General features: G+C 68.4%; 54 protein-coding genes (2 of these 54 cut by a window edge). 20 read left to right on the top strand and 34 right to left on the bottom strand.

The window, feature by feature from the left end; all coding sequences use genetic code 11:
- The 3 genes in view from AC1DSC_RS14775 to fabV are tightly spaced (at most 29 nt apart) and all read right to left on the bottom strand, a layout consistent with a single transcriptional unit that may run on beyond the window.
- Window positions 1-1,158 carry the 5' portion of an NAD(P)/FAD-dependent oxidoreductase gene (locus tag AC1DSC_RS14775; RefSeq protein WP_369663379.1) on the bottom strand. The gene continues 66 nt to the left of window position 1, outside the view, so only the first 1,158 of its 1,224 coding nucleotides appear in the window; its start codon is at window positions 1,156-1,158; its stop codon lies beyond the left edge, outside the window.
- A gap of 29 nt (window positions 1,159-1,187) precedes the next feature.
- Window positions 1,188-1,607 (bottom strand): group II truncated hemoglobin, encoded by a 420-nt coding sequence (locus AC1DSC_RS14780; protein WP_015866812.1) that lies wholly within the window; start codon window positions 1,605-1,607, stop codon window positions 1,188-1,190.
- 26 nt (window positions 1,608-1,633) lie between these two features.
- Window positions 1,634-2,830, bottom strand: coding sequence for an enoyl-ACP reductase FabV (fabV, locus tag AC1DSC_RS14785; RefSeq protein ID WP_369663380.1), 1,197 nt, complete (start codon window positions 2,828-2,830; stop codon window positions 1,634-1,636).
- 187 nt (window positions 2,831-3,017) lie between these two features.
- On the opposite strand from fabV, the gene AC1DSC_RS14790 reads away from it, so the two are divergent.
- The 5 genes from AC1DSC_RS14790 (at window position 3,018) to AC1DSC_RS14810 (ending at window position 7,128) form a co-directional block, all read left to right on the top strand.
- Window positions 3,018-3,845 (top strand): ABC transporter substrate-binding protein, encoded by an 828-nt coding sequence (locus AC1DSC_RS14790; RefSeq protein ID WP_015866814.1) that lies wholly within the window; start codon window positions 3,018-3,020, stop codon window positions 3,843-3,845.
- A gap of 90 nt (window positions 3,846-3,935) precedes the next feature.
- Entirely contained in the window at window positions 3,936-4,631 is a 696-nt protein-coding gene (locus AC1DSC_RS14795; protein ID WP_369663381.1) for an amino acid ABC transporter permease, read from the top strand.
- Window positions 4,632-4,644: 13 nt separating this feature from the next.
- On the top strand, window positions 4,645-5,367 hold the full coding sequence (locus AC1DSC_RS14800; protein ID WP_278877261.1) for an amino acid ABC transporter permease: 723 nt from the start codon (window positions 4,645-4,647) through the stop codon (window positions 5,365-5,367).
- On the top strand, window positions 5,364-6,107 hold the full coding sequence (locus AC1DSC_RS14805; protein ID WP_062365771.1) for an amino acid ABC transporter ATP-binding protein: 744 nt from the start codon (window positions 5,364-5,366) through the stop codon (window positions 6,105-6,107). Before AC1DSC_RS14800 ends, AC1DSC_RS14805 begins: the two co-directional genes overlap by 4 nt.
- A 16-nt stretch (window positions 6,108-6,123) precedes the next feature.
- Window positions 6,124-7,128, top strand: coding sequence for an isopenicillin N synthase family dioxygenase (locus tag AC1DSC_RS14810; RefSeq protein WP_369663382.1), 1,005 nt, complete (start codon window positions 6,124-6,126; stop codon window positions 7,126-7,128).
- On the opposite strand, the gene AC1DSC_RS14815 is transcribed toward AC1DSC_RS14810, so the two are convergent.
- The 3 genes from AC1DSC_RS14815 to AC1DSC_RS14825 form a co-directional block, all read right to left on the bottom strand.
- Entirely contained in the window at window positions 7,071-7,406 is a 336-nt protein-coding gene (locus AC1DSC_RS14815) for a hypothetical protein (RefSeq protein ID WP_015866819.1), read from the bottom strand. The two genes, AC1DSC_RS14810 and AC1DSC_RS14815, sit on opposite strands and share 58 nt — an antisense overlap.
- Entirely contained in the window at window positions 7,403-8,089 is a 687-nt protein-coding gene (locus tag AC1DSC_RS14820) for an HAD family hydrolase (protein WP_027729935.1), read from the bottom strand. Before AC1DSC_RS14820 ends, AC1DSC_RS14815 begins: the two co-directional genes overlap by 4 nt.
- Window positions 8,090-8,171: 82 nt before the next feature.
- Window positions 8,172-9,512 (bottom strand): MFS transporter, encoded by a 1,341-nt coding sequence (locus AC1DSC_RS14825; RefSeq protein ID WP_015866821.1) that lies wholly within the window; start codon window positions 9,510-9,512, stop codon window positions 8,172-8,174.
- Window positions 9,513-9,687: 175 nt separating this feature from the next.
- Between AC1DSC_RS14825 and cyoA the strand changes: the two genes are divergently transcribed.
- The 8 genes from cyoA to trhA are packed head-to-tail and all read left to right on the top strand — an operon-like array spanning window position 9,688 to window position 17,207.
- The gene (cyoA, locus tag AC1DSC_RS14830; protein ID WP_015866822.1) at window positions 9,688-10,716 is read left to right on the top strand and encodes a ubiquinol oxidase subunit II; all 1,029 of its coding nucleotides are present in this window, start codon (window positions 9,688-9,690) and stop codon (window positions 10,714-10,716) included.
- Between the two features lie 2 nt (window positions 10,717-10,718).
- Window positions 10,719-12,725 carry a cytochrome o ubiquinol oxidase subunit I gene (gene cyoB, locus AC1DSC_RS14835; protein WP_369663383.1) on the top strand — a complete coding sequence of 669 codons (2,007 nt, stop codon included), beginning with the start codon at window positions 10,719-10,721 and terminating at the stop codon, window positions 12,723-12,725.
- Entirely contained in the window at window positions 12,718-13,383 is a 666-nt protein-coding gene (gene cyoC, locus AC1DSC_RS14840; protein ID WP_015866824.1) for a cytochrome o ubiquinol oxidase subunit III, read from the top strand. Before cyoB ends, cyoC begins: the two co-directional genes overlap by 8 nt.
- Entirely contained in the window at window positions 13,380-13,769 is a 390-nt protein-coding gene (gene cyoD, locus AC1DSC_RS14845; RefSeq protein WP_015866825.1) for a cytochrome o ubiquinol oxidase subunit IV, read from the top strand. The genes cyoC and cyoD overlap by 4 nt, the downstream gene beginning before the upstream one ends.
- The gene (locus AC1DSC_RS14850; protein WP_369663384.1) at window positions 13,766-14,623 is read left to right on the top strand and encodes an SURF1 family protein; all 858 of its coding nucleotides are present in this window, start codon (window positions 13,766-13,768) and stop codon (window positions 14,621-14,623) included. The genes cyoD and AC1DSC_RS14850 overlap by 4 nt, the downstream gene beginning before the upstream one ends.
- The gene (locus tag AC1DSC_RS14855) at window positions 14,607-15,998 is read left to right on the top strand and encodes an ATP-binding protein (protein ID WP_369663385.1); all 1,392 of its coding nucleotides are present in this window, start codon (window positions 14,607-14,609) and stop codon (window positions 15,996-15,998) included. The genes AC1DSC_RS14850 and AC1DSC_RS14855 overlap by 17 nt, the downstream gene beginning before the upstream one ends.
- A complete protein-coding gene (locus AC1DSC_RS14860; protein ID WP_018905247.1) occupies window positions 15,995-16,543 on the top strand; it encodes a response regulator transcription factor in 549 nt (182 codons plus the stop codon). Before AC1DSC_RS14855 ends, AC1DSC_RS14860 begins: the two co-directional genes overlap by 4 nt.
- 1 nt (window position 16,544) lies before the next feature.
- Window positions 16,545-17,207, top strand: a complete 663-nt coding sequence (gene trhA, locus AC1DSC_RS14865) for a PAQR family membrane homeostasis protein TrhA (RefSeq protein ID WP_015866829.1) — start codon at window positions 16,545-16,547, stop codon at window positions 17,205-17,207.
- Between the two features lie 338 nt (window positions 17,208-17,545).
- On the opposite strand, the gene AC1DSC_RS14870 is transcribed toward trhA, so the two are convergent.
- The 22 genes from AC1DSC_RS14870 to apbC form a co-directional block, all read right to left on the bottom strand.
- A complete protein-coding gene (locus AC1DSC_RS14870; protein WP_015866830.1) occupies window positions 17,546-17,770 on the bottom strand; it encodes a SlyX family protein in 225 nt (74 codons plus the stop codon).
- Between the two features lie 4 nt (window positions 17,771-17,774).
- Window positions 17,775-19,259, bottom strand: a complete 1,485-nt coding sequence (locus tag AC1DSC_RS14875) for an AAA family ATPase (protein ID WP_369663386.1) — start codon at window positions 19,257-19,259, stop codon at window positions 17,775-17,777.
- Window positions 19,260-19,349: 90 nt separating this feature from the next.
- A complete protein-coding gene (locus AC1DSC_RS14880) occupies window positions 19,350-21,866 on the bottom strand; it encodes an ABC transporter permease (RefSeq protein ID WP_027730203.1) in 2,517 nt (838 codons plus the stop codon).
- A 46-nt stretch (window positions 21,867-21,912) separates the two neighbouring features.
- Window positions 21,913-22,785, bottom strand: a complete 873-nt coding sequence (locus AC1DSC_RS14885) for a formate dehydrogenase accessory sulfurtransferase FdhD (protein ID WP_018906453.1) — start codon at window positions 22,783-22,785, stop codon at window positions 21,913-21,915.
- Entirely contained in the window at window positions 22,782-23,195 is a 414-nt protein-coding gene (locus AC1DSC_RS14890) for a hypothetical protein (protein WP_015866834.1), read from the bottom strand. Before AC1DSC_RS14890 ends, AC1DSC_RS14885 begins: the two co-directional genes overlap by 4 nt.
- Window positions 23,192-24,418, bottom strand: a complete 1,227-nt coding sequence (locus tag AC1DSC_RS14895) for a formate dehydrogenase subunit gamma (RefSeq protein WP_015866835.1) — start codon at window positions 24,416-24,418, stop codon at window positions 23,192-23,194. Before AC1DSC_RS14895 ends, AC1DSC_RS14890 begins: the two co-directional genes overlap by 4 nt.
- An 11-nt stretch (window positions 24,419-24,429) precedes the next feature.
- Window positions 24,430-24,684: a hypothetical protein gene (locus AC1DSC_RS14900; RefSeq protein WP_015866836.1), complete on the bottom strand. Its 255-nt coding sequence runs from the start codon at window positions 24,682-24,684 to the stop codon at window positions 24,430-24,432.
- Entirely contained in the window at window positions 24,681-25,304 is a 624-nt protein-coding gene (gene fdh3B / locus AC1DSC_RS14905) for a formate dehydrogenase FDH3 subunit beta (protein ID WP_015866837.1), read from the bottom strand. Before fdh3B ends, AC1DSC_RS14900 begins: the two co-directional genes overlap by 4 nt.
- A gap of 9 nt (window positions 25,305-25,313) precedes the next feature.
- Entirely contained in the window at window positions 25,314-28,304 is a 2,991-nt protein-coding gene (locus AC1DSC_RS14910) for a formate dehydrogenase subunit alpha (RefSeq protein ID WP_015866838.1), read from the bottom strand.
- A gap of 15 nt (window positions 28,305-28,319) precedes the next feature.
- The gene (locus AC1DSC_RS14915) at window positions 28,320-28,550 is read right to left on the bottom strand and encodes a formate dehydrogenase (protein WP_369663387.1); all 231 of its coding nucleotides are present in this window, start codon (window positions 28,548-28,550) and stop codon (window positions 28,320-28,322) included.
- Window positions 28,551-28,661: 111 nt separating this feature from the next.
- Entirely contained in the window at window positions 28,662-29,279 is a 618-nt protein-coding gene (locus AC1DSC_RS14920) for a TorD/DmsD family molecular chaperone (protein ID WP_369663388.1), read from the bottom strand.
- Complete coding sequence (locus tag AC1DSC_RS14925; RefSeq protein ID WP_369663389.1) at window positions 29,276-31,414, bottom strand: 4Fe-4S dicluster domain-containing protein; 2,139 nt, start codon at window positions 31,412-31,414, stop codon at window positions 29,276-29,278. Before AC1DSC_RS14925 ends, AC1DSC_RS14920 begins: the two co-directional genes overlap by 4 nt.
- Window positions 31,338-31,991, bottom strand: a complete 654-nt coding sequence (locus AC1DSC_RS14930) for a DUF3306 domain-containing protein (protein ID WP_369663390.1) — start codon at window positions 31,989-31,991, stop codon at window positions 31,338-31,340. Before AC1DSC_RS14930 ends, AC1DSC_RS14925 begins: the two co-directional genes overlap by 77 nt.
- Complete coding sequence (locus AC1DSC_RS14935) at window positions 31,984-32,553, bottom strand: DUF3305 domain-containing protein (RefSeq protein WP_369663391.1); 570 nt, start codon at window positions 32,551-32,553, stop codon at window positions 31,984-31,986. The genes AC1DSC_RS14930 and AC1DSC_RS14935 overlap by 8 nt, the downstream gene beginning before the upstream one ends.
- Window positions 32,554-32,572: 19 nt before the next feature.
- A complete protein-coding gene (locus AC1DSC_RS14940) occupies window positions 32,573-33,367 on the bottom strand; it encodes an ABC transporter ATP-binding protein (protein ID WP_015866843.1) in 795 nt (264 codons plus the stop codon).
- The gene (modA, locus tag AC1DSC_RS14945; protein WP_369663392.1) at window positions 33,364-34,113 is read right to left on the bottom strand and encodes a molybdate ABC transporter substrate-binding protein; all 750 of its coding nucleotides are present in this window, start codon (window positions 34,111-34,113) and stop codon (window positions 33,364-33,366) included. Before modA ends, AC1DSC_RS14940 begins: the two co-directional genes overlap by 4 nt.
- A gap of 28 nt (window positions 34,114-34,141) precedes the next feature.
- Window positions 34,142-34,825 carry a molybdate ABC transporter permease subunit gene (modB, locus tag AC1DSC_RS14950; RefSeq protein WP_015866845.1) on the bottom strand — a complete coding sequence of 228 codons (684 nt, stop codon included), beginning with the start codon at window positions 34,823-34,825 and terminating at the stop codon, window positions 34,142-34,144.
- Window positions 34,826-34,938: 113 nt separating this feature from the next.
- Complete coding sequence (locus tag AC1DSC_RS14955) at window positions 34,939-35,286, bottom strand: winged helix-turn-helix domain-containing protein (RefSeq protein ID WP_018906443.1); 348 nt, start codon at window positions 35,284-35,286, stop codon at window positions 34,939-34,941.
- An 84-nt stretch (window positions 35,287-35,370) separates the two neighbouring features.
- A complete protein-coding gene (gene fdhF, locus AC1DSC_RS14960) occupies window positions 35,371-38,244 on the bottom strand; it encodes a formate dehydrogenase subunit alpha (protein WP_369663393.1) in 2,874 nt (957 codons plus the stop codon).
- Entirely contained in the window at window positions 38,241-39,986 is a 1,746-nt protein-coding gene (locus AC1DSC_RS14965; RefSeq protein ID WP_051128046.1) for an NAD(P)H-dependent oxidoreductase subunit E, read from the bottom strand. The genes fdhF and AC1DSC_RS14965 overlap by 4 nt, the downstream gene beginning before the upstream one ends.
- 247 nt (window positions 39,987-40,233) lie before the next feature.
- Window positions 40,234-41,178 (bottom strand): LysR substrate-binding domain-containing protein, encoded by a 945-nt coding sequence (locus AC1DSC_RS14970; RefSeq protein WP_319427358.1) that lies wholly within the window; start codon window positions 41,176-41,178, stop codon window positions 40,234-40,236.
- A 15-nt stretch (window positions 41,179-41,193) separates the two neighbouring features.
- Window positions 41,194-42,285: an iron-sulfur cluster carrier protein ApbC gene (gene apbC / locus AC1DSC_RS14975; protein ID WP_015866850.1), complete on the bottom strand. Its 1,092-nt coding sequence runs from the start codon at window positions 42,283-42,285 to the stop codon at window positions 41,194-41,196.
- A 102-nt stretch (window positions 42,286-42,387) separates the two neighbouring features.
- On the opposite strand from apbC, the gene AC1DSC_RS14980 reads away from it, so the two are divergent.
- The gene (locus tag AC1DSC_RS14980) at window positions 42,388-43,581 is read left to right on the top strand and encodes a patatin-like phospholipase family protein (protein WP_369663394.1); all 1,194 of its coding nucleotides are present in this window, start codon (window positions 42,388-42,390) and stop codon (window positions 43,579-43,581) included.
- A 49-nt stretch (window positions 43,582-43,630) separates the two neighbouring features.
- On the opposite strand, the gene AC1DSC_RS14985 is transcribed toward AC1DSC_RS14980, so the two are convergent.
- The 4 genes from AC1DSC_RS14985 to AC1DSC_RS15000 form a co-directional block, all read right to left on the bottom strand.
- Window positions 43,631-44,317 carry a YceH family protein gene (locus AC1DSC_RS14985; protein WP_369663395.1) on the bottom strand — a complete coding sequence of 229 codons (687 nt, stop codon included), beginning with the start codon at window positions 44,315-44,317 and terminating at the stop codon, window positions 43,631-43,633.
- A gap of 47 nt (window positions 44,318-44,364) precedes the next feature.
- The gene (locus AC1DSC_RS14990) at window positions 44,365-44,991 is read right to left on the bottom strand and encodes a phosphodiester glycosidase family protein (protein WP_436287901.1); all 627 of its coding nucleotides are present in this window, start codon (window positions 44,989-44,991) and stop codon (window positions 44,365-44,367) included.
- 116 nt (window positions 44,992-45,107) lie between these two features.
- Window positions 45,108-46,139: an isocitrate/isopropylmalate dehydrogenase family protein gene (locus tag AC1DSC_RS14995; RefSeq protein WP_027730190.1), complete on the bottom strand. Its 1,032-nt coding sequence runs from the start codon at window positions 46,137-46,139 to the stop codon at window positions 45,108-45,110.
- Between the two features lie 122 nt (window positions 46,140-46,261).
- Window positions 46,262-46,900, bottom strand: a complete 639-nt coding sequence (locus AC1DSC_RS15000) for an LbetaH domain-containing protein (RefSeq protein WP_369663396.1) — start codon at window positions 46,898-46,900, stop codon at window positions 46,262-46,264.
- 71 nt (window positions 46,901-46,971) lie between these two features.
- Here AC1DSC_RS15000 and metG point away from each other — a divergent pair, with 71 nt between their 5' ends.
- Window positions 46,972-49,068 carry a methionine--tRNA ligase gene (gene metG / locus AC1DSC_RS15005; RefSeq protein ID WP_369663397.1) on the top strand — a complete coding sequence of 699 codons (2,097 nt, stop codon included), beginning with the start codon at window positions 46,972-46,974 and terminating at the stop codon, window positions 49,066-49,068.
- Window positions 49,069-49,090: 22 nt separating this feature from the next.
- Here metG and AC1DSC_RS15010 read toward each other — a convergent pair whose 3' ends face one another.
- Entirely contained in the window at window positions 49,091-49,762 is a 672-nt protein-coding gene (locus AC1DSC_RS15010) for a GntR family transcriptional regulator (protein ID WP_369663398.1), read from the bottom strand.
- Between the two features lie 58 nt (window positions 49,763-49,820).
- Between AC1DSC_RS15010 and AC1DSC_RS15015 the strand changes: the two genes are divergently transcribed.
- The 5 genes from AC1DSC_RS15015 (at window position 49,821) to AC1DSC_RS15035 (ending at window position 54,757) form a co-directional block, all read left to right on the top strand.
- A complete protein-coding gene (locus AC1DSC_RS15015; protein ID WP_369663399.1) occupies window positions 49,821-50,576 on the top strand; it encodes an enoyl-CoA hydratase/isomerase family protein in 756 nt (251 codons plus the stop codon).
- Between the two features lie 43 nt (window positions 50,577-50,619).
- Window positions 50,620-51,594 (top strand): Bug family tripartite tricarboxylate transporter substrate binding protein, encoded by a 975-nt coding sequence (locus AC1DSC_RS15020; RefSeq protein WP_369663400.1) that lies wholly within the window; start codon window positions 50,620-50,622, stop codon window positions 51,592-51,594.
- Complete coding sequence (locus AC1DSC_RS15025; protein WP_369663401.1) at window positions 51,591-52,763, top strand: CaiB/BaiF CoA transferase family protein; 1,173 nt, start codon at window positions 51,591-51,593, stop codon at window positions 52,761-52,763. The genes AC1DSC_RS15020 and AC1DSC_RS15025 overlap by 4 nt, the downstream gene beginning before the upstream one ends.
- 23 nt (window positions 52,764-52,786) lie before the next feature.
- Complete coding sequence (locus AC1DSC_RS15030; protein ID WP_015866861.1) at window positions 52,787-53,011, top strand: hypothetical protein; 225 nt, start codon at window positions 52,787-52,789, stop codon at window positions 53,009-53,011.
- A 69-nt stretch (window positions 53,012-53,080) separates the two neighbouring features.
- Window positions 53,081-54,757: a SulP family inorganic anion transporter gene (locus AC1DSC_RS15035; protein ID WP_436287902.1), complete on the top strand. Its 1,677-nt coding sequence runs from the start codon at window positions 53,081-53,083 to the stop codon at window positions 54,755-54,757.
- Here AC1DSC_RS15035 and AC1DSC_RS15040 read toward each other — a convergent pair.
- Window positions 54,754-54,860: the final stretch of an outer membrane protein assembly factor BamE gene (locus tag AC1DSC_RS15040; RefSeq protein WP_369664503.1), read on the bottom strand. The gene runs 367 nt beyond the window's last position; 107 of the gene's 474 nt are visible here — the last part of the coding sequence; the start codon falls outside the window, past its right edge — the gene reads right to left on this strand; its stop codon occupies window positions 54,754-54,756. The genes AC1DSC_RS15035 and AC1DSC_RS15040 overlap by 4 nt on opposite strands.

A 54,860-nucleotide genomic window follows, 5' to 3' on the forward strand; every position in this document is an offset into this window, starting at 1 on the left:
CGCCTCGAGCAGCTTGCGGCTCATCATGTGATCGACCGGCGCATTGACCGATTCGACGCATGCGAGCTGCCCGTCGACATAGTGGAACAGCGAGAACGCCTCGGGCTTGGGGCCGGCGCGGCGCACGCTGGACAGGCCCGGCGTGCCCTCGGCCGGCATCAGGCCGACCATCTGCAGGCGCATGCTGCCCTGGTCGGACCAGAACCATGGCACCGCGTCGTGCGGACGCGGCGCGCCGGTCAGCGTGGCTACGGCGGTGCGCGCCTGGTCGTTCGCGTTCTGCACCGATTCGAGCCGCAGCGCGCGGCCCGCGCGGCGGTCGGGAAAGCGCGTGCAATCGCCCACGGCGAGCACGTCGGGCGCGCTGGTCTGCATGTGGCCGTCGACCACGATGCCGTCGGCGCACTCGATGCCCGCGGCCTGCGCCAGCGCGGTCTCGGGCACCGCGCCGATGCCCAGCAGCAGCAGGTCCACCGGCTGCTTCACGCCGTTGACCTGGATCGACAGCAGCCGCTCGCCCTCGACCTCGAAGGCGCCGGTGCGCGCGCCGAGCACGATGTCGATGCCCGCCGCACGATGCGTGGCGAGCACGTGCGCCGACAGCTCGGGAGACACGGCGCGGCCCAGCAGCCGCGGCGCGCTCTCGATCACCTGCACGCTCTTGCCGAGCGCCTTGGCGGTGGCCGCCACTTCGAGCCCGATGAAGCCGCCGCCCAGCACCGTGACCTGCTGCGCGGCAGCCAGCCGAGAGCGCAGGCGATGCGCTTCGTCGGCGGCGCGCAGGCTGGCCACGTTCTCGAGGCCGGGCTGCAGGTCGGGCATCTGCCGCGCGCGCGTGCCGGTGGCCAGCACCAGCCGCTCCCACGGCAGGATCGCGCCCGAGCGCAAGGTGACGGTGTGCGCCTCGCGGTCGATGGCCACGGCCGCATCGCCCAGATGCAGCGTGATGCCCGCTTCGCGGTACCAGTCGGCGGCCTTGTGCGGCTGCGTGGTTTCCTCGGCGCTCTTGAGAAAGGCCTTCGACAGCGGCGGCCGGTGGTACGGCTCGCAAGCCTCCTCGCAGACCAGGTGCACGCGCGCGCCCTGCCCGGCTTCAGCCAGCCCCGCGCAAAGCTGGGCCGCGGCGTGGCCGCCGCCGATGATGACGATGGAATTCATGGAAGAGGATCTTTCGTTGTCTGTTTTATTTATTCGCCGCGATTGCGCATCCAGTCGGCCGTCTGGAAAAACGAATCGCGCAGGCGTGCGCGCAATCCCTCGGGCACGCCGGTCTCGCCCATGGCCTGGTCCATGCAGGCCAGCCACTGGTCGCGCTCCTTGATGCCGATGCTGTGGCCGCCGATGCTTTGCGGCAGATGCCGCGCGCGCAGCATCGGATGGCCGAAACGGTCGGTGTAGTGCTGCGGGCCGCCGAGCCAGCCGCACAGGAACCAGAAGAGGCGCTGGCGTGCGTTGTCGAGGCTCGTGCCGTGGACCGCGCGCAGCTGCGCATAAGCCGGTTCGAGCTCCATCAGGTCGTAGAAGCGGTCGACCAGCGCCTGCACCCGGGGTTCGCCCCCGATCCATTCGAAGGGGGTATCGGCGGGAGGCTTTTCGTGAATCTGCATGGCGGGAGTATCCCTCTGTGCGCCTGTCAGGCCTGGACGAGGTTCGGAATTCCCACGTCGGGATTCACGTCGGCCTCGTAGTCCACGCCTTCGATGCCGAAGCCGAAAAGGCGCAGGAACTCCGCCTTGTAGCCGGCGAGATCGGTGAGTTCACGGACGTTCTGGCTCGTGACCTGGGGCCAGAGCGCCGTCACGCGCGCCTGCACTTGCGGGGACAGTTCCTTGTAGTCCGCGCGCAGCCGGCCCTCCTCGTCGAGGTGCGGCGCGCTGCCATAGAGGCTGTCGGCAAAAAGCCCGTGGACCTGCTCGATGCAGCCCTCGTGCGTGCCCTCGGCCTTCATCACCTTGAACAGCAGCGACAGGTACAGCGGCATCACCGGAATCGCCGAGCTCGCCTGCGTGACCACCGCCTTCAGCACCGAAACGCGCGCATCGCCGCCCTTCGCGGCCAGGCCCGCGCGGATGCCGAGCACCTTCTGGTCGAGGTCCTTCTTGGCGGCGCCGATGGAGCCGTTCCAATAGATGTCGTGCGTGATCCGCTCGCCCAGGTAGGTGAAGGCGGTGGTCTTGGCGCCATCGGCCAGCACGCCGGCGGCCTGCAGCGCGTCGATCCACATCTGCCAATCTTCGCCGCCCATCACCGCCACGGTGTCGTCGATCTCTTTCTGCGTGGCGGGCTCGAGCACGGTGTCCTTGACGACTTCGTTGTCGGTGTCGAGGCCGCGCAGGCTCACGGCCTTGCCGATGGGCTTGAGCGTCGAGTTGAAGACTTCGCCGGTCTTCGGATGGGTGCGCCGCGGCGCGGCCAGGCTGTAGACGACGAGGTCGACCTGGCCCAGCTCCTCGCGGATCGCCTCGATGGTTTTCTGCTTCACGTCGTCGGAAAAACCGTCGCCGTTGATGCTCTTGGCGTAGAGGCCCTCTTGCGCGGCGGCGCGGTGGAAGGCGGCCGTGTTGTACCAGCCGGGCGAGCCGGGCTTGCTCTCGCTGCCGGGCCGCTCGAAGAAGACGCCCAGCGTGCCGGCGCCGCAGCCGAAGGCCGCGGTGATGCGTGCGGCGAGGCCGTAGCCGGTCGATGCGCCGATGACCAGCACCCTCTTCGGTCCGCCCGCGATCGGTCCCTTCGCCTTGACATGGTCGATCTGCTGCCTGACGTTGGCCTCGCAGCCCGCAGGATGGGTCGTGACGCAGATGAAGCCACGCACGCGCGGTTTGATGATCATGAAGAGCTCGCTGAAGAGGGATGCCGCGGGGGCCGGGGGCGCGGGTTTTTGCGCCGCGAATTTAACCCAGGCCGTGCCAGGGCCGATCCTGCAAGGCCATATGCATATGTCGATTGAGGATTTAATAATCGCGGGTTTTGTTGATAGGGTCCAGCCCTTCGTCTTTTCATCCGGAGTGAGAACAACCATGCGCCACACCCTGCTTGCCGCGGCCCTCGCCGCCTCCACCCTGCTGACGGGCATCGCCGCCCACGCCGACCAGCTCGCCGACATCAAGAAGAAGGGCGAGCTCGTGGTCGGCGTGCTCGGCACCGACGAACCCGCCACCTTCATCGACCCGAAGACGCGGCAGATCGTCGGCTACGAGGTCGACCTGGTGAACGCCATTGCCAAGAAGATCGGCGTGAAGCCGGTGCTCAAGCAGATTGCCGTGGCCGCGCGCATTCCCGAACTGCAGCAGGGCCACGTCGACCTGGTGGCCGCCGGCCTCACGCACAACAAGGAGCGCGAGGCGCAGATCGACTTCTCGTTGACCACCTTCGTCACCGGCCAGAAGGCCATCGTGAAGAAGGACAGCGGCATCACCGAGGTGCCGCAGCTCGCCGGCAAGAAGGTGCTGACCATCCGCGGCGGCACGCAGGAGCCCAACATCCGCAAGGCCGTGCCCACCGCCGAGGTCGTGACCTTCGACACCAGCCAGCAGGCCTTCCAGGCGCTGCAGCAGGGCAAGGGCGTGGGCTACGTGGACGACGAGGCCGCGCTGCTGCGCAGCTACGCCAAGCTCGGCCCGCAGAAGGCCCAGTACGTGGTGCTCAAGCAGAACCTGAGCACCGAGGCGCTGGCCATCGGCATCAAGAAGGGCGAAAGCGCGCTCAAGGCCGTGGTGGACGACACGCTGCGCGAGCTCGAGAAGTCGGGCGAAGCGCAGAAGATCTTCGTCAAGTGGTATGGGCCGAATACCGCCTCGGGCTTCCAGACGCGCGACTTCAAGCTCGAGAGCGACAAGATCGACTGACATGGTATTTCTCCTTCCCCTTCCGGGGGAAGGCAGGGATGGGGGCTTGCGGCCTCTGAACAGTCCTCGGCAGTGATACTGTCGCCCCCCATGCCCCTGTTCGACTATTCGCTGCTCTTGACCGGCAAGTACCACGACATGCTGGTCGCGGGCCTGTGGCTGTCGCTGCAGCTGCTCGCGGCCTCGCTCGTGCTGGCGCTGCCGATTGCACTGGTGGTGGCGCTCTTGCGCCTTTCGCCGCTCGCGCCGCTGCGCTGGCTCGGCTTTGCGTATGTGGAGAGCATCCGCAACATCCCGCTGCTCGCGCACATGCTGTTCTGGTACTTCGGCGCGCCCGAGCTGCTGCCCGAGGGCATCAAGCAGTGGCTCTATGCGGGCCACATCGAAGCCTACAGCGCCATCATCGCGCTGTCGCTCTACACGGCCGCCTTCATGGCGGAGGACATCCGCAGCGGCATCCGCGCGATTCCCACGGTGCAGTTCGAGGCCGGCCGCGCGCTGGGCTTCAGCTTCCTGGGCACCATGCGACGCGTGGTGCTGCCGCAGGCGCTGCGCGTGACGGTGCCGCCGCTGATCTCGCAGACGCTGAGCCTGTGGAAGAACACCTCGATCGCCACCGTGATCGGCGTGGCCGAGCTGATGTACCAGGCCGGGCAGGTCGAGAGCGCGAGCTTCCGCAGCTTCGAGTCGTTCGCGTTCGCGAGCGCGGCGTACCTGACGGTGTCGCTGGCCATCACGGGGCTGGCGACCTGGTACCACCACCGGTTCCCGGTGCGGACCATCTAGGGCTGTCGACGAGATGTTAGAGATCATCCACGACTACTGGGTCTACTTCCTGATCGGGCAGTACCCGAACGGGCCGCTCGGCGGACTCGTGCTCACGTTGCTGCTCGCCTCCTGCGGCCTGGTGCTCGCGCTGCCGCTGGGCATCGTGCTCGGCCTGGCGCGCGTGAGCCCGTGGCGCTGGCTGCGCTGGCCGGTGACGGGCTTCGTCTTCGTGGTGCGCGGCCTCCCCTTGCTGATGGTGATCTTCTGGGCCTACTTCTTCCTGCCCAGCGTCACGGGCGTGAAGACCGACCAGTTCACCACCATGCTGATCGCGCTCGTGGTGTTCGATGCGGCCTACCTGGCCGAGATCGTGCGTGCGGGCATCCAGGGCCTGCCGCGCGGCCAGATGGAAACCGCCCGCGCGCTGGGCCTGGACTATGGCCGCGCGATGCGCCTGGTGGTGCTGCCGCAGGCCCTGCGCAGCATGCTGCCCTCGCTGGTGAACCAGTTCGTCTCGACCATCAAGGAGACCTCGCTCGGCTACATCATCGGGCTGGCCGAGGTGTCGTTCATTGCGACGCAGATCAACACGCAGGTGTTCACCAAGCCCGCGCAGATCTACCTGATCCTGGGCCTGACCTATTTCATCCTGTGCTTCGGCCTCTCGCGCTTCGCCTACTGGCTCGAACGCCGGCTCGCGCGGCGCGGCATGTCCACCGCCAGCTCCGTCTCGGCTCCCAAGGTATCCGCATGATCGAACTCCAGAACGTCAACAAGTGGTACGGCAGCTACCACGCACTGGTCGACATCGACGAGACCATCCGCAAGGGCGAAGTGGTGGTCGTCTGCGGGCCTTCGGGCTCGGGCAAGTCGACGCTGATCCGCACCTTCAACCGGCTGGAGCCGATCCAGTCGGGCCGCATCCTCATCGACGGCAAGGACATCCATGCGGCGGGCACCGACGTGAATGCGTTCCGCTCGCGCATCGGCTTCGTCTTCCAGCAGTTCAACCTGTTTCCGCATCTCACGGTGCTGCAGAACTGCACGATGGCGCCAATGCAGCTGCGCGGCCTCTCGCGCAAGGAGGCCGACGAGCGCGCCATGGCCCTGCTGCAGCGCGTGGGCCTGGCCGGCAAGGCCAACGCATGGCCGAGCGAGCTCTCGGGCGGCCAGCAGCAGCGCGTGGCGATCGCGCGCGCCCTGGCCATGCAGCCGCCGCTGATGCTGTTCGACGAACCCACCAGCGCGCTCGACCCCGAGATGGTGGGCGAGGTGCTGCTCGTGATGCGCGACCTCACGCGCGACGGCATGACCATGGTCTGTGTGACGCACGAGATGGGCTTTGCGCGCGAGGTGGCCGACCGCGTGCTCTTCATGGACGAAGGCAAGGTGCTCGAACGCGCGACGCCCGACGACTTCTTCAACCGGCCGCAGCATCCGCGCGCGCAGCAGTTTCTTTCGGACATCCGCTCGCCCTTCGCGCGCGGCGCATGAGATGCTCTCCACGCCCATGACCGACACACAGACGCTTCCCGTGATCGACGTCGCCCCGCTCGTGGCCGGCGCCCCTGGCCGCGAAGGCGTGGCCGCGCAGATCGGTGCCGCCTGCCGCGCGCACGGCTTCTTCTATGCCACGGGCCACGGCGTCGACGCGGCGCTGGTGCGGCGCCTCGAAGAGCTGAGCCACCGCTTCTTCGAGCTGCCTGAAGAAACCAAGATGCGGTGGCGCATGGCGCTGGGCGGGCGCGCCTGGCGCGGCTACTTTCCGCTCGGCGGCGAGCTGACCTCGGGCCGGCCCGACTGGAAGGAAGGCCTCTACCTCGGCACCGAGCTGCCCGCCTCGCATCCGCTGGTGCAGGCGAAGACGCCGGTGCACGGGCCCAACCTGTTTCCCGACGTGCCGGGTTTTCGCGAAACCATCCTCGCCTACATGGCGGCCGTCACGCAGCTGGGCCACCGGCTGATGGAGGGCATCGCGCTGAGCCTCGGCCTGCCGGCCGCGTATTTCGCCGAGCGTTACACCGCTGACCCGCTGATCCTGTTCCGCCTGTTCAACTATCCCTCCCAGCCCGTGCCCGAGGGCCTGGACGTGCAATGGGGCGTGGGCGAGCACACCGACTACGGCCTGCTCACCATCCTGCACCAGGACAACGTGGGCGGCCTCGCGGTGCACACGCCCGGCGGCTGGATCGATGCGCCGCCGGTTCCGGGCGCCTTCGTCTGCAACATCGGCGACATGCTCGACCGCATGACCGGCGGGCTCTACAAGTCGACGCCGCACCGCGTGAAGCGCAACACCTCGGGCCGGGACCGGCTCTCGTTTCCGCTGTTCTTCGATCCGAACTTCGAGGCGCGCGTGCAGCGCATCGAAGGGCTCGCGGGTGCCGAGGCACGCGACGACAGCGCCGAGCGCTGGGACCGCGCCAACGTGCACGCCTTCAGCGGCCGCTACGGCGACTACCTGCTCGCCAAGGTGTCGAAGGTGTTTCCGCAGCTGCGCGACGAGGTGCTCTGAGGCGCTTTCGACGGAGGGCCGGCGGGAACGCCGATGAATTCGTCCTCCCAGTGGCCGACATCCGCATCGGGATCGGAGATGGGCACGAGCTTGTCGCTGCGGCAGTAGAAGGTCCAGCCCTCGAACAGCACGTCGTAGTAGGTGCCGGGCAGGTAGCGCTCGCTGGGCGCCTCGTAGGGCGCCGAGACCACCTCCACGATGCGCCCCACCGCGCGCTCGGTCATCGGCGACGCGAGGCAGCTGTCGAGCACGTGGCAGAGGGTCCCGATCTTGATCATGTGCGCATCACCTGGCCGGGAAACCATCGCGGCACGTGTGCCACGGCCTCATGCAGGGAGTCGAGCACATGGAACGCCCGCTCGATGATCGCAGCAGGCGGGTGCTTGAGGTCCGGCACGATCACGACCCGAAGGCCCGCCGCCAGCGCGGCCTTGGCGCCGTTCTCGCTGTCCTCGAAGGCCACGCATTCCGCGGGATCGACGCCCAGGCGCTCGGCCGCGAGCAGGTAGAGCGCCGGATCGGGCTTGGCGCGCGCCACCTCGTCGCCGCCCGCGAAGGCCTCGAAGTGATGGAGCACGTCGAGGCTGCCGAGGCAGGCCGCGATCTGGCCGCGCCCCGACGACGAGGCGACCGCGCAGCGTATGCCGCGCCCGCGCAGGGCCGTGAGCAGCTCGGCCGCGCCGGGCTTGATGGGAAAGAGCGGCCGGGCGTCGCCGTCGGCGCGTTCCAGCTGCAGCGCGGCGGTCACTTGCGCCGCCGCATGCTGGTAGGCGGCCGCGCCGCCGAGCAGCGCCGCAAGGATCTGCTTCGACTCGGCCATGGCCAGCCCCACGCATTGCAGGTACTGGGCGTGCGAAAGCTCGATGTCGAGCGTGCGGGCCGCTTCGATCCAGGCGGCCATGATGGGCCGCTCCGAATCGATGAGCAGCCCGTCCATGTCGAAGATGGCGGCGGTGAACATGGGGTGATCCTAAGCCCGTGCGGCGGAAAGCAAAAAGGGGCCGACGGCCCCTTTTTTGAATGAGCGGCTGCGATCCGCCTCGTCAGTCGCGCACCAGCGCCCGGTTGAGCCCCAGCGCCGCCAGCGTACCGACCGCGCCGGACAGCAGGTACACGCTCACATAGGCCAGCCCGAAATTCGCCGACAGCCCCAGCGCCACTAGCGGCGCGAAGGCGGCACCGATGAGCCAGGCCAGGTCGGCCGTGAGGGCCGCGCCGGTGTAGCGGTACTTGGGTTCGAAGTTCGAGGTCACGGCGCCGGCCGCCTGGCCGTACGACAGGCCCAGCAGCACGAAGCCCAGCAGGATGAAGATGTCCTGCCCGAGGCGGCCGCCGTCGAGCAGCGTGGGCGCAAAGCCGCTGAACACCGCGATCATCGCGGCCAGGCCGCCCAGCGTGAAACGCCGTCCCACGCGGTCGGCAACCACGCCCGAGGCCACGATGCCGCCGGCGCAGAACACCGCGCCGATCATCTGCACCACCAGGAACTCGGTGATCGACTGGTCGGAGTACAGCGTGATCCACGACAGCGGGAACACCGTGATCAGGTGGAACAGCGCATAGCTGGCCAGCGCCGCGAACGCGCCGATCAGCAGGTTGGCGCCCTGCGAGCGGGCCAGCTCGACCACGCTGGTGGGCTGCAGCTCGCGCTCCTCGAGCAGGCGGGAATACTCTTCGGTGGCCACCAGCCGCAGGCGCGCGAACAGCGCCACCACGTTGATCGCGAAGGCCACGTAGAAGGTGTAGCGCCAGCCCCAGTCGAGGAAGTCCTTGAGCGGCAGGTTGGCGTAGAGGTAGGCGAACAGCGCGCTGGCCACGAAAAAGCCGAGCGGCGCACCCAGCTGGCCCAGCATGGCGTACCAGCCGCGGCGGTTCTCGGGCGCATTGAGCGCCAGCAGCGACGGCAGGCCGTCCCACGAGCCGCCGAGCGCCAGGCCCTGGGCGAAGCGGAACACCGACAGCAGCACGATCGACGTGAAGCCGAGGCTCGCGTAGCCCGGCAAAAAGGCAATGCCCGCGGTGGAGGTGCCCAGCACGAACAGCGCAATGGTCAGCTTGGCTTCCCGCCCGAAGCGCCGCTGGATGGCCATCGAAATGACGGTTCCGAACGGCCGTGCGAGGAATGCGAACGAAAAAACCACGAAGGCGTAGAGGGTTCCCTCCAGGCGCGCCTCGAACGGAAAGAACACCGCCGGGAACACCAGCACCGAGGCAATGCCGTAGACGAAGAAATCGAAATATTCCGACGCGCGGCCGATGATCACGCCCACGGCGATCTCGCCGGGTGCGATGTGTGAATGTTCGTCGCCCTGCCGGGCGGCGTTTTCGGACGTGTTCGGCACAGGCTGTGCGCCTTGCGGACTGATGCTGGACGTCGTCGTCATTGCGTTTTTTAATTCGGGTGTCACCGGCAGTGACAGAGGTAGACCATTGAACAGGTTCCAAGCGTCTCACCGAATGAGGATTCCCGCCATAGGACAAAACGTCCAATAGGCGGCGAAGGCCTTTGGTCGTAGATTGTGGAGTCTTTGCGCAGCCCACGCACTTCTTTCTTTCGGCATGCCCACCCTCAAATCTCTTCGCCGATGGCCCCTGTTGCTTCCGCTTGCCTTGCTGGCAGGCTGCAACACGGTGCTCATGAACCCTTCCGGGGACATCGCCAACCAGCAGGGACGCCTCATCGTCGTCTCCACCGTGCTGATGCTGATCATCATCATTCCGGTGATCGCGCTGACCCTCTTCTTTGCCTGGCGCTATCGCCAGTCGAACAAGGAGGCCGACTACAGCCCCGACTGGGACCACTCCACCCAGCTCGAACTCGCGATCTGGGCCGCGCCGCTCCTGATCATCATCGCGCTGGGCGCCATCACCTGGATCAGCACCCACACGCTCGACCCGTACCGGCCGCTCAGCCGGCTCGACGCCGAGCGCCCGATTCCCGCCGAGGCCAAGCCGCTGGTGGTCGAAGTGGTGGCGCTCGACTGGAAATGGCTCTTCATCTACCCCGAGCAGGGCTTTGCCACGGTGAATGAAATGGCCGCGCCGGTCGACCGGCCGATCACCTTCAAGATCACGGCCTCCTCGGTGATGAACTCCTTCTTCATTCCCGCGCTGGCCGGCCAGATCTACGCCATGCCGGGCATGGAAACCAAGCTGCATGCGGTCATCAACAAGCCGGGCGAGTTCGAGGGCTTCTCGGCCAACTACAGCGGTGCGGGCTTCTCGGGCATGCGCTTCAAGTTCCACGGCCTGAGCAACACCGACTTCGACCAGTGGGTGCAGAAGGTCAAGTCCGGCAAGGACGGCGAACTCACGCGCGAGCAGTACAAGAAGCTCGAAGCGCCGAGCGAGCGCGAGCCGGTGCGGCACTACGCCGCGGTGGCGCCCGACCTGTACGACGCCATCCTCAACCTCTGCGTCGACCGCAACAAGATGTGCATGAAGGAAATGATGGCCATCGACGCGGACGGCGGACTGGGCAAGCCCGGCGCGTTCAACATTGCCACCAGGAAGGCCTGGCAGGCTGACACCCTCACCAATTCGCCCACGCGCAAGTACGTGACGGCGATGTGCACCACCGAAGAATGACGATGTTCGAGAACCTTGACCTGACGAAGCTCATCTTCGGCCGCCTCACGTGGGAGGCGATTCCCTACCACGAGCCGATCCTGCTCGTCACCTTCATCGCGGTCGTCCTCGGCGGCCTCGCACTGCTGGGCGCCATCACCTACTACAAGGTGTGGGGCGTGCTGTGGCGCGACTGGATCACCAGCATCGACCACAAGAAGATCGGCATCATGTACATCATTCTTGGCCTGGTGATGCTGCTGCGCGGCTTCTCCGACGCCATCATGATGCGGGCCCAGCAGGCCGTCGCCTTCGGCGACAACGCCGGCTTCCTGCCGCCGCACCACTACGACCAGATCTTCACCGCCCACGGCGTGATCATGATCTTCTTCGTGGCGATGCCGCTGGTCACGGGCCTCATGAACTTCGTGGTGCCGCTGCAGATCGGCGCGCGCGACGTGGCCTTCCCGTTCCTGAACAACTTCAGCTTCTGGATGACCACCTTCGGCGCCGGCCTCGTGATGGCGTCGCTCTTCGTGGGTGAATTCGCCAAGACCGGCTGGCTCGCCTACCCGCCGCTGTCGGGCCTTCTCTTCAGCCCCGACGTGGGGGTGGACTACTACATCTGGTCCTTGCAGATCGCGGGGGTCGGCACGCTGCTCTCGGGCGTCAACCTGCTGGCTACCATCGTGAAGATGCGCGCGCCCGGCATGACGATGATGAAGATGCCGGTCTTCACCTGGACCGCCCTGTGCACCAACGTGCTGATCGTGGCCGCCTTCCCGGTGCTCACGGCCGTGCTCGCGCTGCTGTCGCTGGACCGCTATGTCGGCACCAACTTCTTCACGAACGACCTCGGCGGCAACGCCATGATGTACGTGAACCTGATCTGGATCTGGGGCCACCCCGAGGTCTACATCCTGATCCTGCCGGCCTTCGGCATCTTCTCGGAAGTGGTCTCCACCTTCTCGGGCAAGCGCCTCTTCGGCTACGCCTCGATGGTCTACGCCACGGTGGTGATCACGATCCTGTCGTACCTCGTGTGGCTGCACCACTTCTTCACCATGGGCTCGGGCGCCAGCGTGAATTCGTTCTTCGGCATCACGACGATGATCATCTCGATCCCCACGGGCGCGAAGATCTTCAACTGGCTCTTCACCATGTACCGCGGCCGCATCCGCTTCGAGCTGCCCATGATGTGGACCATCGGCTTCATGATCACCTTCGTGATCGGCGGCATGACGGGCGTGCTGCTCGCGGTGCCCCCGGCCGACTTCGTGCTGCACAACAGCCTCTTCCTGATCGCCCACTTCCACAACGTGATCATCGGCGGCGTGCTGTTCGGCATGCTGGCGGGCATCACCTACTGGTTCCCCAAGGCCTTCGGCTACAAGCTCGATCCGTTCTGGGGCAAGTGCTCGTTCTGGTTCTGGATCGTCGGCTTCTGGTTCGCGTTCATGCCGCTGTACATCCTGGGCCTGATGGGCGTCACGCGCCGCATGAGCCACTTCCAGGACATGTCGCTGCAGATCTGGTTCCAGGTGGCGGCCTTCGGCGCCGTGCTGATTGCGCTGGGCATCGCCTCGTTCATCATCCAGCTGGTGGTGAGCTACATCCGGCGCGATTCGCTGCGCGACACCACGGGCGACCCGTGGAACGGCCGCACGCTCGAATGGTCGACCTCGTCGCCGCCGCCGGCCTACAACTTCGCGTTCACGCCGCGCATCCACGACAACGACGCCTGGACCGACATGAAGCGCCGCGGCTACAGCCGCCCGGTCGACGGCTTCACGCCCATCCACATGCCCAAGAACACGGCTGCCGGCTTCATCATCGCGGCCCTGGCCGGCACCTGCGGCTTCGCGCTGATCTGGCAGATGTGGCTGGTGGCGGGCGTGGCCTTCTTCGCCATGCTGGCGGCCGTGATCATCCACACCTTCAACTACAAGCGCGACTACCACATCCCCGCGGAAGAGGTCGTTCGCACCGAGGACGAACGCACCCGCCTCCTGGCAGCAGCCCATGTCTGATACCACCGCCCTCCACTCCCCCGCGGCCGGCCACGCCCACAGCGACGCCACGGGCAAGCCGCCCGTGTTCGAGCTGTTCCACGTCGGCAACGACCACCACCCGGAAAACGGCACGCTGCTCGGCTTCTGGCTCTACCTGATGAGCGACTGCCTGGTCTTCGCCTGCCTGTTCGCGGTGTACGGCGTGCTGGGCCGAAGCTACGCGGCCGGCCCTTCGGGCGCCGACCTGTTCGACCTGCCGCTGGTGGCGGTCAACACCTCGCTGCTGCTGCTGTCGTCGATCACCTATGGCTTCGCAGTGCTCGAGATGCAGAGAAAGCGCATGGGCGGCACGCTCGCCTGGCTGGCCATCACCGGCCTTTTGGGCGCAGGCTTCATCGGCCTGGAACTCTATGAATTCGCGCACCTGATCCACGAGGGCGCGGGCCCGCAGCGCAGCGCGTTCCTGTCGTCGTTCTTCGCGCTGGTGGGCACCCACGGGCTGCACGTGACCTTCGGCATCGTGTGGCTCATCGTGCTGATGATCCAGTTGCCCAAGCACGGCTTCACCGCCGCCAACCGCCGCCGCCTGATGTGCCTGTCGATGTTCTGGCACTTCCTGGACGTGGTGTGGATCGGCGTCTTCACCTTTGTCTACCTGATGGGATCGATGGCATGAGCACCGCCCACACCGAAACCGCAGCGCACGACGACCATCACGACGATGGCCCCGTCAGCCACAGCACCTTCAAGGGCTACATGACCGGCTTCGTGCTGGCCGTGGTCCTGACCGCGATTCCGTTCTGGCTCGTCATGGGCAACGTGCTCGGCAAGCCGAGCACCACCTCGCTCGTGATCCTGGGCTTTGCCGCGGTGCAGATCGTGGTCCACATGATCTACTTCCTGCACATGGACGCCAAGTCCGAGAGCGGCTGGAACATGCTGGCGCTGATCTTCACGATCGTGCTCGTCGTCATCACGCTGGCCGGATCGCTCTGGGTCATGTACCACATGAACGCCAACATGATGCCCATGTCGGTGCACGACATGAAGAACATGCCTTGACGCCCCCGCCGCCAGACTCCAGCACCCGCAACGGCACACCAGCCGGCCGCCCGCGCGGCGCGGCGGCCCGGGTGGCTCTGGCGGTCTGCGCGGCCCTGGCCTTTGCGGGCTTCTTCGCGCTCGGCACCTGGCAGGTCGAGCGCCGGGCCTGGAAGCTCGATCTGATTGCCCGCGTCGAGCAGCGCGTGCATGCCCCGGCCTCCGAAGCGCCCGGGCGCGAGCGCTGGCCGCAGGTCAACGCGGCCGACGACGAATACCGCCGCGTGCGCATCGTCGGCCGCTTCCTCCACGACAAGGAAACCCTGGTGCAGGCCAGCACCCGGCTCGGCGCCGGCTTCTGGGTGCTGACGCCGCTGCAGGCCACAGGCGGCCGCATCGTGCTGATCAACCGCGGCTTCGTGCCGCCCGAGGCGCGCGAGCGCGCCGCCCGCGCGGCCACCGAACCCCAGGGCGAAAGCAGCGTGACCGGCCTCTTGCGCATGAGCGAACCCAAGGGCGGCTTCCTGCGCAAGAACGAGCCGGCCGCCGATCGCTGGTTCTCGCGCGACGTGCAGGCCATTGCCGCGGCACGCGGCCTCTCCAACGTGGCACCGTACTTCGTCGATGCCGAGGCCGCGCCCTCCTCGCCCGGCGCAGCGCCTGCCTGGCCGGCCGCGGGCCTCACGGTCATCGCCTTTCCCAACAGCCACCTGGTCTATGCGATCACCTGGTACGGCCTGGCGCTGATGGTCCTTGGCGCGGCCTGGTTCGGCTGGCGCGAGGGGCGCCGGCGCGCCGGCGAAGCCGATGGCGGCACAGGCGAAAATACGGCCCATGCCAACGCCACCGCCCGCCCCGATGCCCGCCGCGACTGAAGCCGTCGCGGTCGCGGGGGAACTGCATCCACCGCGTGCGGGCGTGGCAAGCCTGGACAACGCCACCGGCCACAAGAACATGCAGCAGCTGATCGAGCTGCGCTGGTTCGCGGTGGTCGGCCAGGTCGCCACCATCCTGGTCGTGCACTACGGCTTCGGCATCCGGCTGCCGCTGGAGCACATGCTGCAGGTGCTGACCTGCCTCGCGCTCTTCAACGGCGTGAGCCTGCTGCGCTCGCGCAGCCCGCGCCGCGTGACCAACGGCGAGCTCTTTCTCGCGCTGCTGGTCGACGTGGCCACGCTCACCGCCCAGCTCTACCTGAGCGGCGGCGCCACCAATCCCTTCGTCTTCCTGTACCTGCTGCAGGTCATCCTGGGCGCGGTGCTGCTGAAGGCCTGGTCGACCTGGACCATCGTGGCCGTCACCTGCCTGTGCTTTGCGGGGCTGGCGCTTTTCTCCCGCCCGCTCGCGCTGCCGCTGGACCACGACCGCGGGCTCTGGAGCCCCTACGTTCAGGGCATGCTGGTGTGCTTTGCGCTCAACGCGGCGCTGCTGGTGGTGTTCATCACGCGCATCAGCCGCAACCTGCGTGCGCGCGATGCGCGGCTGGCCGACCTGCGCCAGCGCGCATCGGAAGAAGAGCACATCGTGCGCATGGGCCTCCTGGCCTCGGGCGCCGCGCACGAGCTGGGCACGCCGCTTGCCACGCTGGCCGTGATCCTGGGCGACTGGCGCCGCCTGCCGCACTTCAGCTCCGACCCCGAGCTGCTGACCGAGGTGGCCGAGATGGAACTGCAGATCCAGCGCTGCAAGAGCATCGTGAGCGGCATCCTGCTGTCGGCCGGCGAGGCGCGCGGCGAATCGTCGGAAGAAACCACCGTCCGCACCTTCCTCGACGAGCTGGTGGAGGAATGGCGCAGCACGCGTCCGGTCGAGGAGTTCGACTACGAGAACCGCTTTGGCCAGGACCTGCCCATGGTCTCCGATTCGGCGCTCAAGCAAATGATCTGCAACGTGCTCGACAATGCCCTGGAGGCCTCGCCGCACTGGTTGCGCTTCGAAGTGGCGCATGACGCCGATGCGTTGACGCTCACGGTCACCGATGCGGGCCCGGGCTTCCTGCCGGCCATCCTGAAGGAGTTCGGCAAGCCCTACCAGTCGAGCAAGGGCCGCCCGGGCGGCGGGCTCGGGCTGTTCCTGGTGGTCAACGTGGCGCGCACCCTGGGCGGCCGCGTCGCGGTGCACAACCGGCCCGAGGGCGGCGCCATCGTGGCCATCACGCTGCCGCTCGCGGCCATCGTGCTGGAAGAAGAAGACGACGACGAAGAACACGAAGCGGCCGACACCCTCACCGATCGAAACGCAAAGCCATGACGGAAACCGCCGAAACCGAACGCCAGTTGCTGATCGTGGAAGACGACGCGGCCTTCGCGCGCACGCTCGGCAAGTCCTTCGAGCGCCGCGGCTACGCGGTCACGCAGGCCAGCAATGCCGAGGAGGTCGAGGCGCTGCTGCAGGCCCATTCGCCCGGCTATGCGGTGGTCGACCTGAAGCTCAACGGCGAGGCCTCGGGCCTGGCCTGCGTGCAGATGCTGCACCGGCACAACCCGAAGATGCTGATCGTGGTGCTCACGGGCTTTGCCAGCATTGCCACGGCGGTGGAGGCCATCAAGCTCGGCGCCTGCCATTACCTGGCCAAGCCGTCGAACACCGACGACATCGAGGCCGCCTTCGGCCGCGCCACCGGCACCACGGAGGTGGAGCTGACCAACCGCTCGACCTCGATCAAGACGCTCGAATGGGAGCGCATCCACGAGACGCTGGCCGAGACCGGCTTCAACATTTCCGAAACCGCGCGGCGGCTTGGCATGCACCGGCGCACGCTGGCGCGCAAGCTCGGCAAGCAGCAGGTGAAATAGCATGGCTTCCAACAAACCCATATCTGCGGCTCGCGCCCAGACCACGCTCGAAGAGATCTTCAATGCGCTGAGCCACGGCCTCGGACTGCTGCTGGCGGTGGCCTCGCTGCCGATCCTGGTCTACAGCGCCGCCCAGAAGGGCCAGGCCGCGGGCATCGTCGGCGCCTCGCTCTTTGCCGGCACGGCGATCGTGCTGTACCTGATCTCCACGCTCTACCACGCGCTGCCGATGGGCCGGGCCAAGGCCTGGTTCAACCGGCTCGACCACGCGGCCATCTACCTCTTCATCGCGGGCAGCTACATGCCGTTTCTCTTCGGCGTGCTGCGCGGGCCCTGGGGTTGGACGCTGTTCGGCTGCATCTGCGCGGCGGCGGCGCTGGGCGTGGGCGCCAAGCTGTTCAACCGGCTGCAGCATCCGTTGTGGTCGACGGGACTCTACGTGGCGATGGGATGGATGGCGCTGATGGCGGCGGTGCCGCTGTACGAGCGCATGTCGCCGGCAGGCCTGGGATGGCTCGTGGCCGGCGGGCTGTTCTACACCGCGGGTGCGGTGGTCTTCCTGTTCGACAACAAGGTGCGCTTTGCCCATTCGGTGTGGCACCTGTTCGTGCTGGCGGGCAGCACCTGCCACTTCTTTGCGGTGCTCTGGCATTCGCACGGCTGATCTTTTTTTGGGCGCTGTTGTTCGGGGCGCTGTTGTTTTTGTTCAGGGCGCGTGCACAGGCCACCGGGTACTCCCCTCCGCGAATGTCCCCCGGCCTTCGGCCTCCTCCTTGATTTCGCTGCGGGGAGCACCCGATGCCCTGTGCACGAGGGCACGCTGGTGGTGTACCGCTGATCAACCACGGCTCTGCATAACGCTCCCGTCGATGGGGTGCCTTGCGCAGCGAAATCAAGGGGGAGGCCGCAGGCCGGAGGACATTCGCGGAGCAAGGTACCCCGTCGGCGGGAGCGCGCCCTGAACAGCAGCGCCCCGTACAACAGCGCCCCAAACAACAGCGCTCAGTAATGCGGCGGCAACTCGTCGCGCAAGTTGCGCGCCGCCCCGTCCTGCCCCGCGTTCTGGCTCTGCTGCTTGAGCTGGGTGACCTGCAGGATCAAGCTGTCGATCTGCTGCTGTTGCCGGTAGATCGTCATGTTGAGCTGCTCCAGCAAGTCCTCGGCATAGCTCGACTTGATCTCGAGTTCGGTCAGGCGCTCTGCGAGCTCGTTCGGTGAATGGTCCATGCCGCTATTGGACAGGAAGATCCACCGGCTCGCTGACCTCGCGCGACGGCGCCTCGACACGCGCCGCGCCCTCCCTTTGCTGCGGCTTCGCGCCCTCGCCCGCCATCCGGCTCAGCGCCAGCGCCACCTGCAGCGGATAGAGCGTGCGCGCATCACCCTCGGCCTTGTTGCTCACGGTGGTGCCGGCGGCTTCGCTCATGCTGGCCGTGCGCACCGCATCGGGCCGGTGCACGGGCACCATGAACGGCGAGTGCGTGGTGTAGACGATCTGGTTGCCGAAATCCTGCTCGAAGTGCGCGAGCAGGTCGGCCTGCGAGCGCGCATGCAGGTGCAGGCCGGGCTCGTCCAGCAGCAGGATCGCATCGCCGGCACCCTTGGTGTCCGCAAAGAAGGTGACGTAGAACGAGAAGAACCACTGGAAGCCGCGGCTGCGCTCGTCGAGGTTCACTTCCACGTCGTAGGCACGGTTCGGGTCGGACACCAGCGTGTCCATGTACGGCCCGTCCAGGTTGAAGCGCACCTTGAGCTCGCGGTCCTTCCAGAGCCGGCGGATCTCGGCGGTGACGACGGAGCCGGCGCGGTTGGCGAGCTGGTTGCGCGTGGCCTGGTCGTTCTTCTCCAGCAGCTCCTGCAGCTGCTGCGGATCGAGCCCGGCGGCCTTGCAGAGCTTCTCGAAGTTGCGCTGCCCGGGCGCGTCCTGCCCCCAGCCCTTGCGCGCGAGGTGCTCGGCAATGTTCTGGCGGCCGGGCAGCGCCGGGTACTCGTCCACGTAGACGAACCTCGGCAGCTTGTCGAGCACCCACTGCTTCGCCCTTGCAAGCGCCGGCGTGTCGTTGGCAATCGCGCGGGCCATCTCCTCGAGCTCGGCGAGCATCTGCTCCTGCTTGTCGCTGAGCTCGGCATCCGCTGCCGCCATGGCCTGGCGCAGCGACTGCAGCGCTGCCACCGCACCGGTGGACCAGCGGATGTAGTCGGGGCTCAGGATCATCGCGGCGTCGAAGGCGTCGGCCGCCTGCTCCAGCATTGCGCGCGCGTCGTCGGCAAGCTTCTCGGCCGCGGCCTTGACGGCGGGCACGATCTTGCGGACCTTGGCCTTGATGTCGGACACGTCGAGCGACAGGTCGCCGAGTCCTTCGAGGCCGCTCCAGCGCGCCGTGCCGTAGCCCCGGCCCGCGGTGACGTGGCGCACCTTGGCCGCGCGCGGAAGCATCTGCGCCAGTTCGGCCCGCTCGCTGTCTTCGAGGGCCCAGCGCGTCGCGACGACCGGCGTGTCGCCCTGGCACTCTTCGAGGCGGCGGTGCCGCGGAAAGTCCTTGATCGGGCTGAGTTCGGCCAGGCCTTCGGCCGGGTTCAGGCTGTGCAGTGCGCGCAGCAGGTTCGATTTGCCGCTGTCATTTCGGCCGAGGATTGCCGTGATCTGCGAGGTGTCGATGGAGCCGCTGTCGTTGATCGAGCGAAAGTTGGTGATCTGGAATGACGCCAAGCGCATGGAGGGGGTTTCTTCTCATCGAATGAATGATTGCAGGGCCGGGGAATGTATTGCATTCCCCGCCCTCTTCGCCCCCGCACGCAGAAAAATCTATTCGGCCGCGCGCCGCAGCGTGTCGACCACGGGCCTGCGCAGCACGTCGCGCAAGCCCCACCAGCCCGCCGCCAGCGCCAGCACCGCGCCCGCGAGCGCGCCCGCGATCGGCACGATGGGCGAGGCCGTCCAGGTGAAGTCGAACACGTAGCGTGCAAGGCCCCAGCCGATGGCCGAGGCCACGATGCTCGCGAGGAAGCCCGCCAGCAGGCCCACGCCCGCCAGCTCGGCGCGCTGCACCTGGCGCAGCAGACTGGCCCGCGCACCCACCGCGCGCATCACCGCGAACTCGCGCGCGCGCTCCTCGCGCGTGGCCGTGACCGCGGCAAACAGCACCACCAGCCCCGCCGCGAGCGTGAAGCCGAACAGGAACTCGACCGCGCGGATCACCTGGTCGAGCACGCGCTGCACCTGGTTGATGGTGGCGCTCATGTCGACGTTGGTCACGTTGGGGTAGCTGCGCACCAGCGCGTTGTCGAAGCCGCGGGTTTCGGGCGCGCGGAAGGCGCCCATGTAGGTCACCGGCACGTCGGGCAGCGCGGCCACGGTGTACATCACGAAGAAGTTCGCATGCATCGAACCCCAGTCGACCTTGCGCAGCGAGGTGATGCGCGCATCGTTCTGCATGCCGCCGATGTCGAAGCGCAGCACGTCGCCGAGCTTGAGGCCCAGCGTCTCGGCCAGTCCTTCCTCCACGCTCACTTCGCCGGGCGCATCGGGCTTCCATGCGCCGGCCACGATGCTGTTGTGCGCCGGCGCCTCCACGCTGTTGCTGAGGTTGAACTCGCGGTCCACCAGGCGCTTGGCGCGGTCTTCCGGGTAGTCGTCGGGCGACACCGGCTTGTCGTTGACGGCCACAAGGCGGCCGCGGATCATCGGATACCAATCGAACTTGCGCACGCCGGCATCGCGCAGCGACTTCTGGAACGCGCTGCTCTGGTCCGGCATGACGTTGATGACGAAGCGGTTGGGCGCATCGGGCGGCGTGGCCTTGCGCCAGCTCGCGACCAGGTCGGTGCGCAGCAGCACCAGCAGCACCAGCGCGAGCAGGCCCACGGCCAGCGCGCTGACCTGCACCACCGCATAGGCCGGCCGCGCCGAGATCTGGCGCGTGGCCAGCACCAGCCAGCGCGGCGCGGTGCTTTCATTGACGCTGCGGCGCAGCACCTTCACCGCGAGCCAGCTCAGCAGCGCGAACACGGCCACCGCGCCCGCGAAGCCGCCGACGGCGATCAGGCCCAGCTTCAGGTCGCTGCTGGCCGCGATCAGCAGGGCCGCGAAGCCGGCCACTCCGATGCCCAGCACCGCGAGCGACGCGGGCTTGAGCCCGCCGACGTCGCGCCGGATCACGCGCAGCGGCGGCACCCGGGCCAGCTGCAGCACCGGCGGCAGGCCGAAGGCGAACAGCAGCGTGAGCCCCATGCCCAGGCCGAAGGCCACGGGCCACAAGGTGGCAGCGGGCAGCGCCGTTTCGACCAGCCCGGCGAGCAGCACCACGAACACGTAGTGCACGCCAAAGCCGATCGCCACGCCCAGGCTGCTGGCCACGATGCCGACGACGGCAAATTCGAACGAATAGGCCAGCGCGATGGTGCGCTGGCTCTGGCCGAGCACGCGCAGCATGGCGCAGTCGTCCAGGTGGCTGGCCGCGAAGCCGCGCGCGGCCAGCGCCACCGCCACGGCCGACAGCAGCGCCGCGAGCAGCGCGACCAGGCTCAGGAATTTCTCGGCGCGGTCCAGCGTCTGGCGCATTTCGGGGCGCCCGCCTTCGAAGGAGTCGAGCCGCACGCCGCGCAGCTCGCCCTTCTTGATGGCGGCCTCGGCCCAGTCGGAAAAGCGCTTGACGGCCGCGTTCTCGCCGGCCACGGCATAGCGGTAGCCGACACGGCTCGCAGGCTGCACGAGGCCGGTGCGCGGCACGTCGGCCTGGTTGATCATCACGCGCGGCGCAAAGCTCATGAAGCCCGCTCCGCGATCCGGCTCCAGCGTGATCACGCGGCCGATGCGCAAACTGCTGTCGCCAAGAAGAAGCGCGTCCCCCACCTTGAGCGCGAGCGAATCCAGCAGAGAAGCGTCGACCCAGACCTCGCCCGCCGGCGGAATGTCGCGCGTGATGCTGCCGGGCGCATCGGGGGCGCTGGCGGTCTGCAGGTTGCCGCGCAGCGGATAGCCCGCGGCCACCGCCTTCAGGGCCACCAGCTTGCTCGCGCCGCCCTGGGCGTCGTCGGCCCGCGCCATGGTGGGAAAGCCGTAGGTGCCGGAGCCCTCGAGCCCGAATGCGCGGGCCTGCGCAATGAAGGTCGTAGGCGTGGGGTTGTCGCTCACGACCACCGCGTCGCCGCCGAGCAGCTGCCGCGCATCGCGCTGCAGGCCCCCCTTCAGCCGGTCGGCAAAGAAGCCGACCGCCGTGAGCGCGGCCACGGCCAGCAGCACGGCAACGATCAAGAGGCGCAGTTCGCCGGCGCGCAGGTCGCGCCACAGGGTGCGCCAGCCAAGGCGGAAGGAGGCATTCATGGGCGAGACGATAGCCGACGCGGATACGCCGGCGCCTTTCAGGGCCTTAGGCGGGATTGCGGCGCGCGAGTTCCGGCTGCAGCACCAGCCGGTCGACGCCCGCGTAGCAGACGAAGTGCCGGTTGGTCGCGCGGCCGATGGCGCACAAACCCACGCGGGTTGCGACCTCGTGGCCCATCTGCGTGATGCCGCTGCGCGAGACCACGATGGGCACGCCCATCTGCGCCGACTTGATCACCATCTCGCTCGTGAGCCGGCCGGTGGTGTAGAAGACGCGGTCGCCGGCCAGCGCGCCGGGCGGCTGCATGGCGCACCAGCCCGCAATGGTGTCGATGGCGTTGTGGCGGCCCACGTCTTCCACGAAGGAGTGCATCGTGGCCTCGGTGCCGCCGGGCTCGAGCGTGAACAGCGCGCAGCCGTGCACCGAGCCGGCCGACTTGTAGGTGCTCTCCTGGAGCCGGATCGCGTTGACCAGCGCATAGAGCTGGGCCTGCGTCATGCGCGTGGGCGGCAGCTCGAGCTTGTCGATGTCGGCCATCAGGTCGCCGAACACGCTGCCCTGGCCGCAGCCGGTGGTCACCACCTTCTTGGCGGTGCGCTCCTCGATGCGGTCGATGCCCGCGTGCGTCTTGACCGCGGCGGCACCCACCTCCCAGTCGACCGTGACCGACTCGACGTCGCTGGCCGCTTCGATCAGGCGCTGGTTCAGCAGGTAGCCCAGCACCAGCAGTTCGGGCTGGGCGCCGAGCGTCATCAGCGTGACGAGTTCGCGCCGGTCCACGTACACCGTGAGGTCGCGCTCGGCGGGAATGGAGACGGTGCCGCGCGCGCCATGCTCATCGACGACCTCGACTTCGCGCGTCAGCGCGGCGCGGGCCTGGGTGAGACGCGGGAGCGGCAACGGCAGCGGCGTCGTCACTGCGCCTTCGGCGTGGGATTGGCGGCGGCGGCAGGCTGCGTGGTGCTGGGCGGCGATGCGGCCGTGGTGGCCGGCGAATGCGCGCCCGCAGCCTCGATGGGCTTGGCTTCCGCCGGCGGCGTGAAGACGAAGGGGCCGGGGTCTGCGCAGGGCGGAGTGGCAGGCGCCGGCGGCACCGGCTTGCCGGCCGCGGTGGCGCTCGCGCGGTACTTGGCCGCGACGCGGTCCTGCGCCTGGCAGAGCTTGTAGGCATCGACCTTGCCGCTCCAGGCGGTCTTGGCGGCGGCTTCGGCGGCCTTGGCCTTGGCCTCCGGGGTGGCGGGCGGCGGCGCCAGCTTGGCCCAGGCCGCGGGCGCCGCCAGCGCGAGCACCAGCAGCGATGCGCAAGAGAGATTCAACGGCAGCTTCATGAGGGTGTTCCTTCGGCGGGTCTCACGGGCCGCGCGGCCGGTGCAGCGGCCGAGCCGGCCGGCGCCGTGCGCTGCGCAGGAATCTTGCCCGCGGCGATGTCGTCGTACCAGAGTTCGTGATGCTCCCGGGCCCAGGTCTCGTCGACGTAGCCGGTGCGCATGGCCTTGTAGGCGCCCGTCATGCCGAGCGTCCCGATGTAGATGTGGCCCATGATCATCGCCATCATCAGCAAGGTGGCGACGCCGTGCACCATGTGCGCCACCTGCATCTCGCCGCGCGTGTAGACGAAGCCCGGCAGCAGCTTGTCCAGGAAGAGCCCCGAGCCGATGATGAAGAGGCCGAGGAACAGCACGCCGCCCCAGAAGACCAGCTTCTCGCCCGCATTGAAGCGGTGCGATGGCACTTCCTTGCCGCCGAACAGGCCGCCGAAGCGCGCGAGCCATTGCAGGTCGCTGGCGCGCGGCAGGTTGTCGCGGATGAAGGTGAAGACCATGAACACCGTCGTCACCACAAACAGCGGCCCGACGAAGTTATGGACGTTCTTGAGCGCGTAGGCAATCCAGCCGAAGAGCGCGCTGCCCATCCACGGCATCAGGAAGAACTTGCCGAAGGCCATCACGATGCCGGTGATGGCCAGCGTGACGAAGGCGATGGCGTTCGACCAGTGCGTGGCGCGTTCGAAGGGCGTGAACCGCTCGATCTTGCGGCCGGTTTCCTGGCCGTGCAGGCGGATCGGGCCGCGCGTGAAATAGAAGATGGCCAGCGCCAGCAGCACGACGAACAGCAGCGCCGCGCCATAGGGAATGATCCAGTCGTTGCGCACCTGGCGCCAGGCTTCGCCGGCATTGGTCAAGCGCGAACCGGGGTACTGCACGAAAGGCTGGATCAGGTTGCCGGCCTCGGGCGCCTGGCTTTTCGGCAGGCTGCTGTAGCCGGTCACGCCCTGCCCCACCTGGCGCCACATCGGCGCGTTGTTGCCGGGCTGCACCTTCATGCGCTCGCCATTGGTCTGGTTCGCGTAGTTGGGGTCGGCGCTGGCTTCGGGCTTGACCTCGAAGATGTTCTGGCCGCGGATGCCGCCCACGGCGGCCTCCGGCGCGGCGGTTGCGGCAGGTGCCGCGGGGGCGGACGCCGTTCCAGGGGCGGCCGGCGGCTGCGCCTGCGCGAAGGCCGTACCCAGCACGGCACAGCAAAGAGCGAGAGCGGTCAGCGCTTGCTTCATGGGCTCTCCGTTCAGTTCTCTTTGTTGTATTCGTTCTGCCCGTTCTGCGCGCGGGTCTTGAGCTGCTGCTGCCAGGCGGTCTTGTCGCCGACCTTCCAGCCGGGCGCGGTGAACACCGTGCCGGCGTTCTCCTGGGTGCCCGTGCCGCTCCAGGGCACGGCGTCGTGCTTGACGCCCTGCGCGTTGGTCTGCGGCTTCTCGCCGCAGGCCGCGAGGCAGGTTGCGGCCAGCGCAACGCCGGCGAAGACGAGGCCCGGCCGCTTCACTTGCGCACTCCACCGGCCGGCGGCGTGCCGGCCTGCTGCGAGCCGTAGGCGGTGCCCCAGCCCCAGACTTCGGCGCCCTTGCCGCGCTGGACCACGCGGGTGCGGAAGATGTCGGCCACCACGTCGCCGTCGCCGGCCAGAAGCGCCTTGGTCGAGCACATCTCGGCGCAGGCCGGAAGCTTGCCTTCGGCGAGCCGGTTGCGGCCGTATTTCTCGAACTCGGCTTCGGAGCCGTTGGCCTCGGGGCCGCCGGCGCAGAAGGTGCACTTGTCCATCTTGCCGCGCACGCCGAACGTGCCTTGCGAGGGGAACTGCGGCGCGCCGAACGGGCAGGCGTACGAGCAGTAGCCGCAGCCGATGCACACGTCCTTGTCGTGCAGCACCACGCCTTCTTCGGTGCGGTAGAAGCACTGCACCGGGCACACGGCCATGCAGGGTGCGTCGGAGCAGTGCATGCAGGCCACCGAGATCGACTTCTCGCCCGGCACCCCGTCGTTGAGCGTGACCACGCGGCGGCGGTTCACGCCCCAGGGCACTTCGTTCTCGTTCTTGCAGGCCGTGACGCAGCCGTTGCATTCGATGCAGCGTTCCGCGTCGCAGACAAATTTCATTCGTGCCATGGTGCCTCCTTATGCCTTTTCTACGTTGCAGACCGTGGTCTTGGTCTCTTGCATCATGGTCACGCTGTCATAACCGTAGGTCGTGCCGGTGTTGATGGCCTCGCCGCGCACCACGGGGGCTGCGCCGGCGGGGTAGTAGCCGAGCATGTCGGCGCCCTGCCAATGGCCCGAGAAGTGGAACGGCATGAAGACCGTGTCGGGCCCCACGCGCTCGGTCACCAGGGCCTGCACGTTGAGCTTGGCGCCCGTGGGCGTGTGCACCCAGGCGCGCTCGCCGTTGCGGATGCCCTTCTCGGCCGCGACCTTGGGGTTGATCTCGATGAACATCTCCTGCTGCAGCTCGGCGAGCCAGGGGTTCGAGCGGGTTTCCTCGCCGCCGCCCTCGTATTCGACCAGGCGGCCCGAGGTCATCACGTACGGGAACTTCTCGGCCACCTTGTCGGCGATGTTCTTCTGCTGCACGCTCTTGTAGAGCGTGGGCAGGCGCCAGAACGCCATCTTGTCGTCGTGCGTCGGGTACTTGGCCATGAGGTCGGGCCGGTTGCCGTACAGCGGCTCGCGGTGCTGCGGGATCGCGTCGGGGAAGTTCCAGACCACTGCACGCGCCTTGGCATTGCCGAAAGGATGGCAGCCGTGGTTCTTCATGAACACGCGGATCATGCCGCCCGAGCTGTCGGTCTTCCAGTTCTTGCCTTCGGCCTTGGGCTTCTCGGCCTCGGTGAGTTCGTCCCACCAGCCCAGCTTCTTGAGCAGCACGTGGTCGAGCTCGGGGTAGCCGGTGGTGATGTCGGCGCCCAGCGAATGCGAGCCGTCCTCGGCCAGCAGGTTCTTGCCGTCGCGCTCCACGCCGAAGTTCGCGCGGAAGTTGCCGCCGCCTTCCATCACATGCTTGGAGGTGTCGTACAGGTTGGGCGAGCCCGGGTGCTTGAACTCGGGCGTGCCGTAGCAGGGCCACGGCAGGCCGAAGTAGTCGCCCGTGAGGTCATAGCCGTTGGCCTTGTCCTTCACGCCGGCCTTGGCCTTGAGCGTGCGCACGTCGAAGGCGCCCATGTTGCGCATGTGCGCCTGCAGCCGCTCGGGGCTCTGGCCGGTGTAGCCCACGGCCCAGCAGGTCTTGTTGATCTCGCGCAGGATGTCGTCGGGCAGGGGCTCGTCCATGCCCTTGACCTTCTGCATCTTGTAGTTCTTGCTGAGTTCCTTGCCAAAGCCCAGGCGGTCGGCGAACTGCTGCATGATCATGTGGTCGCTGCGGCTTTCCCACAGCGGATCGATGACCTTCTCGCGCCACTGGATCGAACGGTTCGACGCCGTGACGGAGCCGCTGGTCTCGAACTGCGTGCACGCGGGCAGCAGGTAGACGGCGCGGTTCTTGTTGAGGTCGTCGGGGTTGCCGGGCATGGCCGCCATGGCGGCGGTGGCCGAGGGATAGGGGTCGACCACCACCAGCAGGTCGAGCTTGTCCATGGCGCGCTTCATTTCGAGGCCGCGCGTCTGCGAGTTGGGCGCATGGCCCCAATAGAACACGCCGCGCAGGTTCGAGTCCTGGTCGATCAGCTCGTTCTTCTCGAGCACGCCGTCGATCCAGCGCGACACGGTGATACCGGGCTTGGTCATCATCGCGGGCGACGCGAAGCGGCCCTTGATCCATTCGTAGTCCACGCCCCAGGTGGCGGCGAAGTGCTTCCACGAGCCTTCGACGATGCCGTAGTAGCCGGGCAGCGAATCGGGGTTCGGGCCCACGTCGGTGGCGCCCTGCACGTTGTCGTGGCCGCGGAAGATGTTGGTGCCGCCGCCCGACTTGCCCACGTTGCCGAGTGCCAGCTGCAGGATGCACGAGGCCCGCACGATCGCGTTGCCGATGGTGTGCTGCGTCTGGCCCATGCACCACACGACGGTGCCGGGACGGTTCTCGTTGAGCCAGGTCGCCACCTTGAGCACCTGCGCCTCCTTCACGCCGCAGGCCTCCTCGACCTTGTCGGGCGTCCACTTGGCCAGCACTTCCTCGCGCACCTTGTCCATGCCGAAGACGCGGTCGTTGATGTACTGCTTGTCTTCCCAGCCGTTCTTGAAGATGTGGTGCAGGATGCCGAACAGGAAGGCGATGTCGGAGCCCGAGCGGATGCGCACGTACTCGTCGGCCTTGGCCGCGGTACGCGTGAAGCGCGGGTCGACCACGATCATCTTACAGCCGTTCTCCTTGGCATGGAGCATGTGCAGCATGCTGACCGGATGCGCCTCCGCGGCGTTGGAGCCGATGTACATCGCCACCTTGGCGTTGCGCATGTCGTTGTACGAATTGGTCATGGCGCCGTAGCCCCATGTGTTCGCAACGCCGGCAACGGTGGTCGAGTGGCAGATGCGCGCCTGGTGGTCGCAGTTGTTGCTGCCCCAGAAGCTCACGAACTTGCGCAGCAGGTACGACTGCTCGTTGCTGTGCTTGGACGAGCCGATCCAGTAGACCGAATCGGGCCCGCTGGCCTGGCGCAGTTCCTTGAGCTTGGCGGTGATCTCGTCGAGCGCGGTGTCCCAGCTGATGCGCTCGTACTTGCCGTTGACCAGCTTCATCGGATAGCGCAGCCGGTATTCGCCGTGGCCGTGCTCGCGCAGCGCGGCGCCCTTGGCGCAATGCGCGCCCAGGTTGATGGGCGAATCGAACACCGGCTCCTGGCGCACCCAGACGCCGTTCTCGACCACCGCATCGGAGGCGCAGCCGACCGAGCAGTGGGAGCACACGGTGCGCTTGATCTCTACCTTGCCGGCGCCTACCGCCGTGGGCCGTGCTTCGCCGGCCGCCTCGGCCTTGCGCATCAGCGTGAGCTGGCCCGCGGCCAGGCCCACGCCCACGCCGAGCCCGGAGCGCCGCAGGAAGGCGCGCCGGTCCATGGTGGGCAGCGCGCCCGAAAGGCCGCGCCGCAGGCTGTGGATGAACGGGGAGGACGACTCGCGCTCCCCTTGCCGCGAGACACTGTTCGCGGGGGCTGTTTTCTTGGTCAACAACATCTTGGGCGTTCCGCTTCAGGCCGAAGCGGTCTTGTAGTAGCGCTTGACATGTTCGCTCAGCGAATAGCCGCCGCCTTTTTCAGGCGCGGGCTTCGTCGCGGGCGCAACGGCCTCGACGGCCGCGGGGGCCGGCGCGACCTTGGGGAGCACCGAAACCGCGGCAACCGCGGCACCGGCGCCGGCGGCACCTAGAAAGAAACCTCGACGCGAGGCCGGCTTGTTGCCGACCGCTTGGCTGTCCTGCATGTGATCTCCAGGAGTGGCTGGGGGCAAAACCAGATATGAACTGATTTGCATACATCTGGATACTAGTCGAGACCCTTATTCCCGACTATCAAGCTCTTCCTTTGAAAAAGGTTAACCGAGCATGTCGAAGCCCTGGACCTCGACCTCGGCGAAGGCCCGGGTGAAGCCGGCCAGCGACGCATAGAAATGCGCCTTCGGATGTTGGGCCACTGCGTCGCAGAGCGTCGGCAGCCACGGCTGCAGATGGGTGGCGAAAAAAGCCTGTTGCTGCGCGAGGTTGGCCACCGCCGCGTCGTCACCGGCAATAAGGTAGCGCATCACCTCGAACAGGCAGGCAACATGGTCTTCGCTTTCGGAGACGGCGTCGCCGCGCGCGAGGCCCAGGCGGGCCAGGTCGGTGCGCAGCAGCGCCAGCGGCTTGTCGTTGAGAAAGCCGCTCAGGTAGTGCGAGCCGAAGAGGTAGATCTCGGGCTTGCCCATGCCGCCGAAGAGCGCGTCGTACTCGGCATGCACCGCGGCCGCATCGGCGCCGCGCGCCGCGCCGACCAGCTGGCGCCAAGGCTCCTCGAGGAAGGCGCCGGCCGCGGGCGCCTCGGTGGGCGCCACACCGAAGGCGCCGAGCAGCTCGGCATCGGGCGCCGCATACCAGAGGCGCGCGAGCAGGCCGTAGACCTCGGCGCGCGCAATTTCCTCGTCGAGGGCGGAGGTCATCGGAGGAAACTGGCTCATAGCTGCGTGATCTTCATTTCGTTCTGCGCGCTGTACAGGTCGATCACCCGGCAGTCGCTGCACATCTTGAGCCGCTCGAGTGCCTCGCCCTGGAACATGGCGTGGCCCGCGAGCTTGCCGAGCATCGCCTCGATCGCCTTCTGCGTGCCGAAGGGCTTGCTGCAGCGGATGCAGGCCCAGGGCTTGGCCTCGTTGAGCAGCACGGGCTGCTTGCGCTCGGGCGCGGCCAGGAGACGCGGCACCAGCGCGATCGCGTTCTCGGGGCAGGTGGTTGCGCACAGCCCGCACTGCACGCAGTTCTTCTCGATGAAGCGCAGCTGCGGCGCATTCTGGTTGTCCTGCAGCGCGCTCGCAGGGCAGGCGCTCACGCAGGCCAGGCACAGCGTGCAGCTGTCCTTGTTGACCGTGACCGCGCCAAAGGGAGAACCGTCGGGCAGCGCAATTTCAAGCGCTGCGGCGGCATCGGCAGGCGGCGCCGACAACGCGGGCGCCTGTTCCATCAGGTGGTCGAGCGTCATCTCGAGCGTGCCGCGCTTCTCGGCGCCCACGGCAAAGCGCGCCGCGGTGGCGGGCACGCGCTGGCGCGTGGCGCGCAGGCCGGCCAGGGCGGCATCGAGCGCGGCCGGCGTGCCGGCCTCGAGCAGGTGGAAATGCGTGCCGGTGTAGCCCAGGCCCGTGAGCAGCGCCTGCGCAACGGCCATCTGCTTTCTCAGCGCATCGAGGTACTGCGGCGCCTCCTCGCCGATGGCGAGCACGGCCACCTGCGAGGCGCCGAAGGCGATGGCGCTGAGCCACAGGTCGATGCCGGTGCTCGCGACATGCATGAGCGCCACCGGCAGCACATGCGCGGGCACGCCGGCGAGGCCGTCGCGCTTGCCGCGGCCCAGCTGGGCCGCGCGGCCCAGCTGTTCGATGAGCGCCTGCCCGCCCTCTTCGCTGTGCAGCAGCACCGTGGCATCGCGGCCGCCGGCGCCAAGGTAGGTGGCCAGCAGCGTGCGCAGCTTGCGGCCCTGGTCGGGCGCGCGCGGGTAGGTGTAGCCCAGCGCGCCGGTCGGGCACACGGTGGTGCAGGCGCCGCAGCCCACGCACAGCTGCGGATTGACGACGATGCGCTGGCGCTCCTTGTCGCTCGAGATGGCGTGCGCCGAGCAGACCTCGACGCAGGCGTTGCAGCCCACCACCTCGTTGCGGCTGTGGGCGCAGAGCTTCTGCTTGTAGTCGAAGAACTTCGGCTTCTCGAATTCACCCACCAGTTCGCGCAGGCGCAGCACGGTCGAAAGGCCCTCCGCATGCGCGAGCCCGCCCGCCAGGTGGAAGTAGCCTTGCGGCGGCGCATGCCAGTCGATCAGCGCGTTCGCGCCCAGGTCGAGCACCAGGTCGAACTCGGCATCGAGCGCCTCGGGTGCCCGGCCGAAATGGATGGCACCGGCCACGCTGCAGGCTTTTTCGCAGTCGCGGTGCGAAGTGCACTTGGCCAGGTCGATCTGGTAGTCGAGCCCGATCGCCTGCTCGGGGCAGGCGCCAAGGCAGGCATTGCAGCGCGTGCACAGGTCCAGGTCGATGGGGTTGTCGCGCGTCCACTTCAGCGAGAAGGCGCCGAGCCATCCCGTGAGCGATGCGATGCGCCCGGCCATCACGGGCCAGCGGCGTTCCTGCGCGCCGCCGGCCGCGCCCGGGCCGGTGGAGAAGATCGAGACCTGCAGCGAATCGGCGACCAGCGCCGCGGCCTTCTCGGCCGCGTCGAGCGGGCCGACGATCAGGAGCCGGCCCTGGCTTGCGTAGCTCACGGTCGAGACCGGATCGGGCTCGGGCAGATGGGCCACGGCCAGCAGCGCGGCGATCTTGGGGCTGGCGCTCTTGGCGTCGCGGCTCCAGCCGCCAGTTTCGCGGATGTTCACGAAGCGAATCGGCGAAGTTGCGCCCTCGGTCTGTTCGGCCAGTTCGGTGAACAGCCGGCGCTCCTGCGTGCAGGCCACCACCACCTCGTCGCCCGAGCGGATGGCGCGCTGGAAGGCCGGCGCCTCGCGGCGGCACAGCGTGGAATGAAGGGGCAGCGGCTCAGCCAGCGCCGCGCCGAGCGTCTTCGGCTCGAGCGGCATCGTCTGGTTGCAGTCGCAGATCAGCGTTGTGGTCATCGGTCTTCTGGCTTGCGGGCTGCACGTTTGCAACCTGCTGGCTGGGGAGGAATTCCTCCGGAGGCTCGGACTGTGCCATGTCCGGCGGCGCGGCGGCTTGCGGGGTTTCCGCGGGTACTGCAGGTGCCTGTTGCACCTCGGCTTCTTCCTCGTGCTCGAACAGCCTGAGGAACTTGGCGCTGGCCATCTGGCGCAGCACGCTGTCGGGGATGGGCGTCGACCGGGAGTAGTCGTCGATGTAGGTGTCCATGCCGTCCATCACATTGAACTGCGGGTCGGCAAAGAGCTTTTTGAAAGCGGTGTTCTTGACCTCGGGCGCGACGTTCCTGGCCACGAAGGGCCGGAAGTCGGACTCGGGCGTGAGCGCCTGTGCGTCGGCGAGCGAGGGCGGGGGGATTTCCGCTTGCGCTTCGGAGGACGGGCCGGCTTCCGGGCCAGCCGCCGCGGGCAGGGGTGCTGCCGCATCGATGCGCGCGGCGGCCGCCTCCTGCACCTCTTGCGCGGCGGGAGGCGGCAACACCTCTTCGCGCGCCTCCTGCTTGCGCCGCGACCAGCGGCCGAAGAAATTCTCAGACATCGCCCGCTCCGCGTCCGCGCTTCTTCTCGGTCGACACGCTGGCCGCATTGCCGAAGCGGTCGACCAGCGGACGGAAACTCTCGGGCCGCTTGCGGCGCTTGGGCTCGATCACGTAGTGCGCCTGCACGAAGCCGCGCATCCACTCGATCACCTCTTCGGGCGCGGGCACCTGCTCCACCGTTTCCTGCGCATCGAGCCAGCGGCCGGCCTCGTTGTAGCTCAGGCTCACCACCACCGGCCGCGCGATCGGCTCGTCGGCAATGGTGGGCTCTTCCTCCATGCGCCACAGCACGAACCAGCAGGGCGCGGGCGTGGTGGCATTCAGGTGGTAGCCCTCCACGTCGTCGCGGAACAGCTCGGTCTTGAAGCCGGGGTGCAGCCAGCGCTGCGCGCTCTCGTTCGCCTCGAGCAGGCGCGGCTCGGTGCCGAAGCCGGGCTGGTCGGGGCCGACGCTTTCGAGAATCCAGCGCCAGGACTGCCAACGGCTCTCGACGCGCTCGCGGCGCATCACGACGGCAACATCGATGGAAGGATTCATGCGGCGATCGTAGCGCCGCCGCATGCCGCTTTCGCGCCGAGGGTCATCCGCGGCCGGTTGCGTCCTGCAGCAGCAGGCCGCGCAGCTTGCGGTGCAGCGGCGAAGCCTCGGCGGCCGGCACGCCGCCCGCCTCGCGCAGCGCGAAATCGCGGCTTTGCGCGTTGTGCAGGTCGATCTCGCGCACCACCTGGCCGTCGCTGTAGACGAAGGCCACGTCGGCCAGCGCCAGCACGTCCTCGATGTCGTGCGTGATCATCAGCACCGGAATGCCCCACTGGCGGCGCACCTGCGCGAGTTCCTGGCGCAGTTCGCTGCGCAGCATGGGGTTGAGCGCGGCAAAGGGCTCGTCGAGCAGCAGCACCTGCGGCTGGCAGGCCAGCGCGCGGGCCAGCGCCACGCGCTGCTGCTGGCCGCCCGAGAGCTTCTGCGGCCGGCTGTCGGCCAGCGCCGCCAGGCCGAAGCCTTCGAGCAGCGCCTGCACCCGCTCGGCCTCGCGCGGGGGCAGCCGGCGCCGGTGCCAGGCGGTCAGGCCGAACGCCACGTTCTCGCGCACCGACAGGTGCGGGAACAGCGCGTAGTTCTGGAACAGGTAGCCGATGCGCCGCGCCGGCGCCGGCACGTCGATGCCGCGGGCCGAGTCGTAGAGCGTGCGGCCGTCCAGCCGCACATGGCCCGCGGACGGATGCAGCAGCCCCGCGATGGCCTGCAGCGTGAGCGTCTTGCCCGCGCCCGAGGGGCCGTAGAGCGCGGCAAAAGGCACGTCGGTCGCGAAGCGCGCCGCCAGGTCGAAGCGCCGGGCGCCATCGGTGACGGTGAGCTTCAGGTCGACGTCGATCATGGCTTGCCGAAGCCGTGGCGCGCGAGCACCTCGCGCGCCGGGTCGCTGGAAAGAAAGGCCACGAAATCGCCGGCCAGCGCCTTCTGGCGGCTGTCGGCCACCACCGCGACCGGGTAGCTCACCGGCGTGACGGTGGTTGGCGCGAAGGCGACCCGGACCTTCTCGCTCATCACGGCCGCATCGGTGCGGTAGACGAAACCGGCCTCGACCTCGCCGCGGGCCACGTAGTCGAGCACCTGGCGCACGCTGTCGGCCTGCACGAACTTCGGCTCCAGCACGCTCCAGAGCCCCGCGCCTTCCAGCACCTGCCGCGTGTAGCGGCCGACCGGCACGGTGGCGGTCTTGCCCACGGCAATTTTCCGGACGCCCGCGCCGGCCAGGTCCTGCAGCGACTGGACGCCGGCCGCGTCCCTGGCCGGCTCGATCAGCACCAGGGCATTGCTTGCGAAGTTGCAGCGCGTGGCCGCATCGATGAGCTTCTGTTCGGCGGCGCGGCCCATGGTCTCCTGGTCGGCGCTAGCGAACACGTCGACCGGCGCGCCCTGCCCGATCTGCTGCAGCAGCACGCCCGAGGCCGCGAAATTGAAGCGCAGCGTGGCGCCCGGCTTCGCGGCCTCGAACTTCGGCCCGAGTTCCTTGAACGCGTCCATCAGGCTGGCGGCCGCGGACACGGTGATCTGCTGGGCCGCTGCAGCGAGCGGCAGCGCCATGGCCAGGACAAGAAGCAGGAGGCGGAACGCACGCATGTTGGTTTCCAGATTGGGGGTAAGGCGCTCAGCGCAGCGAGAAAAAGCGGTTCGACAGCACCAGCACGGTGACCGACAACAGCGAAGTCACCACCACCAGCAGCAGCGCGAGCTCGTCATGCCCGGCCTGCACCGCGTCGTAGATGGCCATCGACAGGGTCTGGGTCTGCTGCGGAATGGAGCCCGCCACCATCAGCGAGGCGCCGAATTCGCCCATGGCGCGCGCAAATGCGAGCAGCGTGCCGGCCAGGATGCCGGGCCAGGCCAGCGGCAGCGTCACGCGCAGGAACACCGAGAACGGCGACTGGCGCAGCGTGCTGGCGGCGGCTTCGAGCGAGCGGTCGACGCCCGCAAAGGCGGCGCTGGCCGACTTCAGCACCAGCGGCAGCGCCACCACGGCAGAGGCGACGACGGCGCCATGCCAGCTGAAGATGATGCTGTAGTCGAAATGCTCGCGCAGCCAGCTGCCGAGCGGGCTGTGGCGCCCCGCCGCCACCAGGATGGCGTAGCCGATGACCGTGGGCGGCAGCACCAGCGGCAGCATGAACACCGCCTCGAGCACCGTGCGGCCCGGAAAGCGCTTGCGCGCGAACACCCAGCCCAGCGCCACGCCGGCCACGAGCGCCAGCAGGGTCGCGACCGCGGCCACCTTGAGCGACAGCACCAGCGGAAACCAGTCGGCCGAGGCGATGAGGGAGTTCGTCGTATTCATGAAGATACAACGCAATTGTTGCACGAACAGGCGCTTCCCCCTGAAGAGGCATGCGTGGCGGGTGCGGGAGGATGGCGCCGATATCCCTTCGGATACAGCGCGGGGAACAGAGCTCAGGGTGCGAGCAGGCGCGTCAGCGCGCGCACGTCGGCCGCCGTGGCCAGGCGCGCGGCGTTCTCGATGGCACGGTAGTGCTTGACGATTTCCTCGCCCACGGGCGTGAGCGCGGTGCCGCCGCCGCGCGAGCCGCCGGCCGCGGTGTTCACGGCCGGGGAGCTCAGGGCGTTGTTCATCTCATCGATCAGCATCCAGGCGCGCCGGTACGACATGCCCAGCTGGCGCGCCGCGGCAGAGATCGAGCCGGTTTCCGCCACCGCCTCCAGCACGGCGACCTTGCCGGGGCCGAAGGCGATGCTGTCGTCCCTGTAGATGCGCAGGCGGAACTGGACTCTGGTTTTCATGCCGATGGTGATGCGAAGGAACGGTGCGGGAGGAGCTTGGGGCCAAGGTTAAACCATGGTCCCGGGGCCCTCGCCGCCCCGCCCTCAGTCCACCGCCGCGAGCACGCCGGAGCCGGTGCCGTAGCCGGCCGCCGCCATCGGCTGGCCGCCGCGCGCAATGCGCACCGCGCAGTACTTGAACTCCGGGATCTTGCCCATGGGATCGAGCGCGGCATTGGTCATCAGGTTGGCCGCCGCCTCGTAGTAGGCGAAGGGAACGAACACCGCGCCGCTGGGCGTGCCGTCGTCGCGCCGCACGTGGATGGCCACCTCGCCGCGGCGCGACTGCACCGTGATCACGTCGCCGGCCTCGAGGCCCAGCTTCAGCAGGTCGGCCTGGTTCATCGAGGCCGTGGCCATGGGCTCGAGCGCATCGAGCACCGTGGCGCGGCGCGTCATGCTGCCAGTGTGCCAGTGCTCGAGCTGGCGGCCGGTGATGAGCACGAAGGGGTACTCGGCATCGGGCCGCTCGTCCGCCGGAATGATGTCGGCCGGCACCAGCTTCACACGGCCGTCGGCCGTGGGAAAGTCGTCGATGAACACCGTGGGCTGGCCCGGATCTTCCTCGCTCAGGCAAGGGTAGGTCACGCTCGAATCGCGCTGCAGCCGCTCCCAGCTGATGCCGCTGATCACCGCATGCATGGCCTGGCGCATTTCCTCGTAGACCGCGGCCACGCCGGACTCCTCGCCCTCGTAGTTCCACGCGAGGCCCATGCCGCTGGCGATCTGCTGGATGATCCAGAGATCGGGCCGCGCGTCGCCCGGCGGGTTGAGCGCGCGCTTGCCCAGCTGCACCATGCGGTCGGTGTTGCTCACCGTGCCGGTCTTCTCGGGCCAGGCACTTGCGGGCAGCACGACGTCGGCGAGCCACGCGGTCTCGGTCATGAAGATGTCCTGCACCACCAGGTGCTCCAGGCTCGCGAGCGCATGGCGCGCATGGTTCAGGTCGGGGTCGCTCATGGCCGGGTTCTCGCCCATGATGTACATGCCGCGCACCTTGTGCGGATCGGTGTCGGGCGCGAGCGCCTTGTGCATGATCTCGACCACGGTGTAGCCCGGCGTCGCATCGAGCGGCGTGCCCCAGAAATCCTCGAACCACGCATGCACCGCTGGGTTGTCGACGCGCTGGTAGTTGGGGAACATCATCGGGATCAGGCCCGCGTCGCTCGCGCCCTGCACGTTGTTCTGGCCGCGCAGCGGATGCAGGCCCGAGCCCGGCTTGCCGATCTGCCCGGTGACGGTGGCCAGCGCAATGAGGCAGCGCGCGTTGTCGGTGCCGTGCACGTGCTGGCTCACGCCCATGCCCCAGAGGATCATCGCGCCCTTGGCCGTGGCAAAGGCGCGCGCCACTTCGCGCAGCGTTTCGGCCGGCACGCCGCAGATCGGCGCCATCGCCTCGGGGCTGTAGCCCTTGACGTTCTCGCGCAGCGCCTCGTAGTTGCTGGCGCGCGTGCGCACGAACTCCTGGTCGACCAGGCCTTCGTCGATCACGGCATGGATCAGCGCGTTGAGCATGGCCACGTCGGTGTCGGCCTTGAACTGCAGCGTGCGCCAGGCATGGCGGCTGATGTCGGTGCGGCGCGGGTCGGCCAGCACGATCTTGGCGCCGCGCTGGGCGGCGTTCTTCATCCAGGTGGCGGCCACCGGGTGGTTGGCCGTGGGGTTGGAGCCGATGACGAAGATCAGCCCTGCATGCTCCACGTCGTTGACCTGGTTGCTCACCGCGCCCGAGCCCACGCCTTCGAGCAGCGCGGCCACGCTGGAGGCGTGGCACAGCCGCGTGCAGTGGTCGATGTTGTTGCTGCCGAAACCCGTGCGCACGAGCTTCTGGAACAGGTAGGCCTCTTCGTTGCTGCCCTTGGCCGAGCCGAAGCCCGCGAGCGACTTGGGCCCGTGGCTGTCGCGCAGGCCCGAGAGCTTGCCGGTGGTGAGCGCGAGCGCCTCTTCCCAGGTGGCTTCGCGGAAATACTCGCTCCAGTCGTCCGGCCGCGGTGCATCGCCGAAATCCTTCGGCATGCCGGCCTTGCGGATCAGCGGCTTGGTCAGGCGCTGGGGGTGGTGCGCGTAGTCGAAGCCGAAGCGGCCCTTCACGCACAGGCGGTTGTGGTTGGCCGGGCCGTCGCGGCCGTCGACGCTGACGATCTTCTCATCCTTGACGTTGTAGGTCACGAGGCAGCCCACGCCGCAGAACGGGCACACCGAATCGACCTTGCGGTCGACAGCTTGCGAGCCGATGTGGCTCTTGGGCATCAGCGCGCCGGTCGGGCAGGCCTGCACGCATTCGCCGCAGGCCACGCAGGTGCTGTCGCCCATCGGGTCGTCCAGGTCGAACACGATCTTGCTGTCGCCGCCGCGCAGCGCGTAGCCGATGACGTCGTTGACCTGCTCTTCGCGGCAGGCGCGCACGCAGCGGTTGCACTGGATGCAGGCATCGAGGTTGACGGCCATCGCGGGGTGCGAGATGTCGGCCTTGGGCTGCTCGCGCCGCAGCGCCTTGAGTTCGGGCCGCACCGCGATGTCGAGCTTCTTCGCCCAGGCGCTGAGCTCGCCGTGCTGCTGGGTGGCGTCATCGCCGATCCATTTGTAGCCCTGGTCGGGCATGTCGGACAGCAGCATCTCGACCACCATCTTCTGGCTCTTGAGCGCGCGCTCGCTGGTGGCCTTCACTTCCATGCCGGCCGTCACGTTGCGGCAGCAGCTGGGCGCGAGCGTGCGCTCGCCCTTCACCTCGACCACGCAGGCGCGGCAGTTGCCGTCGGCGCGGTAGCCGTCCTTGAAGCACAAGTGGGGAATCTCGACGCCGTGGCGCTCGGCCGCCTTGTAGATGGTTTCGCCATCGAAGGCCTGGATGGCCTGGCCGTCGAGCGTGAATTCGATGGTTTGCGGCATCAGTTCCGCAAGTTTCGACGGGGCGTTCATGCCACCTCCTCCGGGAAATATTGCTGGATGCAGCGAATCGGGTTGGGGGCCGCCTGGCCGAGCCCGCAGATGGAGGCGTCGCCCATCACCTGCGCGAGGTCTTCGAGCGTGGCGTTGTCCCACACCGGCGCATGCATCAGCGCCGCGGCCTTGGCGGTGCCGACGCGGCAGGGCGTGCACTGGCCGCAGCTCTCGTGCTCGAAGAAGCGCATCACGTTGAGCGCGGCGTCGCGCGCGCGGTCGTGCTGGCTCAGCACCATCACCGCGGCCGAGCCGATGAAGCAGCCGTAGGGCTGCAGCGTGTCGAAGTCGAGCGGAATGTCGTTCATGCGCGCCGGCAGGATGCCGCCCGATGCGCCGCCCGGCAGGTAGGCGTAGAGCGAGTGGCCGTCGAGCATGCCGCCGCAGTATTCGTCGATGAGCTCCTGCACCGTGATGCCCGCGGGCGCGAGCTTGACGCCCGGGTGCTTCACGCGGCCGCTCACGCTGAAGCTGCGCAGGCCCTTGCGGCCGTGGCGGCCGAAGCCGCTGAACCAGGCCGCGCCTTTTTCGACGATGTCGCGCACCCAGTAGAGGGTTTCGAAGTTGTGCTCCAGCGTCGGGCGGCCGAACAGGCCCACCTGCGCGATGTAGGGCGGGCGCATGCGCGGTTCGCCGCGCTTGCCCTCGATGCTTTCGATCATGGCCGACTCTTCGCCGCAGATGTAGGCGCCCGCGCCGCGCCGCAGCTCGATGCGCGGCAGCGCGCAGGGCGGATCGGCCTGCAGCCGCGCCAGCTCGGTTTCGAGCAGCGCGCGGCAGTCGTGGTATTCGTCGCGCAGGTAGATGTAGCACTGCTCGATGCCGACGATCTGCGCCGCCACCACCAGGCCTTCGAGGAAGCGGTGCGGATCGCGTTCGAGGTAGGTGCGGTCCTTGAAGGTGCCGGGCTCGCCTTCGTCGATGTTGACCGCCATGAGCCGGGGCGCCGGCTGGTCGCGCACGATGCGCCACTTGCGCCCGGCCGGAAAGCCCGCGCCGCCCAGGCCGCGCAGGCCCGAGTCTTCCATGGTCTTGATGATGGCTTCGGCGTCCTGCTCGCCGTTGACGAGCGCGGATGCGAGCGCGTAGCCGCCATGCGCGCGGTAGGTGGCGTAGTCGGTGAAGGCCGGCATGCGCTCGATGGCGCCGGGCAGCGGCGAGATGCTTTTCTCGGCGAACGCGGCCGCGTCGAAGTACGCGACCGTGGCTTCCTCAGGGTCGGACTTCAGCGCCTGCAGCACCTTCGCCGTGGTCGCGAGCGGCACGGCCTGCCGGTCGACAGCCACCGCGGGCGCCTGCTCGCAGCGGCCGATGCAGGGCGCCGCAATCACGCGCACGTCGCCGCCCTCGACGCCGAGCAGTTCGGGCAGCCGCGCCAGCAGATCCCTGGCACCGGCCAGTTCGCAGGCCAGGCCGTCGCACACGCGAACCGTGAGGCCCGGCGCGGCCTCGTCGCCGCGCACCACCTCGAAGTGGTGATAGAAGGTCGCGACCTCGTAGACCTCGGCCATCGGGATGTTCATTTCCCGCGCCAGTGCCACCAGGTGGCGGTCGTGCAGGCAGCGGAAGGCGTCGTTGAGCTTGTGCAGGTGCTCGATGAGCAGGTCGCGCCGGTGGCCCTCGGCCGGACGCGCACCGATCAGCGTGCGCACTTCGACGAGCGCCGCTTCGTCGGGCTGGCGGCCCTTGAGCTTGCTCTTGCGGCGGATGCGCTCGCGCATTTCGTCGGCGGTGGCGAGCGGCACGATGGTGTGCGTGCTGGCTGCTGCCTTTGTTGTTGTCTCGCGGGTCGTGGCTGGGTGGTTGTTCACTGCCTGGGCCTTTTTTCGATGTCTCGGGAATGCCCCCCAGCAAGGCTTGAGGGCTGACCGAGTGTGTGGGGCGGCCCTGGGCGCGTCAAATTCGATCGGCACATCGATCGATTCAATAACTAAATGGCCGTCCGTCCGGGACGGCGCCGCACCAAGGCTATTCGCCGAGCGCGCCGCTGTGCAGCCGCACCTGCTCGCGCCATGCCGGCGTCTGCAGGAACACCAGGGCGGCATCGAGCGCGCGGGAGGGGCGCACGCCGGTCTGGGTCATGAAGCCCAGTGGCGTCTTGACCTCGGGGGCGACCAGCGGCAGGGCCTCCAGCTCGCGGTAGCTGCGCACGGCCGCGACCATCGACCCCGGCAGCACGCTGCTCACGGTGCCCGCGAGCACGGCCAATGCAAGGGTAAGTACCGAGTTGGTTTCGATGGCCGGCTCCAGCGCAATGCCGGCGTCGCGCAACGCCTGGTCGATGATGGAGCGGTTGTGCATGTCGGGCGTGAGCAGGCACAGCGGCCGCTGGCCGGCCTCGGCCCACGACATCGGCTGGCCGATGCGCAGCCGGTCGGCCGAGGGCTTGGCCGCGCGCCGCAGCAGGAAGTAGTGCTCCACGCTCTGCGGCCATGCCGTGAGCTTGATGCCCGGCAAATGCATGCGCTCGGTGTAGCCGAGCGCGAGGTCGACCGAGAGGCTTTCGAGCCCCGTTTCCAGGTCTTGCGAGCTCATCGAGAGCACCGCCGGCACGATGCCCGGATGCAGCTCGTGCAGCATCGCGGCAAAGCGCGACAGCATCGGAATGGCGGTGGGCACGGCCGCCATGCGCAGCCGCCCGCGCGGATGGCCCTCTTCGCTGCGCAGCTCCTGCTGCAGCACCTCGTTGTCGCGCAGCATGCGCTGCGCCGTGGCCAGCACCCGCTCGCCTTCGTGCGTGAGGCCCACGTAGACGCGCGCCCGCTTGACGATGACCACGCCAAATTCGCTTTCGAGCGAGCGCAGCGCATTCGACAGCGCCGGCTGAGTGATGTGGCAGGCCTGCGCCGCGCGTCCGAAATGCTTGTGCTCGCTGAGCGCGACCAGGTAGCGCATCGACGCGAGAAGATTCACGGGGCGCGCCGCCGGTCAGGTGTTCTTGCTGATGGAGATGGTCGGGAACTTCGCCGAGAAGTCCTTGGCCTTCTCGGCAATGCCCACGGCCACCTGGCGTGCGACGGCCTTGTAGATGCCGGCCACTTCGCCGTCGGGGTCGGCCACCACGGTCGGCTTGCCGCTGTCGGCCTGCAGGCGGATGTTGATGTCCAGCGGCAGCGCGCCCAGGTAGTCCATCTGGTATTGCGCCGCCATCTTCTTGCCGCCTTCGGAGCCGAAGATGTGCTCGACGTGGCCGCAGTTGGAGCAGATGTGCACCGCCATGTTTTCCACGATGCCCAGGATCGGCACGCCGACCTTCTCGAACATCTTGATGCCCTTCTTGGCATCGAGCAGCGCGATGTCCTGCGGCGTGGTGACGATCACCGCGCCGGTCATCGGCACGCGCTGCGAAAGCGTGAGCTGGATGTCGCCGGTGCCGGGCGGCATGTCGACGATCAGGTAGTCGAGGTCTTTCCAGTTGGTCTGGCGCAGCAGTTGCTCCAGCGCCTGGGTGGCCATCGGACCGCGCCAGATCATGGCTTCGTCCTGGTCGACCAGGAAGCCGATCGACATGACCTGCACGCCGTGGTTCTCGAGCGGCTCCATGGTCTTGCCGTCCTCGCTCTCGGGCCGGCCCTCGATGCCCAGCATCATCGGCTGGCTCGGGCCGTAGATGTCGGCGTCCAGCAGCCCGACCGCCGCGCCTTCGGCGGCCAGCGCCAGCGCCAGGTTGGCGGCGGTGGTGCTCTTGCCCACGCCGCCCTTACCGGACGCCACCGCGATGATGTTCTTCACGTTGGGCATCAGCTGCACGCCGCGCTGCACCGCATGGCTGATGACCTTGGTCGTGATGTTGACCGAGACGTTGCTCACGCCCGGCACCGTCTTTGCGGCCGCCACCAGCGCCTTGCGCATGGCCGCGTGCTGGCTCTTGGCCGGGTAGCCGAGCTCGAGGTCGAACGACACGTCGCCATCCGCGATCTGCAGGTTCTTGAGCGACCGGGTCGCCACGAAATTCTTGCCGGTGTTGGGGTCTGCGACGGCCTTGAGCGCGTCCATGAGCCCCTCTGGGGTGAGTGCCATTGATCTAACTCCTGAATGGCGGGTAGTCTAGTGGGTCTCATGGCTCGCCCCCGGGTGCGCATGCATCGCCTTTCCCCCACCGGGGACAACAACACCCATCCAATGCCAGAGACACCTCCCGCCACCGGACTCCTGCTCACCGGCGGCGGCGCCCGGGCCGCCTACCAGGTCGGCGTGCTCGAGGCCATTGCCGGCCTCCGGCGCGCAGCGGGCCTTGCGGGCCGGCGCAATCCCTTCGAAGTGATCACCGGCACCTCGGCCGGCGCCATCAACGCGGCCGCGCTGGCCTGCGGCGCCGACGACTTCGACGGGGCCGTCGAGCGCATCGCGCAGGTCTGGCGCGACTTTCACGCCGGGCAGGTCTACCGCGCCGATTCGCTCTCCGTGCTCGGCAGCGGCACGCGCTGGCGCATGCTGCTCGGGCTCGGGCGCTTTGCCGCCAACTGGATGCGCATCAAACCGCGCTCGCTGCTGGACAACGCGCCGCTGGCCGAGCTGCTGGCGCGCATGGTGCCGCTCGAGCGCCTGCCCCGGCTCATGCAGCAGGGCCACCTGCAGGCGCTGGCCGTGACTGCCTCGAGCTACAGCTCGGGCGAGCACGTCACCTTCTTCGAGGCCGCGGTGCCGATGGAGCCCTGGGTGCGCTCGCAGCGGCTGTCGGTGCGCGACCGCCTCAGCCACGCGCACCTGCTGGCCTCGTCGGCCATTCCCTTCGTGTTTCCGGCCACCGCGCTGCCGATGCAGGGGCACACCGAATATTTCGGCGACGGCTCGATGCGCCAGTCGGCGCCCATCGCCGCGGCCATCCACCTGGGTGCCCAGCGCATCCTGGTGATCGGCGCAGGCCGCATGCACGAGCCGCGCGACGCCGACGCGCCCAACACCTACAGCGGCTATCCCACCATGGCGCAGATCGCGGGCCATGCGCTGTCGAGCATCTTTCTCGATGCGCTGGCGGTGGACATCGAGCGGCTGCGGCGCATCAACCACACGCTCGGCCTCATTCCCGAGGAAGCGCGCGCATCGAGCACGCTGCGCCCGCTCGACCTGCTGGTGATCGCGCCGTCGGAGCGCCTGGACGTGATCGCGGCGCGCCATGTCGATGCACTGCCCGGCGCGGTGCGCCACCTGCTGGGCGGCTCCAAGGTTGCGGCCGACGTGAAGGGCGGTGCGCTCGCGAGCTACCTGCTGTTCGAGGCGGGCTACACGCGCGAGCTGATGGCGCTCGGGCGGGCCGACACGCTGCGCCAGCAGAGCGAGGTGCTGCGGTTCTTCGGGTGGGATGCGGCGGCCTGAAGCAGGTCAGCGCGCACCGCCGCTGTCGCCAGGAACACTCCTCAACGCGCTACCCCGCCTCGGAAATCCCAAGCTCCGAGCACACCCGCCCCACCAGCGCCTTCAGCGACGCGAGCTCGGCCTCGAGCCGCGCCACATTGGCCCTGAGCGCGGCAACCTCGCCGAGCGATGCATCGTGCGCGCCGTAAGCAGCATCGGACGACGCACCCGCGGGCCCCGCAACTTCTTCCGCCGGCGCGCCGCTCAGCAAGTGCGCCCAGCGGCTTTCGCGCGCGCCCGGCAGCCGCGCGAGCTTCACCACCAGCGCGCCGGCCGGCCGCTCGGCGAGCTCGTCGAGAAAAGCCTCGACCGACGAAATGTCCGCGAAGTTGTGCATGCGGTCGCAGGCGATGCGCAGTTCGCCCGCCGTTTGCGGACCGCGCAGCATCAGCACCGTGAGCAGGATCACCGACTGCGACGGAATGCGCAGCACGCGGTCGATGTTGTGCTCGTAGCGGAATGCCCGGCCGCCGCTGGTTTCGGCCACCAGGCTGTAGCCCTTGAGGCTGTCGATGGCGGCCTGCACCTGGGCCTCGCTCAGGTCGAGCACCGGGTTGCGGCTGGTCTTCTGGTTGCAGCCGGACACCAGCGAATTGAGCGTCAGCGGATAGCTGTCGGGCACGGTGCGCTGCTTCTCGGCCAGCACGCCGAGCACGCGGGTTTCGACGAGCGAAAGAATGGGAAGGGCCTGGGTCATTGCTCAAGGAATCCTGAATGAAAACGAGGGCGGCAAGGGCCGGCTGTTCACGGCACCGCCACGCCGAGTATCGGTCCCAGCTCCCGGGTGAAGTCGCTGCGCCGCAAGGCAAGCGAATGCAGTGCCGACACGGTGCCGTCGAGGTAGAGCGCGTCGCGGCAATGCAGCACGTCGCGAAAGTAGAGCGCGAACTCGTAAAAGTTCACCGGCTGCTCGCTGATCACGAAGATCGCCGTGTGGCCCGACACGCCCACGCCGTTGCGGATCTTGCGCGAATCGGAATCCGGGATGAAGGCGGGATGCACCACGCCGCGGCGCAGCAGCAGCGGGCCCGACTGGGTCGCCAGCCGAACGCCCTCTTTCGGCAGCGCCGCATATTCGGACGACTCGACCACGCGCGGCCCCGCATCGGACACCAGGAACACGCCGTTCGGCTTGAGGAAGAAGTTGCCCGCACCGGCCGCCAGGTTGAGCGGCGCCTCCTCGCGTCCCTCCTGTACCAGCAGGCCGACCGGGGAAAAGTCCGCGTGGTACATGCCGGCATTCATCGCGAACACGAGCTGCCGGTTGCGCGCGGCGAGCCAGGCTTCGAGGCGGTCGAAGCGCTTGAACGGGGCGCCGCTGTCATCGTGCAGGAACAGCTCGAGCCGCTCCTTGCGCACGTCGATCTTCACGACGGTGTAGCGCGGTTCGGCGGCAGCCGCTGAGGCCAGGCTGGCCGCGCCGGCCAGGCACAGGGCCAGCAGGAGCAGCAGCTTTCTCTTGAAGCCACGGAAAGCCGCCTCTGGCTTCAGCCGTTCTGGATGCGGGCGACCAGCGCCTTGGTGAACGCCGCCGTGCCGGCGCTGCCGCCCAGGTCGCCGGTGCGCACCTTGTCGACGTTGAGCGTGTCGTCGATGGCCTTGCGCAGGCGCGTGGCCAGATCGGGCAGCCTGACGTGCTCGAGCATCAGCGCGGCGGCCAGCAGCAGTGCCGTGGGGTTGGCGATGCCCTTGCCGGCGATGTCGGGCGCCGAGCCGTGCACGGCCTCGAAGATCGCCGCATCGGCGCCGATGTTGGCACCGGGCGCCATGCCCAGGCCGCCCACCAGGCCCGCCACCAAGTCGGACAGGATGTCGCCGAACAGGTTGGTCGTCACCAGCATGTCGAACTGCCACGGATTGAGCACCAGCTTCATCGCGCAGGCGTCGACGATGATGGTGTCGAGCTCGAACTTGCCCTTGTACTTCTCTTCGTAGAGCCTGAGGCCCGTCTCCAGGAACAGGCCGGTCAGCACCTTCATGATGTTGGCCTTGTGCACCAGCGTGACCTTCTTGCGGCCGGCGGCAATGGCGGTCTCGAAGGCGTATTCGAGCAGGCGCAGGCAGCCCTGGCGCGTGTTGATGCCGGTGGCCATGCCCACGGCGTGCGGATCGCCGTCGATGCGCACATAGTGCTCGTGGCCGATGTACAGGCCCTCGAGGTTCTCGCGCACGACCATCAGGTCGATCTTGTCGAAGCGGCCGCCCGGAATGATGGTGCGCGCGGGGCGCAGGTTGGCGTAGAGCTGGAATTCCTCGCGCAGCCGCACGTTCGACGAGCGGTAGCCTCCGCCCGAGGGCGTCTCGAGCGGGCCCTTGAGGGCCAGGCGGGTGCGGCGGATGCTGTCCAGCGTGGCCTGCGGCAGCGGATCGCCCGAGGCCTGGACGCCGCCGAGGCCGGCGATCTGGCGGTCCCATTCGAAGGGCGCCTTCAGCGCATCGAGCGCGGCCAGGGTGGCGTCGACGATCTCGGGGCCGATGCCATCGCCGGGAATCAGGGTTGCGGGAATGGGGGTGGTCATCGGAAACTCGCTTTCTGTATATCCATCTTGTATATCTCTTTGCCCTATCAGCAGAGAGGGCGTTCGCAAAACGCGCGGGATGGAGCATACGTCGCGCCGGAGACACCCCGGCGCCTTTCGGGTCACTGGGGGTCCGGCAACTCCTGGTCGAGCAGCGAAGCGCGGGCGATCACGAGGCCGGGACGCAGCAGCGCGCCGGGCGCGATCACCGCGTTGGCACCGATGCGCACGCCGTCGCCCGCCAGCGCGCCGAACTTCTCGCTGCCCGTGGCCTGCAATGCGCCGCCCTCGCCGCCTCGCACGAAGATCTGCTTGGCGGCACGCTCGTTGCGGTGGTTGCAGACGATGCTGCCGGCCTCCAGGTTCACGCCCGCACCCAGCACCGAATCGCCGACGAAATTGAAGTGCGCAAGGGCCGTGCCCGCGAAGACGAAGGACGACTTGAGTTCCGAGCCCGGGCCGAGGGTGCAGCGCTCGCCCACCCAGTTGCCGCCGCGCAGATAGGCGCCGGCCGCCACGAAGCAGCCGGCGCCAATGATCAACGGCCCCTTCAGCACTGCGCCGGCTTCCACGTTGGCGCTGCGGTGGATCGCCACTTCGCCTTCGACGGCAAATTCGCCCGCCGGCAGCGCCGCGAGCAGTTCGCGGACGATTTCCGCCGCCCGCGCGGTGATTTCCCAGGGCGCCAGCCCACCCCAGCGCGCGAGCGGCGAGGCGGCAAAGCCGGCGATGTAGGCGGTGAGATCGATGGCATTCGGCATGCTGCGATGCTGCCACCTAAAATGCCCGGTTCCCGCAAGTTCGTCGCCACTCCCCGAAAGCGCCCTCCCCGATGTCCGCCCCGCGCAAGCTCTTCGTCACCACCGCCCTGCCGTATGCCAACGGCAAGTTCCATATCGGCCACATGATGGAATACATCCAGGCCGACATCTGGGTGCGGAACCAGCGAATGAATGGCGCTGAGGTCAACTTCGTGTGCGCCGACGACGCGCACGGCGCGGCCATCACCATCGCGGCCGACAAGGCCGGCGTGACGCCGCAGGCCTTCGTGGCCGAGATCGCCGCGGGCCGCAAGCCCTACCTGGACGGCTACTACATCTCGTTCGACAACTGGCACTCGACCGACGCGCCCGAGAACCACCAGCTCGCGCAGGACATCTACCGCGACCTGCGCGCCAACGGCCTGATCGAAACCAAGAGCGTCGAGCAGTTCTACGACCCCGAAAAGGGCATGTTCCTGGCCGACCGCTTCATCAAGGGCGAGTGCCCCAACTGCCACGCCAAGGACCAGTACGGCGACAACTGCGAGGTGTGCGGCGCCGTCTACGCGCCCACCGAGCTGATCAACCCCTACTCGGCGCTGTCGGGCGCCAAGCCCGAGTTGCGCAGCTCCGACCACTTCTTCTTCAAGCTCTCGGACCCGCGCTGCGAGGCCTACCTGAAGGAATGGACCGCCGCGCCCGGCCACGTGCAGTCCGAAGTGCAGAACAAGATCCGCGAGTGGCTCTACAAGGACGACGAAGGCAAGGGCGGCCTCGGCGACTGGGACATCAGCCGCGACGCGCCCTACTTCGGCATCGAGATTCCCGATGCGCCGGGCAAGTACTTCTACGTGTGGCTCGACGCGCCCGTGGGCTACCTGGCCTCGCTCAAGAACCTGCTGGACAAGCGCTGCATCGAGCTCGGCGGCGACGGCATCTCGTACACCGAGTACATGGCCGACCCGGACCTGGAGCAGGTGCACTTCATCGGCAAGGACATCATCACCTTCCACACCCTGTTCTGGCCCGCGATGCTGCACTTCAGCGGCCGCAAGGCGCCCGATGCGGTGTACGTGCACGGCCACCTCACGGTCAGCGGCGAGAAGATGAGCAAGAGCCGCGGCACCGGCATCGACCCGCTGCGGTACCTGTCGATCGGCCTGGACCCCGAATGGCTGCGCTACTACATCGCGGCCAAGCTCAACGGCCGCAACGAGGACATCGACTTCAACCCCGAGGACTTCGTGGCGCGCGTCAACAGCGACCTCGTGGGCAAGTACATCAACATCGCGAGCCGCGCGGCCGGCTTCATCGGCAAGCGCTTCGGCGGCAGGCTGGGCGAAGTGTCGGCCGACGGCGACGCACTGCTGTTCGCGCTGCGCGATGCGGCACCACAGCTGCATTCGCTCTACGACGGCCGCGACTACGCCCGCGCGCTGCGCGAGGTGATGGCGCTGGCCGACAAGGTGAACGAATACGTCGACCAGAACAAGCCCTGGGAACTGGCCAAGAAGGAAGGCCAGGAAGCGCGGCTGCACGACGTGTGCACCGTGTGCATCGAGGCCTTCCGCCTGCTCACGCTGTACCTGAAGCCGGTGCTGCCGGCGCTCGCCACCAATGTCGAGGCCTTCCTCCGGATCGAGCCGCTCGCCTGGGCCGACGCCGCGCAGAGCCTGCCGGCCGGCCACGCCATCGGCGAGTACAAGCACCTGATGCAGCGCGCCGACGCCAAGATCGTCGACAAGCTGTTCGACGCGCCCGAGGTGCCGGCTGCTGCGGCCGAAGCCGCCACCGCCGATGCACTGCCGGGCGGCGAAGCCATCGCGCCCACGATCACCATCGACGACTTCGTGAAGATCGACCTGCGCATCGCGAAGATCGTTGCCTGCGAGAAGGTCGAGGGCTCGACCAAGCTGCTGCGCCTGACGCTCGATGCGGGCGAGGGAAAGACCCGCAACGTGTTCAGCGGCATCGCATCGGCCTATCAGCCCGAGCAGCTCGTGGGCAAGCTCACGGTGCTGGTCGCCAACCTCGCGCCACGCAAGATGAAGTTCGGCATCAGCGAAGGCATGGTGCTGGCCGCGAGCCATGGCGACGAAAAGGCCCACCCCGGCATTCATGTGCTCGAGCCCTGGCCGGGCGCAACGCCGGGCATGCGCGTTCGTTGAGAAACAGGCTGCGGCTGGGTAGCTAGCCGAGCTTGTTGACCAGCACCAGGTCGGCAAACACCTTGCCGCCCACCGAGATGTGGTCGCGCATCGCCTCCGCGGCGTTGTCCGCGTGGCCCTTCAGGATCCACTCCACCACCCGCTCGTGCTCGCGCTGCGACGCGGCCAGGCGACCGGGCTTCTCGAACATCCGCCCGCGGTAGGCCGCAATGCGCAGGCGCACGGTCTGCGCCTGTTCGACGATGAACGGGTTGCCGCTCGCGCGGTAGATCACGTCGTGCAGCGCGGCATTGGCAAGCTGGTAGCCCTCCGCGTCGTCCGCCTGCGCCCGGGCGGCCGTGCCTTCGAGCGCGCGCTGCAGTTCGATGCGCAGCGCCGGCCCGATGCGCAGCGCTGCGAGCCGCGCCAGCACCCCTTCGAGTTCGCCCAGCGCTTCCATCATGGCGACGAGTTCGTTGGCGCGCAGCTGGCGCACGTAGATGCCGGTGCGCGGAACGATGTCGACCAGCCCGCGCGCGCTCAGCAGCAGCAGGGCCTCGCGCACCGGTGTGCGCGAGATGTTGAAGCTCGCGGCCAGCGCCTTTTCGTCGATCGGCATGCCGGGCGACAGCGTGCCGTCCAGGATGTCTTTTTCAAGCCGGCCGCGGATCTGGTCCTGCAGGCTGCTGGCGTCAAGGGTTTTCGCGGGTTGCATGGGTGCGTGGATATTAGCTAACCTTGTAGATATATCAATTGATCTCTTTGGTACATCAATGCTTCCCACCCTCCAGATCGACGGCCACGTCGCCTACCTCACGCTGCGCCGGCCGCAGGCCGCCAACAAGCTGACGCCGGAGGACCTGCCCGCCATCGTTGGCCATCTGGAGACGGTGAACGGCTCGCCCAGCGTGCTGGTGCTGGTCGTTCGCTCCGAAGGTAAATATTTTTGCAGCGGCTACGATATATCAGAGGTCGCCGCCAGCAGCCAGACCGAGGGCCGCAGCTTCGGCGAGATGGTCGATGCGCTGGAAAACTGCCGCGCCGTCACCATTGCGGCGGTGCATGGCGGCGTGTTCGGCGGCGCCACCGACCTGGTGCTGGCCTGCGACTTCCGCGTGGGCGTGCGCGCCGCCGAGATGTTCATGCCGGCCGCCCGGCTCGGCCTGCACTACTACCAGAGCGGCATGGAGCGCTATGTCTCCCGCCTTGGGCTGGACACGGCCAAGCGGCTCTTCCTCACGGCCGAGAAGCTCGACGGCAGCGCGATGCGCGACTGCGGGTTCCTCACGCAGCTGGTGGACGACGCAGCGGCGCTCGACGCCGAAGTGCTGCGCCTGCGCACCACGCTCGCCGGCATGGCGCCGCTCGCGCTGCTGGGCATGAAGAAGCACCTGAACCAGATCGCGCGCGGCACGGCCGATGCCGCCTCGATCCAGCGCGAGGTGCAGCGCACCGTCGCATCCGAAGACCTGGCCGAAGGCGGCCGCGCCTGGCGCGAGAAGCGCCCGCCGGTCTTCAAGGGCCGCTGAGCGCGGCTCCTCCGGCACATCGACAAGACACAGGAGACAAGGCATGAAAAAAGAAATACGGGCCGTTTCGCTCGCGGCCGTGGCATGGCTCGCCTCGGCCGGCGCGCTCGCGGACAGCTACCCCTCGCGCCCGATCACGCTGGTGGTGGGCTTCCCCGCGGGCGGCGGCGCCGACACGGTGGCGCGCATCGTGAGCGACAAGCTGGCCAAGATCCTCGGCCAGCCGATCGTCATCGACAACAAGCCCGGCGCGGGCACCACCATCGCGTCGGACCAGGTCGCGCGCGCGGCGCCCGACGGCTACACGCTGCTGCTGGGCAGCGGCAACCTGTACGGCAGCGACAAGCTGCTCTACAAGGCCGTGAAGTACGACGGCGCCAGGAGCTTCGTGCCCATCTCGCGCTGGAGCTCCGCGCCGATGCTGCTCGCGGTCAACAAGGACGTGAGCGCGCAGAACGTGCAGGCGCTCATCGCCCAGGCGCGGCAAAGCCCGGGCAAGCTGGCCTATTCGTCGTCGGGCACCGGCGTGGTGACGCACCTGGCGGGCCTGTCGTTCGAGAAGGCCGCCGGCGTGACCATGCTGCACGTGCCGTACAAGGGCGGCGCGCCGTCGATCCAGGCCGTGGCCGCCGGCGACGTGCAGCTGACCTTCGGCACACCGCCCTCGGTGCTGCCGATGGCGCAGGGCCAGAAGCTGCGCGTTCTGGCCGTCACCTCGGGCCAGCGCTCGCCGCTCTTTCCCGACGTGCCGAGCGTCGCCGAGGCCGGCGTGAAGGGCTACGACTTCACCTTCTGGTTCGGCCTGTTCGCACCGGCCGGCCTGCCGCCCGAACTGGCGCAGAAGCTGTTCGACGCCAGCGTGGCGGCGCTCAACGATCCCGAGGTGAAGGCGCGGCTCGAGAAATCGGGCAACGAGGCGGCGCCCTCGAAGTCGCTGGCCGAGTTCCGCACTTGGGCGCTGGCCGAGGGCGCGAAATCGAAGGAACTCACCGAGCGCTCCGGCGCGACCGTCGAATGACCCCGGCCGCACCGCAAGAACTGCCAGGCGGCCCGCTGCAGGGCTTCACCGTCATCGACCTGACGCGCGTGCTCGCAGGACCCTACTGCACGCTGCTGCTCGCCGACCTGGGCGCGCGCGTGATCAAGGTGGAGCAGCCCGGCCTGGGCGACGACGCGCGGCAGATCGGGCCCTTCGTCGACGGCGACTCGGCCTACTTCATGTCGGTCAACCGCAACAAGGAGTCGATCGCGCTGGACCTGAAGGCACCGGCCGACCGGGCCGTCTTCGAACAGCTGCTGGCCACGGCCGACGTGCTGGTCGAGAACTTCCGGCCCGGCACCATGGAGAAGCTCGGCTACGGCTGGCCGCAGCTCCATGCGCGCTTTCCGCGGCTGGTGTTCACCTCGGTCTCGGGCTTCGGCCAGACCGGCCCCTACAGCCGGCGCCCCGCCTACGACATGGTGGTGCAGGCGATGGGCGGCATCATGAGCCTGACCGGCCACCCGGGCGCGCCGCCCACGCGCGTGGGCGTGTCGATCGGCGACCTGGGCGCCGGCCTGTACGCGGCCATCGGCACGCAGGCCGCGCTGCTGCAGCGCGGGCGCACGGGCCTGGGCGACCGCGTGGACGTGGCGATGCTCGACTGCCAGGTCGCGCTGCTGGAGAACGCGATCTCGCGCATGGAAGCGGACGGGCGCGCGCCGGGGCCGATCGGCTCGCGGCATCCGTCGATCACGCCCTTCGACGTGTTCCGCGCGGCGGACGGCTGGTTCGTGATTGCGGCAGGCAACGATGCGCTGTTCCAGCGCCTGTGCGCGGCGCTCGAACTGCCGGCGTTGCCCGAGGATGCGCGCTTTGCCACCAACCCCGAGCGCTGCCGGCACCACGAGGCACTGAAGCAGCTGCTGGAGCAGCGCCTGGCCGCGGCGCCCTGCGCGCACTGGCAGGCGCTGCTGATGCAGCACAACATTCCCACGGGCGGCTACAACGACGTGGCCGCGGTGGTGAACGATCCGCAGGTGCAGGCGCGCGAGATGCTGGTGCAGGTCCGCACGCAGGGCGGCCGGCCGCTCACGGTGGCGGGCAATCCGGTGCACGTGGGCGGCCACCGCACGCAGGTGGCCAGGCAACCGCCGCGGCTGGACCAGGACCGCGAGGCCATCCTCGCGGGGCTGGCGCCGCCCTGAGCGCGCGGGTGCAAAATCCGCGCATGCAAAGCCCCCGCCCCCGCTTCCGACCTTTCGTTCTCGCGGCGCTCGGCCTCGCCGGCGCCCTGCTGCTGGGCGGCTGCGCCGTGGTCACCGTGGCCAGCACCGCCGTGAGCGTGGGCGCCGGCGCGGTCGGGCTCGCGGCCGATGCCGCCATCGGCACCGCGCGCATCACCGGCAAGGCCGTGGGCGCGGCCGCCGACGCGGTGATTCCCGACAGCGACTGAGCCGGCGGCGCCCCCGCGCTGCCCGCAAGCCTTCCTGCGCACGCGGCGCGCGGGTCACAATGGCGCCACATGCAGTCACCGCTGAACATCACCCGCTTCCGCCCGCGCCTGCTGGACGCGATGGCGAGCTACAGCCGGGAGCGCTTCTTCAAGGACCTGGGGGCCGGCGCCACGGTGGGCATCGTGGCGCTGCCGCTGGCCATGGCCTTTGCCATCGCCTCCGGGCTCAAGCCCGAGGCCGGCATCTGGACGGCGATCATCGCGGGCTTCCTGATCTCGCTGCTGGGCGGTTCGGCGGTGCAGATCGGCGGGCCGGCCGGCGCGTTCATCGTGATCGTCTACGGCATCGTCGAACGCTATGGCGCGGCCAACCTGCTGATTTCCACCGCCTGTGCCGGCGTGCTGCTGTTCGCGGCGGGGCTGTTCGGGCTCGGGCGGCTGGTGCGCTTCGTGCCGCTGTCGATCGTGGTCGGGTTCACCAACGGCATCGCGGTGCTCATCCTGCTGTCGCAGCTCAAGGACCTGCTCGGGCTCACGGTCGCCAAGATGCCGGCGGACGTGTTCTCGCAGCTGCATGCCATGGCGTTGCAGATCGGCACCTTCAATCCCTATGCCTTCGCGCTCGGGCTGGCCTGCCTGGCCGGCCTCGCGATCTGGCCGCTGCTGCTGCAGGGCGAATCGAAGGTGGGCCATGCGGTGCAGCGCCTGGCCGGGCGCATGGCGCGTACGCGCGCGGTGCAGGTGGGCTCGCGCATGCCGGGGCCGATCGTCGCGCTGGTCACGCTCACGCTGGTGTCGTGGGGCTTCAGCCTGCCGGTGGAGACCATCGGCACGCGCTTCGGCGGCATTCCCGAAGGCCTGCCGGCCTTTGCGCTGCCCGACTTTTCATGGGAAACGGTCAAGCAGTTGGTCACGCCGACGCTGACCATCGCGATCCTGGGCGCCATCGAGTCGCTGCTGTGCGCGCGCGTGTCGGACCAGGTCAGCGGCCAGCCGCGCCACGACCCGAACCAGGAGCTGATGGCCCAGGGCATCGCCAACGTGGTGGTGCCCTTCTTCGGCGGCATGCCGGCCACCGGCACCATCGCGCGCACCGTGACCAACATCCGCTCGGGCGCCAGTTCACCGATCGCGGGCATCGTGCATTCGCTCACGTTGATGGTGGTGGTGCTGCTGGCCGCGCCGCTCGCGCGCCACGTGCCGCTCGCGGTGCTGGCGGGCATCCTGGTCTTCGTGGGCCTGAACATGGGCGAATGGCGCGAGTTCACGCCGGGGCAGCTGCGCCACTTCAGCCGCCACTACCGGCTGCTGATGCTCGGCACCTTCTTTCTCACGGTGGTGTTCGACCTGACGGTGGCGGTGCAGGTGGGCCTTGTGCTGGCCTGCGCGCTCTTCATCCGGCGCATGAGCGAGCTGTTCAGCGTCGAGCTGGTCACGATGCAGCCGCCGGTGCTCACCTACCGGCTCTACGGCGCGCTGTTCTTCGGGGCGGCGGCCAAGCTGGACGAGGCCGTCAACGCGGCCGAAAGCGCGCCGCGCGGCATGACGGTGGTGCTCGACGCCACGCACCTCATCTACCTGGACGCCACGGGCGTCGACGCGCTGCGCCAGCTGCACCGCGCGGTGCTGGCGCGCGGCGGGCTGCTGCGGGTGGAATCGCTGCAGCCGCAGCCGCTCGAGGTGATCGTGCGCTCGGGTTTTGCCGACGAACTGACGAGCGGCCAGCCGCACGGCACCGAAGGCTAGTTGGCCTCGGTGCTCCGGTCGGGCGACGAGCCGCTGCGCACCACGCGCTGGTCGTCGTTGAGGGTGGCGGTGAACACCATGGGCGAATTCGGCGGCTGGACCC

The sequence above is a fragment of the Variovorax sp. 01N425 genome (genome assembly GCF_056399465.1).

What these genes read in the sequence shown, in the direction of transcription:
- AC1DSC_RS14805 (WP_062365771.1), top strand. Translation starts at nt 5,364, where the DNA reads ATGATCGAACTCCAGAACGTCAACAAGTGGTACGGCAGCTACCACGCA.
- AC1DSC_RS14800 (WP_278877261.1), top strand. Translation starts at nt 4,645, where the DNA reads ATGTTAGAGATCATCCACGACTACTGGGTCTACTTCCTGATCGGGCAG.
- AC1DSC_RS14815 (WP_015866819.1), bottom strand. Translation starts at nt 7,406, where the DNA reads ATGATCAAGATCGGGACCCTCTGCCACGTGCTCGACAGCTGCCTCGCG.
- AC1DSC_RS15020 (WP_369663400.1), top strand. Translation starts at nt 50,620, where the DNA reads ATGAAAAAAGAAATACGGGCCGTTTCGCTCGCGGCCGTGGCATGGCTC.
- AC1DSC_RS14795 (WP_369663381.1), top strand. Translation starts at nt 3,936, where the DNA reads ATGCCCCTGTTCGACTATTCGCTGCTCTTGACCGGCAAGTACCACGAC.
- modB (WP_015866845.1), bottom strand. Translation starts at nt 34,825, where the DNA reads ATGAATACGACGAACTCCCTCATCGCCTCGGCCGACTGGTTTCCGCTG.
- AC1DSC_RS15025 (WP_369663401.1), top strand. Translation starts at nt 51,591, where the DNA reads ATGACCCCGGCCGCACCGCAAGAACTGCCAGGCGGCCCGCTGCAGGGC.
- AC1DSC_RS15030 (WP_015866861.1), top strand. Translation starts at nt 52,787, where the DNA reads ATGCAAAGCCCCCGCCCCCGCTTCCGACCTTTCGTTCTCGCGGCGCTC.
- AC1DSC_RS14825 (WP_015866821.1), bottom strand. Translation starts at nt 9,512, where the DNA reads ATGACGACGACGTCCAGCATCAGTCCGCAAGGCGCACAGCCTGTGCCG.
- AC1DSC_RS14965 (WP_051128046.1), bottom strand. Translation starts at nt 39,986, where the DNA reads ATGCGCGAGCGCATCCGCCGCAAGAGCAAGCTCAAGGGCCGCCAGCCC.
- cyoD (WP_015866825.1), top strand. Translation starts at nt 13,380, where the DNA reads ATGAGCACCGCCCACACCGAAACCGCAGCGCACGACGACCATCACGAC.
- AC1DSC_RS14895 (WP_015866835.1), bottom strand. Translation starts at nt 24,418, where the DNA reads ATGAAGCAAGCGCTGACCGCTCTCGCTCTTTGCTGTGCCGTGCTGGGT.
- AC1DSC_RS14880 (WP_027730203.1), bottom strand. Translation starts at nt 21,866, where the DNA reads ATGAATGCCTCCTTCCGCCTTGGCTGGCGCACCCTGTGGCGCGACCTG.
- AC1DSC_RS14875 (WP_369663386.1), bottom strand. Translation starts at nt 19,259, where the DNA reads ATGCGCTTGGCGTCATTCCAGATCACCAACTTTCGCTCGATCAACGAC.
- AC1DSC_RS14930 (WP_369663390.1), bottom strand. Translation starts at nt 31,991, where the DNA reads ATGTCTGAGAATTTCTTCGGCCGCTGGTCGCGGCGCAAGCAGGAGGCG.
- cyoC (WP_015866824.1), top strand. Translation starts at nt 12,718, where the DNA reads ATGTCTGATACCACCGCCCTCCACTCCCCCGCGGCCGGCCACGCCCAC.
- AC1DSC_RS14910 (WP_015866838.1), bottom strand. Translation starts at nt 28,304, where the DNA reads ATGTTGTTGACCAAGAAAACAGCCCCCGCGAACAGTGTCTCGCGGCAA.
- AC1DSC_RS14995 (WP_027730190.1), bottom strand. Translation starts at nt 46,139, where the DNA reads ATGACCACCCCCATTCCCGCAACCCTGATTCCCGGCGATGGCATCGGC.
- AC1DSC_RS14810 (WP_369663382.1), top strand. Translation starts at nt 6,124, where the DNA reads ATGACCGACACACAGACGCTTCCCGTGATCGACGTCGCCCCGCTCGTG.
- AC1DSC_RS15000 (WP_369663396.1), bottom strand. Translation starts at nt 46,900, where the DNA reads ATGCCGAATGCCATCGATCTCACCGCCTACATCGCCGGCTTTGCCGCC.
- AC1DSC_RS15015 (WP_369663399.1), top strand. Translation starts at nt 49,821, where the DNA reads ATGCTTCCCACCCTCCAGATCGACGGCCACGTCGCCTACCTCACGCTG.
- trhA (WP_015866829.1), top strand. Translation starts at nt 16,545, where the DNA reads ATGGCTTCCAACAAACCCATATCTGCGGCTCGCGCCCAGACCACGCTC.
- AC1DSC_RS15010 (WP_369663398.1), bottom strand. Translation starts at nt 49,762, where the DNA reads ATGCAACCCGCGAAAACCCTTGACGCCAGCAGCCTGCAGGACCAGATC.
- AC1DSC_RS14820 (WP_027729935.1), bottom strand. Translation starts at nt 8,089, where the DNA reads ATGTTCACCGCCGCCATCTTCGACATGGACGGGCTGCTCATCGATTCG.
- modA (WP_369663392.1), bottom strand. Translation starts at nt 34,113, where the DNA reads ATGCGTGCGTTCCGCCTCCTGCTTCTTGTCCTGGCCATGGCGCTGCCG.
- AC1DSC_RS14935 (WP_369663391.1), bottom strand. Translation starts at nt 32,553, where the DNA reads ATGCGGCGGCGCTACGATCGCCGCATGAATCCTTCCATCGATGTTGCC.
- AC1DSC_RS14980 (WP_369663394.1), top strand. Translation starts at nt 42,388, where the DNA reads ATGCCAGAGACACCTCCCGCCACCGGACTCCTGCTCACCGGCGGCGGC.
- AC1DSC_RS15035 (WP_436287902.1), top strand. Translation starts at nt 53,081, where the DNA reads ATGCAGTCACCGCTGAACATCACCCGCTTCCGCCCGCGCCTGCTGGAC.
- fdhF (WP_369663393.1), bottom strand. Translation starts at nt 38,244, where the DNA reads ATGAACGCCCCGTCGAAACTTGCGGAACTGATGCCGCAAACCATCGAA.
- AC1DSC_RS14890 (WP_015866834.1), bottom strand. Translation starts at nt 23,195, where the DNA reads ATGAAGCTGCCGTTGAATCTCTCTTGCGCATCGCTGCTGGTGCTCGCG.
- cyoB (WP_369663383.1), top strand. Translation starts at nt 10,719, where the DNA reads ATGTTCGAGAACCTTGACCTGACGAAGCTCATCTTCGGCCGCCTCACG.
- apbC (WP_015866850.1), bottom strand. Translation starts at nt 42,285, where the DNA reads ATGGCACTCACCCCAGAGGGGCTCATGGACGCGCTCAAGGCCGTCGCA.
- AC1DSC_RS14860 (WP_018905247.1), top strand. Translation starts at nt 15,995, where the DNA reads ATGACGGAAACCGCCGAAACCGAACGCCAGTTGCTGATCGTGGAAGAC.
- AC1DSC_RS14920 (WP_369663388.1), bottom strand. Translation starts at nt 29,279, where the DNA reads ATGAGCCAGTTTCCTCCGATGACCTCCGCCCTCGACGAGGAAATTGCG.
- AC1DSC_RS14925 (WP_369663389.1), bottom strand. Translation starts at nt 31,414, where the DNA reads ATGACCACAACGCTGATCTGCGACTGCAACCAGACGATGCCGCTCGAG.
- AC1DSC_RS14780 (WP_015866812.1), bottom strand. Translation starts at nt 1,607, where the DNA reads ATGCAGATTCACGAAAAGCCTCCCGCCGATACCCCCTTCGAATGGATC.
- AC1DSC_RS14940 (WP_015866843.1), bottom strand. Translation starts at nt 33,367, where the DNA reads ATGATCGACGTCGACCTGAAGCTCACCGTCACCGATGGCGCCCGGCGC.
- AC1DSC_RS14870 (WP_015866830.1), bottom strand. Translation starts at nt 17,770, where the DNA reads ATGGACCATTCACCGAACGAGCTCGCAGAGCGCCTGACCGAACTCGAG.
- AC1DSC_RS14985 (WP_369663395.1), bottom strand. Translation starts at nt 44,317, where the DNA reads ATGACCCAGGCCCTTCCCATTCTTTCGCTCGTCGAAACCCGCGTGCTC.
- fabV (WP_369663380.1), bottom strand. Translation starts at nt 2,830, where the DNA reads ATGATCATCAAACCGCGCGTGCGTGGCTTCATCTGCGTCACGACCCAT.
- AC1DSC_RS14790 (WP_015866814.1), top strand. Translation starts at nt 3,018, where the DNA reads ATGCGCCACACCCTGCTTGCCGCGGCCCTCGCCGCCTCCACCCTGCTG.
- AC1DSC_RS14955 (WP_018906443.1), bottom strand. Translation starts at nt 35,286, where the DNA reads ATGAAAACCAGAGTCCAGTTCCGCCTGCGCATCTACAGGGACGACAGC.
- AC1DSC_RS14915 (WP_369663387.1), bottom strand. Translation starts at nt 28,550, where the DNA reads ATGCAGGACAGCCAAGCGGTCGGCAACAAGCCGGCCTCGCGTCGAGGT.
- metG (WP_369663397.1), top strand. Translation starts at nt 46,972, where the DNA reads ATGTCCGCCCCGCGCAAGCTCTTCGTCACCACCGCCCTGCCGTATGCC.
- fdh3B (WP_015866837.1), bottom strand. Translation starts at nt 25,304, where the DNA reads ATGGCACGAATGAAATTTGTCTGCGACGCGGAACGCTGCATCGAATGC.
- cyoA (WP_015866822.1), top strand. Translation starts at nt 9,688, where the DNA reads ATGCCCACCCTCAAATCTCTTCGCCGATGGCCCCTGTTGCTTCCGCTT.
- AC1DSC_RS14855 (WP_369663385.1), top strand. Translation starts at nt 14,607, where the DNA reads ATGCCCGCCGCGACTGAAGCCGTCGCGGTCGCGGGGGAACTGCATCCA.